General features: G+C 73.6%; 47 protein-coding genes and 1 pseudogene (2 of these 48 cut by a window edge). 20 read left to right on the forward strand and 28 right to left on the reverse strand.

Annotated features, from left to right (window positions below):
- Window positions 1–76: pseudogene (locus JOE68_RS19550) on the reverse strand (enoyl-CoA hydratase-related protein) (its annotated part extends 452 nt beyond the left edge of the window); the annotation flags it as partial.
- 130 nt (window positions 77–206) lie between these two features.
- On the opposite strand from JOE68_RS19550, the gene JOE68_RS19555 reads away from it, so the two are divergent.
- The 4 genes from JOE68_RS19555 (at window position 207) to JOE68_RS19570 (ending at window position 4313) form a co-directional block, all read left to right on the forward strand.
- A complete protein-coding gene (locus JOE68_RS19555; protein WP_204843746.1) occupies window positions 207–719 on the forward strand; it encodes an isochorismatase family protein in 513 nt (170 codons plus the stop codon).
- 197 nt (window positions 720–916) lie between these two features.
- Window positions 917–2248 (forward strand): FAD-binding oxidoreductase, encoded by a 1332-nt coding sequence (locus JOE68_RS19560; RefSeq protein WP_307819756.1) that lies wholly within the window; start codon window positions 917–919, stop codon window positions 2246–2248.
- A gap of 25 nt (window positions 2249–2273) precedes the next feature.
- Window positions 2274–3506: an SAM-dependent methyltransferase gene (locus tag JOE68_RS19565; RefSeq protein WP_204843747.1), complete on the forward strand. Its 1233-nt coding sequence runs from the start codon at window positions 2274–2276 to the stop codon at window positions 3504–3506.
- A gap of 354 nt (window positions 3507–3860) precedes the next feature.
- Complete coding sequence (locus JOE68_RS19570) at window positions 3861–4313, forward strand: hypothetical protein (RefSeq protein WP_204843748.1); 453 nt, start codon at window positions 3861–3863, stop codon at window positions 4311–4313.
- An 18-nt stretch (window positions 4314–4331) separates the two neighbouring features.
- Here the strand turns inward: JOE68_RS19570 and JOE68_RS19575 are convergent, their stop codons facing one another.
- The gene (locus JOE68_RS19575; RefSeq protein ID WP_307819757.1) at window positions 4332–4511 is read right to left on the reverse strand and encodes a DUF397 domain-containing protein; all 180 of its coding nucleotides are present in this window, start codon (window positions 4509–4511) and stop codon (window positions 4332–4334) included.
- Window positions 4508–5359 carry a helix-turn-helix domain-containing protein gene (locus tag JOE68_RS19580; RefSeq protein WP_204843750.1) on the reverse strand — a complete coding sequence of 284 codons (852 nt, stop codon included), beginning with the start codon at window positions 5357–5359 and terminating at the stop codon, window positions 4508–4510. Before JOE68_RS19580 ends, JOE68_RS19575 begins: the two co-directional genes overlap by 4 nt.
- Window positions 5360–5473: 114 nt before the next feature.
- On the opposite strand from JOE68_RS19580, the gene JOE68_RS19585 reads away from it, so the two are divergent.
- Window positions 5474–5689, forward strand: coding sequence for a hypothetical protein (locus tag JOE68_RS19585; RefSeq protein ID WP_204843751.1), 216 nt, complete (start codon window positions 5474–5476; stop codon window positions 5687–5689).
- Here JOE68_RS19585 and JOE68_RS19590 read toward each other — a convergent pair.
- A complete protein-coding gene (locus JOE68_RS19590; RefSeq protein WP_204843752.1) occupies window positions 5682–6524 on the reverse strand; it encodes a S1C family serine protease in 843 nt (280 codons plus the stop codon). The genes JOE68_RS19585 and JOE68_RS19590 overlap by 8 nt on opposite strands.
- A gap of 45 nt (window positions 6525–6569) precedes the next feature.
- Entirely contained in the window at window positions 6570–8699 is a 2130-nt protein-coding gene (locus JOE68_RS19595; protein ID WP_204843753.1) for a putative bifunctional diguanylate cyclase/phosphodiesterase, read from the reverse strand.
- Window positions 8700–9628: 929 nt separating this feature from the next.
- Here JOE68_RS19595 and JOE68_RS19600 point away from each other — a divergent pair.
- Window positions 9629–11014: an eCIS core domain-containing protein gene (locus JOE68_RS19600; RefSeq protein WP_204843754.1), complete on the forward strand. Its 1386-nt coding sequence runs from the start codon at window positions 9629–9631 to the stop codon at window positions 11012–11014.
- Window positions 11015–11149: 135 nt separating this feature from the next.
- Here the strand turns inward: JOE68_RS19600 and JOE68_RS19605 are convergent, their stop codons facing one another.
- The 3 genes from JOE68_RS19605 to JOE68_RS19615 are packed head-to-tail and all read right to left on the reverse strand — an operon-like array spanning window position 11150 to window position 13897.
- Window positions 11150–11911 (reverse strand): ESX secretion-associated protein EspG, encoded by a 762-nt coding sequence (locus tag JOE68_RS19605; protein WP_204843755.1) that lies wholly within the window; start codon window positions 11909–11911, stop codon window positions 11150–11152.
- Window positions 11908–13455 carry a PPE domain-containing protein gene (locus JOE68_RS19610; RefSeq protein ID WP_204843756.1) on the reverse strand — a complete coding sequence of 516 codons (1548 nt, stop codon included), beginning with the start codon at window positions 13453–13455 and terminating at the stop codon, window positions 11908–11910. Before JOE68_RS19610 ends, JOE68_RS19605 begins: the two co-directional genes overlap by 4 nt.
- Before the next feature lies 1 nt (window position 13456).
- Window positions 13457–13897: a hypothetical protein gene (locus JOE68_RS19615; RefSeq protein ID WP_204843757.1), complete on the reverse strand. Its 441-nt coding sequence runs from the start codon at window positions 13895–13897 to the stop codon at window positions 13457–13459.
- Window positions 13898–14238: 341 nt separating this feature from the next.
- Here JOE68_RS19615 and JOE68_RS19620 point away from each other — a divergent pair, with 341 nt between their 5' ends.
- Window positions 14239–16974, forward strand: a complete 2736-nt coding sequence (locus tag JOE68_RS19620) for an AfsR/SARP family transcriptional regulator (protein WP_204843758.1) — start codon at window positions 14239–14241, stop codon at window positions 16972–16974.
- A 1-nt stretch (window position 16975) separates the two neighbouring features.
- Here JOE68_RS19620 and JOE68_RS19625 read toward each other — a convergent pair whose 3' ends face one another.
- A complete protein-coding gene (locus JOE68_RS19625) occupies window positions 16976–18631 on the reverse strand; it encodes an FAD-binding dehydrogenase (protein ID WP_204843759.1) in 1656 nt (551 codons plus the stop codon).
- A gap of 976 nt (window positions 18632–19607) precedes the next feature.
- On the opposite strand from JOE68_RS19625, the gene JOE68_RS19630 reads away from it, so the two are divergent.
- Complete coding sequence (locus tag JOE68_RS19630; RefSeq protein WP_204843760.1) at window positions 19608–22853, forward strand: S8 family serine peptidase; 3246 nt, start codon at window positions 19608–19610, stop codon at window positions 22851–22853.
- A gap of 136 nt (window positions 22854–22989) precedes the next feature.
- On the opposite strand, the gene JOE68_RS19635 is transcribed toward JOE68_RS19630, so the two are convergent.
- Both JOE68_RS19635 and JOE68_RS19640 read right to left on the reverse strand, forming a co-directional pair.
- The gene (locus JOE68_RS19635) at window positions 22990–23466 is read right to left on the reverse strand and encodes a hypothetical protein (protein WP_204843761.1); all 477 of its coding nucleotides are present in this window, start codon (window positions 23464–23466) and stop codon (window positions 22990–22992) included.
- Between the two features lie 77 nt (window positions 23467–23543).
- A complete protein-coding gene (locus JOE68_RS19640; RefSeq protein ID WP_307819759.1) occupies window positions 23544–24884 on the reverse strand; it encodes a mechanosensitive ion channel family protein in 1341 nt (446 codons plus the stop codon).
- A 250-nt stretch (window positions 24885–25134) separates the two neighbouring features.
- Here JOE68_RS19640 and JOE68_RS19645 point away from each other — a divergent pair, with 250 nt between their 5' ends.
- On the forward strand, window positions 25135–26037 hold the full coding sequence (locus JOE68_RS19645; protein WP_204843762.1) for an alpha/beta fold hydrolase: 903 nt from the start codon (window positions 25135–25137) through the stop codon (window positions 26035–26037).
- Between the two features lie 696 nt (window positions 26038–26733).
- On the forward strand, window positions 26734–28905 hold the full coding sequence (gene recD2, locus JOE68_RS19650; RefSeq protein ID WP_204843763.1) for an SF1B family DNA helicase RecD2: 2172 nt from the start codon (window positions 26734–26736) through the stop codon (window positions 28903–28905).
- Between the two features lie 136 nt (window positions 28906–29041).
- On the opposite strand, the gene JOE68_RS19655 is transcribed toward recD2, so the two are convergent.
- Window positions 29042–29296: a hypothetical protein gene (locus JOE68_RS19655; protein ID WP_204843764.1), complete on the reverse strand. Its 255-nt coding sequence runs from the start codon at window positions 29294–29296 to the stop codon at window positions 29042–29044.
- Between the two features lie 103 nt (window positions 29297–29399).
- Here JOE68_RS19655 and JOE68_RS19660 point away from each other — a divergent pair, with 103 nt between their 5' ends.
- Window positions 29400–30278: a helix-turn-helix domain-containing protein gene (locus JOE68_RS19660; protein WP_239562292.1), complete on the forward strand. Its 879-nt coding sequence runs from the start codon at window positions 29400–29402 to the stop codon at window positions 30276–30278.
- A gap of 20 nt (window positions 30279–30298) precedes the next feature.
- A complete protein-coding gene (locus tag JOE68_RS19665) occupies window positions 30299–30487 on the forward strand; it encodes a DUF397 domain-containing protein (protein WP_204843765.1) in 189 nt (62 codons plus the stop codon).
- Window positions 30488–30614: 127 nt separating this feature from the next.
- Here JOE68_RS19665 and JOE68_RS19670 read toward each other — a convergent pair whose 3' ends face one another.
- The gene (locus JOE68_RS19670) at window positions 30615–31430 is read right to left on the reverse strand and encodes a MerR family transcriptional regulator (protein ID WP_204843766.1); all 816 of its coding nucleotides are present in this window, start codon (window positions 31428–31430) and stop codon (window positions 30615–30617) included.
- Between the two features lie 247 nt (window positions 31431–31677).
- Here JOE68_RS19670 and JOE68_RS19675 point away from each other — a divergent pair, with 247 nt between their 5' ends.
- Window positions 31678–33414: a M14 family zinc carboxypeptidase gene (locus JOE68_RS19675; RefSeq protein WP_307819760.1), complete on the forward strand. Its 1737-nt coding sequence runs from the start codon at window positions 31678–31680 to the stop codon at window positions 33412–33414.
- Window positions 33415–33912: 498 nt separating this feature from the next.
- On the opposite strand, the gene JOE68_RS19680 is transcribed toward JOE68_RS19675, so the two are convergent.
- Window positions 33913–35556, reverse strand: a complete 1644-nt coding sequence (locus tag JOE68_RS19680) for a glycosyl hydrolase family 18 protein (RefSeq protein WP_204843767.1) — start codon at window positions 35554–35556, stop codon at window positions 33913–33915.
- Between the two features lie 255 nt (window positions 35557–35811).
- On the opposite strand from JOE68_RS19680, the gene JOE68_RS19685 reads away from it, so the two are divergent.
- On the forward strand, window positions 35812–36918 hold the full coding sequence (locus JOE68_RS19685; RefSeq protein ID WP_204843768.1) for a serine hydrolase domain-containing protein: 1107 nt from the start codon (window positions 35812–35814) through the stop codon (window positions 36916–36918).
- 59 nt (window positions 36919–36977) lie between these two features.
- Here JOE68_RS19685 and JOE68_RS19690 read toward each other — a convergent pair whose 3' ends face one another.
- Entirely contained in the window at window positions 36978–37289 is a 312-nt protein-coding gene (locus JOE68_RS19690) for a hypothetical protein (protein ID WP_204843769.1), read from the reverse strand.
- 36 nt (window positions 37290–37325) lie between these two features.
- On the reverse strand, window positions 37326–37784 hold the full coding sequence (locus tag JOE68_RS19695) for a heme-degrading domain-containing protein (RefSeq protein WP_204843770.1): 459 nt from the start codon (window positions 37782–37784) through the stop codon (window positions 37326–37328).
- 224 nt (window positions 37785–38008) lie between these two features.
- Here JOE68_RS19695 and JOE68_RS19700 point away from each other — a divergent pair, with 224 nt between their 5' ends.
- The 4 genes from JOE68_RS19700 (at window position 38009) to JOE68_RS31900 (ending at window position 44203) form a co-directional block, all read left to right on the forward strand.
- Complete coding sequence (locus JOE68_RS19700; protein WP_204843771.1) at window positions 38009–39049, forward strand: ROK family transcriptional regulator; 1041 nt, start codon at window positions 38009–38011, stop codon at window positions 39047–39049.
- Between the two features lie 56 nt (window positions 39050–39105).
- Window positions 39106–39855, forward strand: a complete 750-nt coding sequence (locus JOE68_RS19705; RefSeq protein WP_204843772.1) for a PP2C family protein-serine/threonine phosphatase — start codon at window positions 39106–39108, stop codon at window positions 39853–39855.
- A 444-nt stretch (window positions 39856–40299) separates the two neighbouring features.
- Window positions 40300–41034: an isocitrate lyase/PEP mutase family protein gene (locus tag JOE68_RS19710; protein ID WP_307819761.1), complete on the forward strand. Its 735-nt coding sequence runs from the start codon at window positions 40300–40302 to the stop codon at window positions 41032–41034.
- A 502-nt stretch (window positions 41035–41536) separates the two neighbouring features.
- Window positions 41537–44203: a helix-turn-helix transcriptional regulator gene (locus JOE68_RS31900; protein WP_307819762.1), complete on the forward strand. Its 2667-nt coding sequence runs from the start codon at window positions 41537–41539 to the stop codon at window positions 44201–44203.
- On the opposite strand, the gene JOE68_RS19720 is transcribed toward JOE68_RS31900, so the two are convergent.
- From JOE68_RS19720 to JOE68_RS19760, 9 genes are all read right to left on the reverse strand, one after another.
- Window positions 44126–44692: a DUF6328 family protein gene (locus JOE68_RS19720; protein WP_239562293.1), complete on the reverse strand. Its 567-nt coding sequence runs from the start codon at window positions 44690–44692 to the stop codon at window positions 44126–44128. The genes JOE68_RS31900 and JOE68_RS19720 overlap by 78 nt on opposite strands.
- A 628-nt stretch (window positions 44693–45320) precedes the next feature.
- Complete coding sequence (locus JOE68_RS19725) at window positions 45321–45821, reverse strand: GNAT family N-acetyltransferase (protein ID WP_204843775.1); 501 nt, start codon at window positions 45819–45821, stop codon at window positions 45321–45323.
- Between the two features lie 14 nt (window positions 45822–45835).
- Window positions 45836–47068: an RNA polymerase sigma factor gene (locus tag JOE68_RS19730; RefSeq protein ID WP_204843776.1), complete on the reverse strand. Its 1233-nt coding sequence runs from the start codon at window positions 47066–47068 to the stop codon at window positions 45836–45838.
- Between the two features lie 52 nt (window positions 47069–47120).
- Window positions 47121–47549 carry a YciI family protein gene (locus JOE68_RS19735; RefSeq protein ID WP_204843777.1) on the reverse strand — a complete coding sequence of 143 codons (429 nt, stop codon included), beginning with the start codon at window positions 47547–47549 and terminating at the stop codon, window positions 47121–47123.
- A 74-nt stretch (window positions 47550–47623) separates the two neighbouring features.
- Window positions 47624–48055 (reverse strand): DoxX family protein, encoded by a 432-nt coding sequence (locus tag JOE68_RS19740; RefSeq protein WP_204843778.1) that lies wholly within the window; start codon window positions 48053–48055, stop codon window positions 47624–47626.
- A 177-nt stretch (window positions 48056–48232) separates the two neighbouring features.
- Complete coding sequence (locus JOE68_RS19745; protein ID WP_204843779.1) at window positions 48233–49753, reverse strand: hypothetical protein; 1521 nt, start codon at window positions 49751–49753, stop codon at window positions 48233–48235.
- 25 nt (window positions 49754–49778) lie between these two features.
- Window positions 49779–50390, reverse strand: coding sequence for a DUF3558 domain-containing protein (locus JOE68_RS19750; protein WP_204843780.1), 612 nt, complete (start codon window positions 50388–50390; stop codon window positions 49779–49781).
- Window positions 50391–50403: 13 nt separating this feature from the next.
- Window positions 50404–50811 (reverse strand): hypothetical protein, encoded by a 408-nt coding sequence (locus JOE68_RS19755; RefSeq protein WP_204843781.1) that lies wholly within the window; start codon window positions 50809–50811, stop codon window positions 50404–50406.
- A gap of 98 nt (window positions 50812–50909) precedes the next feature.
- Window positions 50910–51659: an ESX secretion-associated protein EspG gene (locus JOE68_RS19760; protein WP_204843782.1), complete on the reverse strand. Its 750-nt coding sequence runs from the start codon at window positions 51657–51659 to the stop codon at window positions 50910–50912.
- 572 nt (window positions 51660–52231) lie between these two features.
- Between JOE68_RS19760 and JOE68_RS19765 the strand changes: the two genes are divergently transcribed.
- Window positions 52232–54832, forward strand: coding sequence for a glycoside hydrolase family 3 protein (locus JOE68_RS19765; RefSeq protein WP_204843783.1), 2601 nt, complete (start codon window positions 52232–52234; stop codon window positions 54830–54832).
- Between the two features lie 32 nt (window positions 54833–54864).
- On the opposite strand, the gene JOE68_RS19770 is transcribed toward JOE68_RS19765, so the two are convergent.
- Window positions 54865–55731 (reverse strand): EamA family transporter, encoded by an 867-nt coding sequence (locus JOE68_RS19770; RefSeq protein WP_204843784.1) that lies wholly within the window; start codon window positions 55729–55731, stop codon window positions 54865–54867.
- 68 nt (window positions 55732–55799) lie between these two features.
- Between JOE68_RS19770 and JOE68_RS19775 the strand changes: the two genes are divergently transcribed.
- Window positions 55800–56312: a MarR family winged helix-turn-helix transcriptional regulator gene (locus JOE68_RS19775; RefSeq protein ID WP_204843785.1), complete on the forward strand. Its 513-nt coding sequence runs from the start codon at window positions 55800–55802 to the stop codon at window positions 56310–56312.
- 623 nt (window positions 56313–56935) lie between these two features.
- Here the strand turns inward: JOE68_RS19775 and JOE68_RS19780 are convergent.
- Window positions 56936–57340 carry a hypothetical protein gene (locus JOE68_RS19780; RefSeq protein WP_204843786.1) on the reverse strand — a complete coding sequence of 135 codons (405 nt, stop codon included), beginning with the start codon at window positions 57338–57340 and terminating at the stop codon, window positions 56936–56938.
- On the reverse strand, window positions 57333–57354 hold the end of the coding sequence (locus JOE68_RS19785; protein WP_204843787.1) for a hypothetical protein. Its footprint extends 359 nt past the window's final position; 22 of the gene's 381 nt are visible here — the last part of the coding sequence; its start codon lies off the right edge, out of view; its stop codon occupies window positions 57333–57335. The genes JOE68_RS19780 and JOE68_RS19785 overlap by 8 nt, the downstream gene beginning before the upstream one ends.

The following is a 57354-nucleotide window of genomic DNA, read 5'->3' on the forward strand; positions in this document are numbered from 1 at the left end:
CCGCGTGGCCGGACACCGCCGCGATCACCGGCTTGGTCAGCCGCAGCCGCGTCGGCCCCATCGGCCCGGCCGGCGACCCGGGGTCGTTGCCGCGCGGCAGTGGCCACCGCAGCCTCACCGCGCGGCGACCACCGACCGGTCCGGCCCCGCGCCCGATCCCGGCGAACGCGGCGCCGAGCGGGGCCGGCTGCGTGTTCAATGGCCGGATGAGCACCGCACTGCTGCTGGTCGACGTCCAGCGCAACATGCTGGGCGCGCCCGAACCCGTCCCGCACGCCGGCCCGGTCGGCGCGGCGATCGAGGCGTGCCTCGACCGGGCGAGGGAGGCCGGGTGGACCGTCGTGCACGTCCGCAACAACGGCGGGGACGGCGATCCGGACGCGCCGGGCACCGCGGGCTGGGAACTCGTGCACCCGGTCCGCGACGGTGAGCACGTCGTCGACAAGCACCGGTGCGACGCCTTCGAGGGCACCCCGCTCGGGCGGCTGATCCCGTCTTCGGCGACCGTGGTCCTGGTGGGGATGCAGAGCGAGCACTGCATCCGCGAAACCGCGCTCGGCGCGCTCGGGCGCGGCCACGCCGTGCAGCTCGTCCGGGGCGCGCACGCCACCTACGACCACGACGAGCCCGCCGCCGAGGTCTCCGCGCGGGTCGAGCGGGAGCTGGCCGGAGCCGGCGTCGAGGTGGTCGAGCCGGATCGCGTGGGCTGCCGGGGCTGACCGGGCGGTGACCGGTCCGTCCTGATCGGTCCGGTTCGGTCCTGTTCGGGCGGTCCCGGGACCCCGCCCGACCAGCTCGGTCGACCGACCCCGATGGGGGTACGCACCGTGGTCGACGGGGTACTACCGGGGGGTAACTTGAAACCCGCCGGATTTTGGGGGTGCTGATCTTCGCGTCGCGGCCTAACGTCGGACGCGTGAGCGATCACAGCCAGGCGGTGGCCGCGCTGCGCGGCCAGTACGCGGCGATCCCGGCGGGCGCGCCCGTCCGGCTCGCCAAGCCGACGTCGAACCTGTTCCGGTTCCGCGCCGACCAGCCCGGCGGGCTCGACGTGGCCCGGTTCAACCGGGTGCTGTCGGTCGACCCGGCCGCGCGCACCGCGCAGGTCCAGGGCATGACGACCTACGAGGACCTGGTCGACGCGACCCTGCCGCACGGCCTGGTGCCGCTGGTCGTGCCGCAGCTCAAGACGATCACCCTGGGCGGCGCGGTGGCCGGGCTCGGCATCGAGTCCAGCTCCTTCCGCAACGGCCTGCCGCACGAGTCCGTGCGCGAGCTGGAGGTGATGACCGGCGACGGCGAGGTGGTCGTCGTCGGGCCGTCCGACGACCTGTTCCGCGGGTTCCCGAACTCCTACGGCACCCTGGGCTACGCGCTGCGGCTGGAGATCGAGCTGGAGCCGGTCAAGCCGTTCGTCCGGTTGCGGCACGTGCCGTTCGGGTCGGCGCGGGAGTGCGCGGAGGCCATCGAGCAGGTCTGCGCCGAGCGCTCGTACCGGGGCGAGCCGGTGGACTTCGTGGACGGCACGGTCTTCTCCGCGCGGGAGCAGTACCTGACCCTGGCGAACTGGGCGGAGTCCGCGCCCGACCGCTCGGACTACACCGGCCGCCACATCTACTACCGGTCCGTCCGGGCCCGCCGCACCGACCACCTGACCGCGCGGGACTACCTGTGGCGGTGGGACACCGACTGGTTCTGGTGCTCGCGGGCGTTCGGCGTGCAGCACCCGCTGGTGCGGCGGCTGGTGCCCAAGCGCTACCTGCGCTCGGACGTCTACCGCCGGATCGTGGCGTGGGACCGGCGCCGCGGCTTCAGCGCGAAGCTGAGCAAGGCCGTGCAGGAGCCGGTGATCCAGGACGTGGAGATCCCGGTCGACCGGCTGGCCGAGTTCCTCGACTTCTTCCACCGCGAGATCGGCATCGAGCCGGTGTGGCTGTGCCCGGTGCGGTTGCGCGACCGCGCGGGCTGGCCGCTGTACCCGATGGACCCGGACGTGCTGTACGTCAACGTCGGCTTCTGGTCCACAGTGGACCTGCGACCGGACGAGGGGATGGGCAGCCGCAACAGGCTGATCGAGCGCAAGGTGTCCGAGCTGGGCGGGCACAAGTCGCTGTACTCGGACTCCTACTACGGGGAAGAGGAGTTCTGGGCCAACTACAACGGCGAGACGTACCGGAGCCTGAAGAAGCGGTACGACACGGCCTCCCGGCTCCCCGACCTGTACGCCAAGTGTGTCCTGCGCAGTTGATCCGGTGAGCTGAAGGGGAGGGCCCATGCGGTTGGCCGAGGTGTTCCGACGTGCGGTCGGGAGCGACTCGTCCGTGGAGTTCAGCGCGTACGACGGCAGCCACGCGGGGCCGGCAGGCGCGGGCGTGCGCATCGAGATCCGGTCCCCGGAGGCGTTGTCCTACCTGGCTTCCGCACCCGGCGAGCTGGGCCTGGCCCGCGCCTACGTCACCGGGCACCTGGAGATCGTCGGCGACGTCCACGACGCCCTGGCCCACCTGTCGGACCTGTCGCTGCGCGAGGTCCCCTGGGCGCAACGGCTGGAACTGCTGCGCACGCTGGGCCGCCGGCGCCTGCGCTCCCGGGTGGAGATCCCGCCGCAGGAGCGCAGGCTGCACGGCCTGCGGCACTCCAAGGCGCGCGACCGGGAAGCCATCGCGCACCACTACGACGTGTCGAACACGTTCTACGAGTGGCTGCTGGGCCCCTCGATGGCCTACACGTGCGCCGTCTACCCGACCGCGACCGCCACGCTGGAGGAGGCGCAGTTCGCCAAGCACGACCTGGTGGCGCGCAAACTGGGGCTCGAACCGGGGATGCGCCTGCTGGACGTGGGGTGCGGCTGGGGCGGCATGGTGATGCACGCCGCGCGCGAGTACGGCGTCAAGGCGCTGGGCGTCACGCTGTCGCGCAACCAGGCCGAGTGGGCGCAGAAGGCCATCGCGGAGGCGGGCCTGTCGCAGCTGGCCGAGGTGCGCTACCTGGACTACCGGGACGTGCGGGAGGGCGACTTCGACGCCGTCAGCTCCATCGGCCTGACCGAGCACATCGGCAAGGCCAAGCTGCCCGCGTACTTCCGCTTCCTGCACCGCAAGCTCAAGCCGGGCGGCCGGGTGCTCAACCACTGCATCACGCGCCCGGACAACCGCCGGCCCGCGCGGACGGGCGGCTTCATCAACCGGTACGTGTTCCCGGACGGCGAGCTGGTCGGGCCGGGCCACATCGTGTCGCTCGTGCACGACACCGGTTTCGAGGTGCGGCATGAGGAGAACATCCGCGAGCACTACGCCCTGACGCTGGCCGCGTGGTGCGCCAACCTGGAGCGGCACTGGGACGAGGCGGTCGCCGAGATCGGGCTCGGGCGGGCGCGGGTGTGGCGGCTGTACCTGGCCGCGTCGCGGCTGGGGTTCGAGCGCAACAACATCCAGCTGCACCAGGTGCTGGGCGTGAAGCCGGACGGGACGGCGTCGCGGATGCCGCTGCGGCCGGACTGGGCCTGAGGGGGCGGGTCGGCCGGGGGGCCGTTGTCGACCTGTGACCGGAGCCGCGGCAACCAGCTGCCCGCTGGGGCATCCCTAGTACCGGAAGCGGCCAACGGGCCGCCGAGGGGATCGGCACGGCAGCCCGGCGCGGACGTCGCCGCGGCTCGTCGTGTCCGTGCGTCAGGGGGAAAGACGATGAAGGTTCTCGGTGCTGCGCAGGTCTGCGCGGTTTTGGGTGCGGTTCTGGGTGTGGCCCTCGCGGGGTGCGGGACGGCCCAGGAGGCCGCGCCCGCCGCCACGTCGTCCACGGTGTCGGCTCCCACCACGCCCGCACCGACGTCCGCGCCCGCGGTCACGTCAGCGGTGACACCGGTGGCCACGCTCACGGCCACGCCCGAGGGCTCCATGCCGGCGGTGACGGTGGTCGGGGCCGACCCGACGCCGCTCATCGACCACTCGGGCTTCGGCGCGATCAGGCTGGGGATGACCGCTGAGCAGCTGACGGCCACCGGTCTGGTCGGCGGGGTGGAGGGGCCGGCCGGCGAGCTGTGCGCGCTGTACCCGCTGAGGTCGGGCGGCGGTTCCGTGTGGGTCCAGAACGACGGCACGGGTGTCGCCTCCATCGTCGTCGAAGGCCGGGCGCGCACCACCGAGGGCGTTCGGACCGGCGCGACCACCGAGCAGGTGCGCGCCACCTACCCGGCGCTGTCCGAGGGCGCCAACTGGAACTCCGTCGACCTCGGCGGGGGCGTGCGGTACGGCTTCCTGGGCGACCCGGTCACCACGATCCTGGTGTTCAAGAGCGGCATGGGCTGCCACAACTGACCCGCCGCCTGCTCCGGGCTAGCCCAGCGTCGCGAGGAAGTCGTTCCACCGGCCGAGGGGGACCCGCAGGGCTTGGCCTTGCGGGTTCTTCGAGTCCCGGATGCCGACAGCGCCGGTGGTGAGCCGCACTTCCACGCAGCTGTCGTTGCCGGGAGAGCTGTAGCTGCTCTTGAACCAACCGGTGTCGTGCGTGTTCACGGTGCCTCCAGTGCAGCTTCGAGTCGTGCCCGTGATTCTTCCTCGCTGAAGGCCAGTTCCTGAAGCCGCTGAAAGCATCGTGCGATCGCCTCGGTGTCGGACGGCTCGTCCAGGTACGTCGACGGGCCGTAAGCCACTGGGAGCAGTCCTACACGAGGTGTCCGGCCATCGAACTCGAAGAGGATCATTTCGCCTGTCGGACACGGGTTGGCGGGACTGGTCGCGTCGAGCAGTCGGAGCCGGATGTTGGGCTGTTCGCCCGCCCTCAAGAGGTGCTCGACCTGCCGCCGCATGACCTCGGAGTCGCCGTACCTGGTGGTGAGGGCGTCGTCGGTGAAGATGAAGAGGTGTTCCTTGGTAGCGGGCAGCTTCTGGCGTTCCAGTCGGAAAGCCACCCGGTTGACCCGCTCCTGATAGGAGGTCTCCCACCAGATCCCGTCGCCCGCCAGCATCTGGGCTTCGGTGTACTCGGGGATCTGGAGCAGGCCCGGGATGACACCACGGCCGTAGTACAGGATGGTGGTCGCGTCGGATTCGAGGTCGGCGATGCGGGTGTTCGCTCCCGGCAGCAGGTCGACGTAGGCCCGTTTGGGCTGGCGCTTGCGCGCTTCCACGCCCATCGCGAGCAATCTCTTGCGGTCACCGGCTTTCGCGCCCAGGAAGAGGAGCAACTGCTCCAGGACCGCAGCGGTGAGGTTCGCCCGACCGTCTTCGAGCTTGATCAATTGGCTGCGGTCCTTGCCGATCGCGGCCGAGGTCTCGTCCAGCGTCCGGCCGGCGGTCTGGCGCAATCGCCGCAGCTCACCCCCGAGCAGGCGCCTCGGGATGGTCTGCACCGCGTCTCCCATACCAGCCTCCTCGTTGGAATCACCCTACTAGGGCAATGCCTCAATCCGCACGTGACCCTTAGGCTGACCACACGTTCGCAAAATTACTGCGTTCAGCCTAGTGGAGGAGGAAGAATGGGAGTTCCGGAGCCCGGCGTCTCGGTGATGGCGTCGGTGGTGGTGGCGGAAGGGGCCGCCGTGCGGGCCAGCGCGCGGCCCGACGAGCGGGAGCTGTACGTGGTCTTCGACAGCGACCCGATCTCGTTCGAGCTGCTGTTGTCGCGCGACGTCGCTCAGCGGTGCGTGGCGCAGTTCAGCGAGGCGTTGCGGGAGATGGCGCCGGTCACGTGAGCCGGTCGGCGATCTGCTCGGCCTGGTTGGCCGGGATGGCGAAGCCGATGCCCACGCTGCCCGCCTCGCCGCTGTCCGAGGTCGGCGAGTAGATCGCCGAGTTGATGCCGATGACCTGCCCGGCCGCGTTGATCAGCGGCCCACCCGAGTTGCCGGGGTTGATCGACGCGTCGGTCTGGATGGCCTGGTAGCTGACGGGGTTCGACCGACGGGTCGAGCCGGGCACGGTCACCGTCCGGTCCAGGGCGCTGGCGATGCCCGAGGTCACGGTGCCCCGCAGGCCCTCCGGCGAGCCGATCGCCACCACCTGGTCGCCGACGCGCACGCCGTCGGAGTCGGCGAAGGTCGCCGGCGTGAGGCCGGTGACGCCCTGCGCCTGCAGCACGGCCAGGTCGCTCGACGCGTCCGCCCCCACCACGGTGGCACCGACGGTGCGGCCGTCGTCGAGCGTCACGGTCACCTGCTGCGCGCCGGACACGACGTGGTCGTTGGTCAGGATCCGGCCGTCCGCCGACAGGACCACGCCCGAGCCCAGCCCTTCGCCCTGCGCCGACGCGACGTTCACCTGCACGACGCTGGGCAGGACCTCCTGCGCGATGGCGCTGACGTCCACAGTGGACCCGGACGTCTGCAGCGCGACCGACGAGGCCGGTGCGCCGACCGCCGCGCCGGGCGCGTTCATCGCCCCGACCACGCCCCCGGTGACGCCGCCGAAGAGGGCGGCGACCAGCGCTGCCGTCGTCACCACCGTCCCGGTCCGCCGCCGCGGCGGCCGGGGGACGGCTGGGGGCTCCGCCGGGGAGCCGGTCATGGCGGGGAAGTCCTGTGCTGTCATGCCCCCAGGTTCGCGCGCGTGCCTGTGAACGACCTGAGCACCCGCCTAGGACCGGCCAAGAAGCTCGTCCACCTCGTCGGCGGTGAGCAGGGCCGTGCCGAACAGCGGGCCCTGCGCGCCGACCACGCCCAGCTCGGCCAGCCGCCGCGCCTCGGACCCGGCGCCGACGCCCGACGCGTACAGGGGCAGGTCCAGCGTCCGCGCCCAGTTCAGCAGCGCGGCCGCCGCGCCCGCGTCGACCGGGTCGGCGTCCTGCGCGAGCCCGCGCACCAGGGCGCCGTGGAACTTCACGCCGTGCAGCGGGAGGCGGCGCAGCCGGTCGGCCGGGACGTTGCCGCCGCCCCTCTGGTCCAGCACGAACCGCACGCCGTGCTCGGCCAGGATCGCCAGCTCCTCCGCCTGGTCCTCGGTGATCAGCGCGGCCAGCTGCTCGCCGAGCTGGAACCGCAGCTTGGCCGCCGGGAGGCCGCTCTCGCGCAGCACGCGCCGGACGTCGGCGACCAGCTCCGGCTCCTGGCACTGCCGCGCGGTCAGGTCCATGGCCAGCGCCGGCGCCCGCGCGCCGAACCGCGCGTGCCACCGCCCGGCGTGCCGGCACGCCTGCTCCACGGCCCAGCGGCCGAGCCGCACGGCCATCCCGGTGGAGGCCGACAGCGACGCCAGCGCCCGCGGGTCGAGCAGGCCGTGCTCGGGGTGGTCCCAGCCCAGCCGCGCCTCCACGGCGACCAGCGAGCCGTCGGCTGGCGAGCGCACCGGCTCGTAGTCGACCCGGAACTCGCCCTGCTCCAGGCCGCCCGCGATGGAGGCCGCCAGCTTCAGCCGCTGCCGGTCGCGCCGGTCGCGGGCGCGGTCGTAGAGCGCCCACTGCGCCCGGCCGTCGTCCTTGGCCCACCGCAGGGTCACGTCGACGCACCGCAGCAGCTCCGCCGCGTCGCCGCCGCGCGCGGGCTCCACGACGATGCCGACGCTGGCGGTCACGCCGATGCCGTCGTCGCCCACCCACACCGGTTCGGCGAGCAGGTCGACGGCCTCCTCCACCAGCCGCACGACGGTCGCGACGTCGGCCGGGTCGTGGATGAGCACGCCGAACTCGTCCGGGCCGATCCGGGCGGGCCGCCCGACCCGGCCGAACACCGCCCGCAGGTGCCCGGCCACGACGGTGAGGATCCGGTTGCCGACCTCGTGGCCGAACGCGTCGTTGATCACCCGGAACCCGTCGACGTCGAACACCACCAGCGCCAGCGAGGCCGGGCCCTTGCTGCCGACCGCGCCCTCCAGCCAGCCCAGGAACTGCGCCCGGTTGGGCAGCCCGGTCTGCACGTCGTTCAGGCTCTGGCGGACCAGCTGGGTCTGGAGCGCGCGGACCTCGTCCAGGCTCTCGACCATGGTCACGTAGTAGGACGGCTCGCCCTTCTCGTCGCGCACCAGCGACACGGCGACCAGCACGTTGACGACCTCGCCGTCGGCGCGCAGCAGCCGCAGCTCGGTCCGCACGTGCTCGCGCGCGCCGGAGTCCAGCGGTCCGCCGATCGCCGCGGCGGTCTCCCGGTCGTCGGGGTGGACGATGTCGCGCCCGCTCATCCCGGCCAGCTCCTCGGCCGAGTAGCCGAGGATGGTCAGCAGGGCGTCGTTGAAGTCCAGCACCGCGCCGTCGGCCCCGGTCAGCGCGATGGCCACGGCGGAGGTGCGGAACACCGCCCGGAACTTGGCCTCGCTGGCCCGCAGCGCGGCCTCGGCCTCGTGGATGGTCCGGATGGCGGCCGACTTGGTCAGCTCCTGCTGGTCCAGGGTGCGGTCGCGCAGGGCTTCGCTGTACCCGGCGGCCACCCCGCCGAGCACGGCCATCAGCCGGTGCGTGCGGTCCGGCGGCAGGCCGAAGTGGGCCGGCAGGTGCTCGCCGAGGAAGGCGAGCGAGCGTTCCAGGGCGTCGGCCGAGACGAAGCCGTGCTCGACCATCTCGCGGCCCACCCGGTGCACGGCCGCCGCGGGGTGCGCGTCGTGGGCCAGCGCGGCGTGCAGGTCGTCGGCGAACCCGGCGAGCGCCGCCCGCAGCTCGGGCCGGCAGGCCAGGACGGACGAGCCGACGGCCGCCGCCCAGCGCCGCGCGAACTCGTCGCGGGCGTTCGGGGCGGACCCGGCTTCGGCGCGTGCGGCGGCACCTGCGTGTTCGACCATCTTCATTCAGCTCGCGGGGCCAATCGTCAGAGGGCCGTCCGGCCGACGTCCTATCGCGTGGAATCGGATCTCCGCGATAGTCCGACGTGCGCATTCCCGAATCGAGGTCACTCGAATGGGTGTACGAACCGCCCGTTGGTTGCCGCGCAGCATACTGGCCGGACGCCGAGTCGGCGCAAGATCATCGAGTTACCCGCCGGTAGTCAAAGGTGGGACGGGTGGGCGGACCGGGTCCGGCGAAGTGCCCCGGTCCACCCGGCCCGGGGGTGTTCCGGCGGGTTGGTCGCAGACCGCGGGACGGCCGGGCCCCGGGCACCCCGCTGGTCCGGAATCCGCTGGTGGGAGCCGTTTTCGGAGAGTCCGTCGACCGCCGCGGGGAAGGTCGTCGCGCGCGTCGGGCCCTTCGGCGGGGCGAATCCGGCGCCGAGCCGCTCGAACTCGCGGAGGAACTCCCGATTGCGCTGGTCGGCCGCGGCGCGATCCGTTGATCGTGCTCATCGCGACGTCGATGTGCCGTTGTCGAGGATCGGGGAATGCCGCGGCGGTTCCGGTGGAGGCGGGCGCTCCGCGGGCGGGTTTACCGGCTTCGGGGCAGAGGCGACTCTCCTTCTGCGAGGTCGCCTCGAAGACGGCGAAAACACTGTTTCCGATCTTGGAATCGCGCGGTTCGAGCGGCTTTTCCACCTTCGGCAGGCGGTCGTCGTCCGCGCGCACGGCGACTCCCGGCCGTCGTCGAGGTGGGTGGCGAAGCGCCCTGGCCGCAGCGGGGGACGTACTCGTGGCTCGGCCCGCAACGGCGTCGCCCGGGATGCCCTTTCTTCCCTCGGTCAGGGGAAGACCTTGCCCTGGCGGCCCTCCTCCGGCCGCGGCGCGTCCCCCACCCTGGTCCGCACCCGGGTGGCGCAGCGTTGACCGCGAAGGGAAAGCACATGTCGCACACCGCACACGAGCACGAGCCGGACCGCCGCCACGAGAGGGGCCGGGCGCAGGTCCCGGCGCCGCAGCGGGGCTCCGCCGAGGCCACCGCCGCGGTCGGCCCGGCGGGGCCGTCCCCGGACGGCGTCCTCGCCCTGCAGCGCGTCGTCGGCAACACCGCCGTGGCGCGGCTGCTCGGCGGCGCCGAGGTCGACGGGGCCGACGGGGTCGACGGGGCCGACGTGCAGCGCTCCGCGGTGCACGAGGTGCTGCGCAAGTCGGGCGAGGCCCTGGACCAGCCGGTGCGCGAGGAGATGGAGAGCCGGATGGGCGCGGACTTCTCCGACGTGCGCGTGCACACCGACGCCGCGGCGTCGCGCGCGGCCGAGTCGGTGCGGGCCGAGGCGTTCACGTCCGGCTCGCACGTGGTGTTCCAGCAGGGCCGCTACAACCCGTCGTCGGCGGCCGGCCGGCACACGCTCGCCCACGAGCTGACCCACGTGCTCCAGCAGCGCTCCGGCCCGGTGGCCGGCACCGACACCGGCACCGGGCTGCGGGTCAGCGACCCCTCGGACCGCTTCGAGCGGGCCGCCGAGGACAACGCCCGGCGGACCATGTCCGCCCAGCGCTCCCCGGACACCGGGCCGCACCCCACCGCCGGGCACGCCGCCGCCGGGCACGCCGCCGTGCAGCGCCTCACGGAGGTGAACCGCGTCGGGTGGAGCACGGGGACCAAGTGGAAGGGGCGGATCTCGGAGAACGAGCAGTACATCCTGCGCGGGGGGTTGAACGGCAAGTGGTTGGCGGACGAGGTCTGGGTCCGGGAAGGCGCGCCCGCACCCCGTTACTGCAGCGCCACCGGCAACACGAACACGTACAACGGCGCGCAGTACACCGAGTACGAGCCGAATTCGAAGTTCCTGGAGGACTGCCTGCACACCGCGGAAGAGGTGATGCACGAGCGGTGGCTCGAACAGGGCAACCTGAACTCCCGGGTGGCGGGAACGAACACGCCCTTCGGGAACTCCGACGCGGAGAACATCGCCGCCGCCACGGCCCACGCCGGCAGCCGCATGGGCGACAACCACCAGGAGTCCCCCGGCGTCGGGCAGGCGTTCGCCGTGGTCGAGACGGATTACCAAGGCAACGTGCCCCAGAACGAATCGCGCTACCCGTACCACGCGGCGGCGGTGGTGGCCAGGGACGGGCGGGACGCCATCACGCTGGAGGTGTCGGCGGGCGAGGAGGATGCCGAGGAGAGGGACCAGAAGGGCAACTTCTACATCTACGAGGTCAGCTCCGGGGAGCAGGAGCACGCCCCGAACAGCTTCCACACCCGCCAGGGCGAGTACTTCACCCGCAACGCCATCACGATCGTCATCGAGCCCTTGGACCAGTAGCCGGGGTGACCGGGCGCCGGATCCACCGGGCCGGGCTCCGCGCCCTTCCGCCGGCGGGCGGGGCGCCCGCCGCGCGGCCGTGGCGGACGCCCCTCGGGTCCGCCACGGCACCGCGCCCCCCTGCGGCGCCGCCGGTCACTCCACCGCGGACAGCACCGAGGCGATCCTCGTGGCGATGCGGTCGTTGTCGGTCGGCGCGAGGCTCAGCCAGCCGTTCTCGCGCACCATCAGGTACCGGCCCTGGTGGGTGTCGAACCACGTGATGAGCACGCCCGCCCTGGTGCTGCGGTACCCGCCGCCGACGCTCACCCCGAACTGGCCGCCGGCCACCCGGTTGGCCGCCAGCTCGCCGACCGCCGTGGCGTCCTCCCGCGACAGGCCGGCCCTCTGCAGCGCCGCGCGCTCGTCCAGCCCACCGCCGCCCCACGGGTCGTCCTCGTCGTCCTGCCCCTCCTGCTGGAGGGCGACGGCCTCGTCCAGCGCCTCCAGCCGCAGCGACAGGGCGCTGCCGGGACCGGGCGAGCCGTCCGGCAGCACCTCCACGATCGACCTCGCCAGCGCGGTGGGCCGGATCTCCAGCACGCCCACCTTGCCGCTGTCGATGACGGCCAGCACGGCGCGCCGGCCGTCCGAGGCCGCCACCGCGCGCACCGGTCGGTCCAGGTGGGCCACCGCGTCCACGGACAGCCGGTGGTCGGCCAGCAGGCGCAGCAGGTCGACCAGGCCGGGGTCGGGCTCGCCGTAGTCGGCCAGCACCTCCGCGCGCAGCCGGGACCGCTCCTCGCCGGTCGCGCCCGGGCTGGGCACGTCCAGCGGGTAGGGCAGCCGGCCCAGCCCCAGGTCGTGCCACAGGACGTCCAGCTCGCGCGGGGTGAGCAGGTGGTGCGGCTCGATCACTGGTCGGCCTTCTTCCGCGGCTTCGCGCCGCCGATCACCGAGGGCGGCAGGTTCTCGCCGGGCACCTCGAAGATGTCCTCGCCGCGCAGGTACGCCGCGGCGCGGTGCTCCTTGTCCTCGCCCTGACCGCCGCCCGCGCCGCCCATCGGGGCGCCGCCCACCGGCGCGCCGGCGCCTGCCGCGCCGCCGGGGGCGCCGGGGGCGAAACCGCCGGGCGCCGCACCGCGCGGACCCGCGCCGAGCGCGCCGGACGCGCCACCCGCGCCGAGCTGGCCACCGGAACCGGTCGGGCCGAAACCGCCGCCGCCGTGACCGCCGCCGAAACCACCGCCACCGCCGCCGAAACCACCGCCACCGCCACCGAAACCACCGCCACCGCCGAACCCGCCGGGCATCGCGCCGGGGAAACCGGGGACGCGCGGCGCGCCACCGCCGCCGGAACCGGGGACGGGGGGCGTGCCGGGGCTGCCCGCCGGGATGTAGGGCGGCAGCTTGCCGTTGGGGCCGAAACCGCCCTGCGGCTTGGGCACCACCGTGCCGGGCGGGGCCGGCTTGTACGGCGGGGGCTGCTGCCTGCCCGACGACCCGCCGGGCGGGGTGTACCCCGGCGGCACGTAGCCGCCGGGCGGCTGGTGGCCGCCACCGGGCGGCAGCTGGTGGGCGGGCGGGGTGTACTTGTTCGCGACCGGCACCTGGGCCGCCGCCGCGGCGGCCGTCGTGCCCTCGGGCCGGTAGGCCGCGGCCGGCACCTGGGGCGTGCCCTGACCGCCGCCCGCGCCGCCGCCGTAGCCGCCACCGCCACCGGCGCCGCCGCCCGGGGTGTAGGCCGGGGTCGCGGGGGTCACCGAGGGCGCGTAGCCGGAGACGTGGGTGCCGCCACCCGCGCCGGACGCCCCCTGCACGGGCAGCGCCTCGGACAGGGCCGGGACGCCCGCCGTCAGCAGCGCCGCGGGCCGCGGCTCCTCGACGCGCCCGGTCACCGGGTTGAACGGCGGGGTGAACATCGGCGTGCCGCGGTCGACCGCGCGCGACTCGTCCTCCATCGCCGTCATCACGGTGACGGCCTGCTCGTGCGCCGAGCGCGCCAGCTCGTTGGCCGCCTGCACGTCGGTCGCCGAGGACAGCAGGCCCTGGAGGCCGCCGCCGGAGAACGCGCCGGTGGCCTCGTCCCAGCTGAACTCGACCGGCTCGGGCATCCGCGCCCGCGCGTTCTCCATGATCCGGCTCTGGTCCTCGACCCGCTTGCCGACCTCGACGGCGGTGGTGGCGGTCTCGGTGATCCAGTTCGCCAGCTGCTTGATCGCCGCGCGGGCGGCGTCGGCGGCCTCGCCGGTCCACCCCGCCTCGGTGGCGGCGACGCGCTCGTTGATCACCCGCGCCGACTCGGTCAGCTCGGTGCCGAACTGGCCCCACTCCGCGCCGATCTCGCCGGTCTGGCCGGGGTCGTTGTTGGTGTGCACCGCGTCGTACAGCTCGCGGTGCGAGCGGGACGCCCAGTTCTGCCGGTCGGTCAGGACCAGGTCGATCTTCAGCTCGACGGCCACGTCACACGCCCTTCAAGCGGGTCAGCTCGGTGCCGTGGTCCTCGTCGACGGCCCGGAAGTTGCGGATCGCGCCCTGCACCGAGTCGTGCGTCTGCTGCAGGACGTCCCGGTAGGCGGTCATCACGGACACGAACGACTGCGGGTCGCCCTCCGCGCGGGCGCCGAACTTGGCGGCCATCCGGTCGCCGACGGGGTTGGCGCCCAGCGGCGCGGGCCGGGCGAGCCTGCCCGCCCGCTCCAGCCACGAGTCGACCTGGTCGACCTGCTCGACCAGCATCCTGCGCAGCTCCTCGCCGGTCGCGGGGTCGAGCAGGACCCGGCCGGAGGTCACCGTCTCGCGCAGCGCGAGGAGTTGGCCGCCGACCCTGGCCACCTGCTCGGAGACCCGGTCGGTTTGCCGAGGCGCGGCCTCTTGTTCATTCCCTGCTCCGGCGATGTACATCGGATTCCCTCGCGAAGGCAGCCTGGTGGACGAAAACTAGGATCACTCGCAGTCCCAACGCCCGCCCAACGTCCCACCAACGCCCCACCGCCTTCACCCCCATGCCCTCACCCCCCTGCCTCCACCCAGCTCCCAGCCCTGCCTTCCCCCCGCTCCCAACCCCGCCCCCCCACCGATGCGTCCACTGGACACCCCCGCTCGGCCGCGTCGGCAGTTCGATCCTCATCCCACGTCGATCACGCTTTTCGATCGACGTGGGATCAGGGTCGAGCTGCCGACTCCCAGGCGGCCGAGCCCGCGGCGGCGGAGCCGGCGCAATCCAACACAGGAGGTTCTTCAGGATGCGGGTGAACCTGCTCGGCCCGGTCGAGCTCGTCGCCGCGGACGGGGTGGCTGTCCGGCTGGGGGCGGCGAAGCGCCGGACGGTCCTGGCGGCGCTGGCCCTGGAGCTGAACCGGGTGGTGTCCGGCGACCGGCTGCTGTCGCTGGTGTGGGACGGCGCGCCGCCGCCGCAGGCCAGGGCGGCCCTGCAGGGGCACATCGCGCAGCTGCGCAAGGTCCTGGTCGGCGGGGTCGCCCTGGTCACCCGCGCGCCCGGCTACGTGCTGACCGGCGACCGGGCGGCGGTCGACGTGTTCCGGTTCGAGGACCTGGTCGCCGGCGCCCGCGACGCCGCCGACGAGCCCGCGGTCGCGCAGCTGACCGGCGCGCTGGCGCTGTGGCGCGGCCCGGTGCTGGCGGACGTGCCGGGCGCCGAGGTGCGCGAGCCGGTCTCCGCCCGGCTGGAGGAGCTGCGGCTGGTGGCGGTGCAGGAGCTGGCGACCCGGCTGTTCCGGCTGGACCGGGCCGCGGACGCCGTGTCGGGCCTGCGCGACGCGGTAACCGCGCACCCGCTGCGGGAGGCGCTGGTGGCGCGCCTGGTGCTGGCGCTGCACTGGACCGGGCGGCAGGCGGAGGCGCTGGAGCTGTTCCACCGCACGCGCGAGCGGCTGGCCGACGAGCTGGGCGTGGACCCGGGTCCGGAGCTGCGGGAGGCTTACCGGACCGTGCTGGCGGGCGACACCGCCCCGAAGCCGGTGGGGCGCGGTCCGGCGCCGGCGCAGCTGCCGCGCGAGCACCGGGGGTTCGTCGGGCGGGAGCCGGAGCTGGCGGACCTCGCGGAGGGCCTGCGCGGTGACTCGCCGATCGGCCTGCTGGTGGGGCCCGCCGGGGTGGGCAAGACGGCGCTGGCGCTGCGCTGGGCGCACCGGGCGGCGGTGGACTTCCCGGACGGGCAGCTGTTCGTGAACCTGCGCGGGTTCGACGAGACCGAGCCGCTGGACCCCCGCGCGGCCCTGGTCGGCTTCCTGCGGGCGCTGGGGCTGACCGACTCGCAGATCGCGGTGGACCTGGAGGCGCAGGCCGCGCAGTACCGGTCGCTGCTGGCCGGGCGGCGGGTGCTGGTGCTGCTGGACAACGCCCGCTCCGCCGAGCAGGTCCGGCCGCTGCTGCCGGGTTCGGCCGGGTGCCTGGTGCTGGTCACCAGCCGGCACCGGCTCGACGACCTGGTGGTGACCGAGGGCGCGGCGGCCCTGCACGTGCAGACGCTGCCGGAGGAGAGCGCGGAGAGCCTGCTCGCCGCGGTGCTGGGGCGGCACCGCACCGACCAGGAGCCCGCGGCCGTCGCGGAGCTGGTGGCGCTGTGCGACCGGCTGCCGCTGGCGCTGCGCATCGCGGGCGCGCGGCTGGCGTCCCGGCCGCGGTGGACGATCCAGTCCCTGGTGGACGAGCTGCGCGACGAGCAGCACCGGCTCTCGGCGCTGGAGCTGCCGGAGGCGGGGCGCGGCGTCCACGCGGCGCTGGCGGTGAGCTACCGGGAGCTGCCCGAGGGCGCGGCGCGGCTGCTGCGCCGGCTCGGGCTGCACCCCGGCACGGACCTGGACAGCTACGCCGCCGCCGCGCTGCTGGACGTCAACGTGGTCAGCGCGCGCACCCACCTCAGGACGCTGGCGTACGCGAGCCTGCTGCACGAGTCGGCGCCGGACCGGTACTCGCGGCACGACCTCGTGCGGCTGTTCACCCACCACCTCGCCGCCGGCGAGTCCGAAGTGGACAACGCCGCGGCGACGGACCGGCTGCTGGACTACTACCTGTGCGTCGCGGACTCGGCGCGCGCCTACCTGTCCGACCACGCGCGGCCGTTCGGCCGGCCCGAGCACCCGCCCGCCAGCTTCCCGCGGCTGTCCTCGCACGCCGCCGCGCTGGGCTGGTTCACGCTGGAGGAGGCGAACCTGGGGCTGCTGCTGGACATCGCGCTCGACAGCGGCCGGCGGGAGCGGACCTGGCGGCTGGCGCTGTGCCTGGACGCGTTCCACTTCCGGCGCGGCAACCGGGTCGACCGGCTGGCGCTGTGCCGCACCGGGGCCGCCGCCGCGCGGGCGCTGGGCGACCGGGGCGCCGAGGCGGCGTTCCTGCTGCGGCTGGGTTCCACGCTGGCGGACCTGGGGCGGATGGACGAGGCGGTGCGGGCGTGCACGCGGGCGGCGGAGCTGTCCGGCGGCGACCCGCACCTGGAGCAGGCCGCGCTGGCCAACCTCGGGTACTGCCTGATGGCCGACGACCGGCTGGACCGGGCGCAGGCGACGATGCTGGAGGCGTTGGCGGTGGCCCGCCGGGTCGGCGACGCGCGCTCGCAGGCCAACGTGCACAACAACCTGGCGAACGTGCTGCTGCGCAAGCAGTCGCCGCGGGAGGCGCTGCGGCACGCCACGGAGGCGCTGGAGCTGTTCGACTCCGCCGCGCCGTCCAAGGCGCAGGCCGCGACCCTGCACACCGTGGGCACGGCCTGCCGGCAGCTGGGGCGGCTGGAGGAGGCGCTGGAGTCCTACCGGTCCGGGCTGGCGCTGGCCGAGCGGCTGGGGGACCGGTACCAGGAAGCCCTGTGCCACCGGGCCGTCGGGGACGTGCTGGAGCAGCTGCGCCGGGTGGAGGCCGCCGTGCCGCACTGGTCGCGGGCGTTGCAGCTCTACCGGGACCTGCGGCTGGTGGACGCCGACGAGCTGGTGCGCAAGCTGGACCCGCGGGTGGTGGGCGTGTGAGCTACCCGACGTCCCGCGCCGCGGCGCGGCCCGCCACCCGGCCGGAGAACAGGCAGCCGCCCAGGAAGGTGCCCTCCAGCGCCCGGTAGCCGTGCACCCCGCCGCCGCCGAAGCCCGCCGCCTCGCCCGCCGCGTACACCCCGTCGAGCGGGGTCCCGCCGGCGGTGAGGACGCGGCCGGACAGGTCGGTGTGCAGGCCCCCCAGCGTCTTGCGGGTCAGCACGGACAGGCGCACGGCGATCAGCGGGCCGGCCTTGGGGTCCAGCAGCGGGTGCGGCTCGACCACCCGGATCAGCTTGTCGGTCAGGAACCGGCGGGCTTCGCGCATGGCGTTGACCTGCATGTCCTTGCCCAGCCCGGAGGTGACCTGCCGGTCGCGCTGCACGATCAGCGCCTCCAGCGCCGCGGCGTCGACCAGGTCGGCGCCGACCAGCTTGTTCATGCCGGCGACCAGTTCCGGGACGGTGCGCGCGATGATGAACTCCTCGGAGCGCCGCGCGAACCGCTCGACGGGCGCCACCGCGCCGGGCAGGGCCCGCCGGAGCACCTGCCGGACGTCCTTGTCGGTCAGGTCGGGGTTCTGCTCGGAGCCGGAGAGCGCGAACTCCTTGCCGATGATCCGCCGGTTGAGCACGAACCACGAGTGGCCGTGCCCGGTCTTCACGATGTGCTCCAGCGCGCCCAGCGCGTCGAAGCCGGGGAACAGCGGGACCGGCAGGCGGCGGCCGGTGGCGTCGAGCCAGAGCGAGGACGGGCCGGGCAGGATGCGGATGCCGTGCCGGCTCCAGACGGGGGTGTGGTTGGCGATGCCCTCGGGGTAGTGCCACATGCGGTCCTCGTTGACCACCGCGCCGCCGGCGCCCTGCACCACCTGGAGCATCCGGCCGTCCACGTGGTCGGGCACGCCGGAGAGCAGGTGCTCGGGCGGGGAGCCCAGCCGGGCGGGCCAGTTGCGGCGCACCAGCTCGTGGTTGCCGCCGATGCCGCCGGAGGTGACGACGACCGCCTGCGCGCGCAGCTCGAAGTCGCCGGCCGGGGTGCGGGAGCTGGGCTCGCCCCGCCGGGCCGCGCTGGGTTCCAGGACCTCGCCGCGCACGCCGTCGACCCGGCCGGCGGTGGTGGTCAGCCCGGTGACGCGGTGCCGGAACCGCAGCCGCACCAGGCCCGCCGCGACGGCGGCCCGGACGCGGCGCTCGAACGGCTCGACGAGGGCGGGCCCGGTGCCCCAGGTCACGTGGAAGCGGGGCACGGAGTTGCCGTGGCCGTCCGCGAGGTAGCCGCCGCGCTCGGCCCACTGCACGAAGGAGAACCAGCGCACGCCCATGGCGTGCAGCCAGCTGCGCTTCTCGCCGGCGGCGAAGTCCACGTAAGCCTCGGCCCACCGGCGCGGCCAGTGGTCGGTGTCGCGGTCGAACGCCGCCGAGCCCAGCCAGTCCTGCAGGGCCAGCTCGGCCGAGTCGCGGACCTTCAGCCGGCGCTGCTCGGGCGTGTCGACCAGGAACAGGCCGCCGAAGGACCAGAACGCCTGCCCGCCCAGCGACGCCTCCGGCTCCTGGTCGAGCAGGATGACCCGGCGGCCCGCGTCGGCGAGCTCGGCGGTGGCGACGAGGCCCGCGAGACCCCCGCCGACGACGATGACGTCCGCGTCCTGTGCCATCAGGCGAGTCTAGGTGGTGCCGTGCCGGCGATCACAGCCGTGCGCGCCATCGGGACCGCCCGCCGGGCCCCGGTGCGGGAACTCCGCTTGCACGGTCGGCTTCAGCGGTCGGCTTCTGCGGTCGGCTTCAGCGGTCGGCGGTGCGCGCGCCACGGGGACCGCAGGGGGTTGTGGCGCGCGCACCGCCGTTCGTTGAGGCCGCCGGCCGTTCGGTGAGGGGTGTTCCGTCCGGCCGACGGCGGCCGGCTGACGCGGGCGCTCCTGGGACGCCTCGGGGAGAGGGCCTGCCGCGCGCCCAGGGGGGAGGGGCGCTCGGTGGTCCTGACGTCCGGGCGGCATCCGCGAGCCGACCAGTCGTACAACGGGCGGCATACCACAGACGTTCCCGAGGTGTCCAGCGTCACTACGCAGAGTCGCCGTTTCGCGAGGTGGACCGGGATTCCATGTCACCCATCCGTGTCTTGTTTGGTTGCCGCTACGCCAATGCGACCACTCACCGTGCACACTTCTGCCGCCGATCGCGGTCCCGCTCGCGCGACCCGCAGGTGATCACGCAGCGCGACCGGCCCCTTCGCGCGGGGGCGGGCCTGGCGACGTGGCCGAGGCACGCCCTGCACGCCGGACCGACCCCTTCGCGCGGGGGCGGGCCGCCCGGCCGGGCGGCGCGGCTCCCGCCGGTGTCGACCGGTGTCGACCGGTGTCGACCGGTGCGCCCGCCATCGGGTCGGCGGGCGATTCGTTACCGGTCGTCGGCGATGTCCGGCGATTCACCGTTGACCGTATTTGACATTCCGGCCGGTCGGCTCTTGACTGGAGCTGTCGCCCCTGCGCCGAACAGGTGCGGCACTTCGCGCGCGTCCGCGCAATACCCCGAACAGTCCAATGTGGACTACCCTATTGGGCTGTTCGCGCGATTGTCCGGGGGAACCCGGGGAGATGTGCTTGCGCCAATCTTTCCCCACGAAGGGTTTGCGCCGTGAACAACTCAGGAAGTCGGTGGAGACACCGCACCAGTGCGGCCTTGCTGGCCGCCGTGCTGGGCACGACTGGGTTCGGCTTCGCCGCCGCTCCGGCCGTCGCGCAGGAGGCGCCGAACGCGCCCGCGTCCACCGACAAGGGCCTGGACAAGCAGGACCGGCAGCGCCTGGCCGAGGCCGAGAAGGCCGGCCAGGACACCGTGACCCTGCTGGTCGCCGCCGAGCAGGGCAAGCTGGACTCCGCGGCCGACGACCTCGAGGCCCTGGGCGGCGTGGTCGAGACCACCGAGCGCGACGTCGAGTACCTCAAGGTCTCCGTGCCGCGCGACAAGGCCGAGAAGGCCGCCGAGCTGGCCTCGGTCGACGCCGTCGACGTCGACGGCCTGGTGGCGCTGGACAACCCGCGCCCCGAAGGCGCCACCACGCCGCTGCCGCAGCGCGCGCCGGGCGCCAACACGCCCAAGAAGAACCCGTACATGCCGATCCAGGACACCAAGGCGGCGGAGTTCACCGACCACAACCGCAAGTGGGACGGGCGCGGCACCACCATCGCCATCCTCGACAGCGGCATCGACCTGGACCACCCGGCGCTGGCCACCACGTCCACCGGTGAGCGCAAGATCGTCGACTGGTACAACGCCAACGCCACCAACTCCGGCGACGGCACCTGGGTGCAGGTCTCCGGCCGGCACAACGGCACGTTCACCGCGGGCGGCGCGACCTACAAGGCCCCCGCGACCGGCGGCCCGTACAGCTTCGGCCTGTTCCGCGAGACCGCGGGCGACCTCGGCCTGGCCAACAGCGAGACCGGCGGCGACATCAACCGCGACGGCGACCGGGTCGACGCCTTCGGCGTCCTGCAGGACGTCAACACCAAGGAAGTCCGGGTGGACGTCGACGGCGACGGCGACTTCACCGACCAGGCCGCGATGATCGACTACAAGTACAAGAAGGACGTCGGCCACTTCGGCGCGGACAACCCGGCCACCCCGGTGCTGGACACCGTGGCCTTCGTGGTGCAGACCGACCGGTCGATCTACGACAACGGCGGCACCGCCTACGTCAACATCGGCATCTCGGCCGCCGCGCACGGCACGCACGTCGCGGGCATCACCGCCGCCAACAAGATGTTCGGCGGCAAGATGGCCGGCGCCGCCCCCGGCGCGAAGCTGATGGCGGTCAAGGTCTGCCTGTCGACCCCGTCGTGCACCTCCTCCGGCCTGGTCGACGGCGTGCTCTACGCGGCGCGCAACGGCGCGGACGTCGTCAACATCTCCATCGGCGGCCTGCCCGCCCTCAACGACGGCAACAACGCGCGCGCCGAGCTGTACAACCGCACCATCGCCGAGTACAACATGCAGATCTTCATCTCGGCCGGCAACAGCGGCGCGGGCGCCAACACCGTCGGCGACCCGTCGGTGGCGACGGACGCGATCAGCGTCGGCTCCTACATCACCAAGGAGACGTGGCTGTCCAACTACGGTTCGGTCACCGCCCAGCGCGAGAACCTGCACGGCTTCTCCTCGCGCGGCCCGCGCGAGGACGGCGGCTTCAAGCCGGACATCGTCGCGCCCGGCTCGGCGATCTCGACCGTGCCGCAGTGGCAGGTGCCCGGCCCGGTCGCCGGCACCTACGAGCTGCCCGCCGGCTACGCCATGTTCAACGGCACGTCGATGGCCGCCCCGCAGGCGACCGGCGCCGCCGCGCTGCTGGTCAGCGCGTTCAAGGCCGAGCACAACGGCGAGCGCCCGACCGTGCGCGAGCTGCGCGACGCCATCCGCTCCGGCGCCAAGTGGGTCTCCTCGCTGCAAGCCTACGAGCAGGGCGCGGGCCTGTTCGACGTCAAGCGCTCCTGGCAGCAGCTCAACGCCCACCCGAACACGCACGCCGTCACCACCGCGGTCACCGTGAACACGGCGCTGTCGGGCCTGCTGGCCACCCCCAACACCGGCGTGGGCATCCACGACCGCGAGGGCGTGACCATCGGCAAGCAGTACGTGCGCACCTACACCCTGACCCGCACCACGGGCCCGAACCGCAACCAGCAGTTCCTGGTCAACTGGCAGGGCAACGACGGGACGTTCTCGTCCAAGTCCATGGTCAGCCTGCCGCTGAACACGCCGGTCAAGTTCGACGTGAAGGTCAAGCCCACCAAGGCGGGCGCGCACTCGGCGGTGCTCAAGCTGGACAACCCGGCCACGCGCGGCGTCGACGTGCTCACCCTGAACACGGTGTTCGCGGCCGAGGAGTTCAACGCGGGCAACAAGTTCACGATCGGCAAGTCCGGCAGCGTCGCCCGCAACCAGTCGCAGAGCCACTTCGTGCGGGTGCCCGCCGGGGCCAGCGCGCTGAAGATCGACATGGTGGGCGGCGGCGCGGAGGCCGGCAAGGGCCAGATCCGCTTCCTGCGCTACGACCCGTACGGCGTGCCGGCCGACACCACCTCGTCCACCAACTGCTACAACCCGGACGCGGGCGCGGGCTGCGCCGGCGGCTCCCCGACCAGCCGCACGGTCGACAACCCCGTGCCGGGCGTGTGGGAGATCGTGGTCGAGTCGCGGCGCACCTCCGACGCGGCCACCACCCCGTACGCGGTGACGGCGTCGGTGCTGGGCACCACGGTCAGCCCCGATCCCGACACCATCGCGTCCGCGCAGAGCGGTGTGGGCGTCGACCGCGAGTACACGGTGACCAACACGCTGGCCGCGTTCAAGGGCAAGCTCGTGGGCGGTGACCTGAGCAGCGCGAAGCAGGCCCGCCCGGCGATCACCGAGGGCGTGTCGCAGTTCTACGACGTGACCGTCCCGGCGGGCACGACGTCGCTGCGGGCCACCATCGGCCGCACCAGCGACATCTCGGCCGACCTCGACCTGACCGTCCTGGACTGCACCTCGGGCGCGTGCCTGCCGGCCGCGACGTCGGCCGACGCCGACTCCGAGGAGTCGGCCACGGTGCCCAACCCGGCGGCGGGCCTCTGGCGGGTCCAGGTCGACGGCTACGCGGTGCCCGCGGGCAGCACGGAGTACGACTACATCGACGTCTACACCGCGGCCGGCCTCGGCACGGTGGCCGTGGCGGACAGCGACGCCGACCGGGTCGCCGGCGCGTCGTGGACCGTTCCGGGCGTCGTGACCGCCACCGGCCAGGCCGGTGCGGGTCGCGTGCTGCGCGGCGAGCTGACCGTGCAGACCGCCGAGGGCTCGGTCGTGGGCCGCAGCTCGGTGATCGTGCAGAACGTCGCCTGACGTTCCCGCTCCCGCAGGGCCTCCCCCGGTTCGCCGGGGGCGGCCCTGTCGGCTTTCCGGGAGGTTTTCCGGGGCGGGCTTCTCGGGGTGGGCTCCTTGCGGGAAGGTCTTCCCGGGAGGCCCTTCCGAGGAGGCTTCAGGGGGTGGGGTCGATGTTGCTCAGCGGCTCGTCCACGTCCACGTGCCGCACGCCGTCGACCGCGGTCACGCGGCGCACGTCGTCCAGGGCCACCCTCACCCGGACGTAGCCGAGGGAGGCGTCGGAGGTCTCCACGGTCGCGCCCAGCTCGCGCAGGGCCGAGGCCACCCGCTCGGTCGCGCCGGCCTCGGTCGTGAGCGACAGGGCGACGCTCGTCTCGCCGTTCTTCCGCGCCTGCTCCAGCACCGCCTTCCCGTGCGGGGTCAGCTCCACGGGCACCGATGCCTCCGAGGTCGTCGGGGAGAGGGGCGATCCGGTCGTCGGGGGGCCGGCCGGCTCGGTCGTCGGGGGCTGGGAGGACGGGGCCGGTCCGGTGGACGGGACCGGCGACCGGCCCGCCCCGCCGTGCTCCGCCGCGGACCCGCAGCCGGTCACCAGCGCGCACAGGCACGCCACCACCACGAGCCGTTTCATCCGCACCCCTCCCGACGCCATCCTGACACCAGGACGGAGACAGCGCCCTGTGCGGTTGCGCCGGTTCCGCGCCCGCGTCAGGTCCGCTCGGCGCCGTTGGTCGGTTCGGTGCTGTTGGCCGGTTCGGCGCTGTTGGTTCGCGCGGTGCTGTTGGTCGGTTCGGTGCTGTTGGCCGGTTCGGCGCTGTTGGTTCGCGCGGTGCTGTTGGTCGGTTCGGTGCTGTTGGCCGGTTCGGCGCTGTTGGTTCGCGCGGTGCTGTTGGACGGTTCGGTGCTGTTGGCCCGCTCGGCGCCGTTGGCCCGCTGGTCCGGGCCGCTGAACGCCTGCACCCGCTCCTCGCCGTCCGCGCTCTCCCCGAACACGCGGTTGTCCGAACCGGACGCGGGCCGCTCCGCCGCCGACGCGGCGCGCGGCAGGTCGCGCACCCGCACCTGCGGCAGCGCGCCGGGGTGGCGCGCGCGCAGCCAGGAGACCAGGTGCTCGCGCGCCAGGCACCGCAGGTCCCACAGCCGCCCGGCGTCGGAGGCGCTGACCAGCGCGCGCACCCGCACGAACCCGTTGACCGCCCCGGTCACCTGCGCGACGCACACCCGGCCGTCCCACAGGTCACTGGCCTCCAGCGCGTGCCGCAGCTCCTGCCGCAGGTCCTCCACCGGCACGGTCCAGTCCAGGTCCAGCTCCACCGTGCCCAGCAGCGCCGACTGGGTGCGCGTCCAGTTCTCGAACGGGGTCTTGAGGAAGTACGCGGTCGGCAGGATCAGCCGCCGGTCGTCCCACAGGTGGATCACCACGTAGGTCAGCGTGATGTCCTCGATGCGGCCCCACTGCTCCTCGACGACCACCACGTCGTCCAGCCGCACGGCGTCGCTGAACGCGATCTGGATGCCCGCGAACACGTTGCCCAGCAGCGACTGCGCCGCGAGCGCGGCGATGGCGCCGATGACACCGGCCGACGCGAGCAGGCTGGTGCCGGCCGCCCGCGCGCTCGGGAAGGTCATCAGCACGGCCGCCACCGCCAGCACGCCGACGACCACCACCGTCACCCGCCGCACCAGCGTGATCTGCGTGTGGACGCGCCGGGCGTGCCGGTTGTCCGACACGTCGACCCGGATGCGCGACAGCGTCGCGTCCTCGGCCACCACCAGCAGCGCGGCCAGCAGCCACGCCCCGGCGAGGATCAGCGCTATCCCGACCGCGTGCAGGGCGATCGGCCGCCACTGCCCCTGCGCCACGACCCCGAGCGAGAACTGCACGGCCACCAGCACCGCCACGGCCAGCGCCGGCCGGTGCGCGTGGCGGGCCAGGCCCGCGAACAGGTGGGACCGCCGGCCGATCCGCCGGATCACGCGGTGCACGAGCGCCACGGCCACCAGCGCGACCAGCACCGAAGCGGCGAACGTGGAAGCTGCGACGAGCACGGGTGGGCACCTCCTGGCTGTCGGGACACGTCCTTGAGCCGTACCCGAGCGGCCGGTCACCCATTCGTGTGGCGACCTTCCTCACGATCGCCGGCGCGGCCCGCTCCGCGTCGTGCCCCCGCGCCCGCGTTGCTACCGTTCGGGAGCTTCCACGGAGCTGCGCGGACGACCCGACCCGCGGCGGAGCCCGACGGCCTCGGCGCCCGCGCGGCCCCGGGGCCACCCGTGCTCGACCGGTGGAGGAGGAGTCGTGTTCGTGGAGTCCGACGGCGTGCGGCTGGCCGTGCGGGAACGGGGTGACCGCTCCGCGCCGACGATCGTCCTGGTGCACGGCTACCCCGACACGCAGCGGGTGTGGGACGGGGTGGCGGAAGTCCTCGCGGAGGACTTCCACGTCGTCACCTACGACGTGCGCGGTGCGGGCGAGTCGGACAAGCCGCGCGCGCTGGCCGCGTACCGGCTGCCCGTGCTGGCGCGCGACCTGTTCGCGGTGGTCGACGCGGTGAGCCCGGTCTCGCCCGTGCACCTCGTCGGCCACGACTGGGGCTCCATCCAGTCGTGGGAGGCGGTGACCACGCCGGGCGCGCGGATCGCCTCCTGCACCTCGATCTCCGGGCTGTGCCTGGACCACGTGGGGCACTGGGCGAGGCGGCGGCCGACGGCCGCGCACCTGGAGCAGCTGCTGCGCTCCTGGTACGTCGCGGTGCTCCACGTGCCGTTCGTCGCGCCGTGGGTGTGGCGGCGGGTGGTGGGGCCGCGCTGGGGGCGGCTGCTGCGCCGGAGCGAGGGCGCGCAGGGGCACCTCGCCGACACCGTCGTGGAGGACGGGGTGCACGGGATGTCGCTCTACCGGGCGAACTTCATCCCGCGCCTGCGCTCACCGCGGGAACGCCGCACCGACGTGCCGGTCCTGCTGGTGCGCCTGCTCCGGGACAGGTTCGTCACGGCCGGCGCGCTGACCGAGGCGGACCGCTGGACCTCGGACCTGCGCCACCGGACGCTCGACGCGGGCCACTGGGCACCGGTGACCCACGCCCGCGCCCTCGCGCTGCTGGTGGCCGAGCACGTCACCGCGCACACGACCCCCGAAGAACCGCACCCCGCCCCAGACCCCACGAACACCGACCCCACGAACACCGACCGCCCACGCTGACCAGGCGGTCGAACGCGCGCCGGCACAGGCCGGCCACGGCGGAGCCGCCGGCAGCCCCACACCCAGGACGAGGACGGACACGCCGATCCACACCCGGTCCGCGGACTGCCTGGCCTGCCGACTGCCCGGTCTGCCGACTGCTCGGTCTGCCGACTGCCAGGGCCGACGGCTGCCAGGGCCGACGGCCATTGGGACCGACGGTGCCCGTTCGGCGGGCAGGGCATCGCGGGGGCGGTTCTCAGCTCTTGCTCGCGGGACTGTCGGTGGTGGCTGGAAGGATGGAAGTCGGGGGCTGCTCAGCTCGGCCCCGACCTCCCAGCCCGTGTCCGACCCTCAAGCACTGCGGCACCGCGCCCGACTCTCCGGCCCGCGCCCGACTCTCCGGCCCGCGCCCGACTTTCCGGCCCGTGTCCGGCCTTCCGGCCCGTGTCCGGCCTTCCGGCCCGTGTCCGGCCTTCCGGCACTGCGCCCGGCCGCCCGCAACAGCGCTCGACCGCCCGGACCGCGCTCGACCGCGTGGAACCGCCCGCGTCGGAGAGCGGTCTGCGCCGGCACTGCCTGCGCCGGCGATGCGGGTCGGAAGGCGGCCGGTGGAGGCGGTGATCAGGTGGTCTGCCGAGGCCGGGTGCCGGTGGAAGGCCCTGGTCGCAGTGGTGGACATCCGGGGTGTGCCCCGGCGGAGGCTACGGTGGGCGCGTGTCGGAAGCGGTCCTGGAAGCGGTGTTGGAGCGGATCACGTTCGCCAACGAGGAGACCGGCTACACGGTGGCCCGCGTCGACACCGGCCGGGGCGGCGACCTGGTCACGGTGGTGGGCGCGCTGCTGGGCGCGCAGCCCGGCGAGTCGATCCGGATGCGCGGGCGCTGGGGCTCGCACCCGCAGTACGGCAAGCAGTTCCACGTCGACGACTACACCACCGTCCTGCCCGCCACCATCCAGGGCATCCGCCGCTACCTGGGGTCCGGCCTGATCAAGGGCATCGGGCCGGTGCTGGCCGACCGGATCGTGACGCACTTCGGCGTGGCCGCGCTCGACGTCATCGAGCAGCAGCCCGAGCGGCTGATCGAGGTGCCCAAGCTCGGGCCCAAGCGGACGAAGCTGATCGCCGCCGCCTGGGAGGAGCAGAAGGCGATCAAGGAGGTCATGGTCTTCCTCCAGGGCGTCGGCGTCTCGACCTCGCTGGCGGTGCGGATCTACAAGCAGTACACCGACAGGTCGATCGACGTCGTCCGCCAGGAGCCCTACCGGCTGGCCACCGACGTGTGGGGCATCGGCTTCCGGACCGCCGACACCATCGCCAAGGCCGTCGGCATCCCGCACGACAGCCCGCAGCGGGTCAAGGCGGGCCTCCAGTTCACCCTGTCCGAGGCCACCGGGGGCGGCGACTGCTTCCTGCCGGAGAACCAGCTGATCGCTGAGGCGATCAAGGTGCTCCAGGTCGACACCGGCCTGGTCATCGACTGCCTGGCCGAGCTGGTGGCCGAGGAGGGCGTCGTGCGGGAGGTCATGCCGGACGGCGAGGCGGCGGTCTACCTGGTGCCGTTCCACCGGGCGGAGATCTCCCTGGCCGGTCAGCTGACGCGGCTGCTCAACACCGGCGAGGACCGGCTGCCGGCGTTCGCGGGCGCCGACTGGGAGCGCGCGTTCGCGTGGCTCGGCGCGTCGCTGGAGGACAGGCAGCGGGACGCGGTGAAGCTCGCCCTGACCCGCAAGGTGGCGGTGCTGACCGGCGGGCCCGGGTGCGGCAAGAGCTTCACGGTGCGGTCGATCGTGAAGCTGGCGGCGGCCAAGCACGCCAAGGTGGTGCTCGCCGCGCCCACCGGCCGGGCGGCCAAGCGGCTCACCGAGCTGACCGGGCACGAGGCCCGGACGGTGCACCGCCTGCTGGAGCTGAGGCCGGGCGGCGACGCGGCGTACGACAGGGACCGCCCGCTGGACGCGGACCTCGTGGTGGTGGACGAGGCGTCGATGCTGGACCTGCTGCTGGCCAACAAGCTGGTGAAGGCGGTCGCGCCGGGCGCGCACCTGCTGCTGGTGGGCGACGTCGACCAGCTGCCCTCGGTCGGCGCGGGCGAGGTGCTGCGGGACGTGCTCGCCGAGGGCAGCCCGATCCCGAACGTGCGCCTGACGCACATCTTCCGGCAGGCGCAGCAGTCCGGCGTCGTGACCAACGCCCACCGCATCAACTCGGGCGACTACCCGCTCGTGCAGGGGTTGCCGGACTTCTTCCTGTTCCCGGTGGAGGAAGCCGAAGAAGCCGCCGCGCTGACCGTCGACGTGGTCGCGAACCGCATCCCGCGCAAGTTCGGCCTGGACCCGCGCAAGGACGTCCAGGTGCTCGCGCCGATGCACCGGGGGCCGGCGGGCGCGGGCGCGCTGAACGTCGTGCTGCAGGAGGCCCTGACACCGTCCACGAAGGACTTGCCGGAGCGCCGGTTCGGCGGTCGGGTGTTCCGCGTCGGCGACAAGGTGACGCAGATCCGCAACAACTACGACAAGGGGGAGAACGGGGTCTTCAACGGCACGCTGGGCGTCGTCACCGCGATCGACGTCGTGGAGCAGAAGTTGACCGTGAAGACGGACGAGGATGAGTCCGTGGATTACGAGTTCGGCGAACTGGACGAGCTGACCCACGCCTACGCCATGACGATTCATCGCTCACAGGGCAGTGAGTACCCGTGCGTCGTCATTCCAATCACCACGAGCGCGTGGATGATGTTGCAGCGGAACCTGCTGTACACGGCGGTGACGCGGGCCAAGAAGCTCGTCGTGCTGGTCGGGTCGCGCAAGGCGATCGGGCAGGCGGTCCGCACCCTGGGCGCGGGTCGGCGCCACACGGCGCTGGACCACCGGTTGCGCCAAGCCTGAGCGGCGGCACACCCGGGCGTCGTCACCGGGCCCGGCGAGGTCGGCCCGAGCGGGCCGGGTCGAGCGGTCGAGTGGGTCGGGGTCGGGGCCGGGGCCGGGGTCGGGGTCGGGGTCGGGTGATCGCGTCAGGCCCGGGTCAGGTCCGGGTCAGCGGGTGTGCGCGGTCGTCGGCCGCCAGGGCGGCGGCGTCGGCGAACGCAGTCCGGAACCGGTCGATCTCGTCGCCGTCCAGGCTGATCATGGTGCGCTCGTCCAACCAAACTTCGAGGTGCCCGTCGGTGACGGCGATCGAGCACACGGCGGGCCGGTGGTGGTCGTCGGAGCAGCGCACCAGCCACTCACGCGGCGAGTGGCACAGGTCGTGGCTCGAATCGCGGGCAGGAGCAGGCATGGGTGTCCCCTTTCGGGTGGTCCGGAGTCCAATCGGGCTGATATCGCTCTACTGCTTGTAGCCTGTACCTAGGCGGTACTACTTTGCAACTGCTCTACAGCAATTGACTCGATCGGATGACCCGATGCCCTTGACCCCCACGGTGCGGTTGAAGTTCCTGTCGATCTACATGCGCGAAGCGCGCCTCAAAGCCGGGGTGGAGCCCAAGGAGGTCGCGAAGCTGCTCGGTCGGGACACCACGCGCGTCACGAAGATGGAACGGGGGAGGGAAGGTCTGACACCAGGTGACGCGAAGATGCTGTTGGACCGCTACGACGTCCACACCGAAGAGCAGAAGGCCGAGATCGTGGAGTTGGCCCGGACCAGGAGCCAACGCGGTCGTTGGCTCGGCCACCGGGCGACGGTGCCGATGGAGCAGCGGCCGTACTACGACTTCGAGGTCGACTCCAACCTCATCCAGCACTACTGCACGGAATTGGTGCCCGGCCTCCTGCAGACCGAGTCCTACATGCGAGCCATGCTCGACCGGAGTTCGAGGGTGGACCCCGACAGCATCGACGACATCGTGGCCACGCGGCTGGAGCGACAGGAGGTGATCTTCCGCCAGCGACCGGCAGAGGTGGGGTTCGTGCTGAGCGAGAGTTGCCTGCGAAGGGTTTTCGGCGGCAACGCGGTGATGCACGAGCAGATGCTCCACCTCGACGCGGTGGCCAAGCGGTCGAACGTCAGGCTCCAGGTTCTGCCGTTCGACTCGATGGGCGGTGGGAACGCCTTCGCGTTCACCATCCTCCGCATCCCCGCCCCCACCACGGCACCACCGCTGGAGATGGTCTACGTCGAGAACCTGCACGACGCCGACTACCTGGATGGTCCACCCGAGGTGGCGGACTACGGCAACCTGTGGAGCCGCCTCACCGCCGACGCCTTGGGCCTGGAACAATCGAGGAGGTTCGTCCGAAGCGTCGCTCGGCAGTACGCCTGACCGTGAGAGGTGGTCCCGCCATGGCCCCGGACTTCTCCGCCGCCACCTTCAAGACCTCCAGCCACACGCAGGACAACGGCACGTGCGTCGAAGTGGCCGTGGTGGCGGGGTTCTACGCGGTGCGGGACACCAAGAACCGGGGTGGCGGGCAGGTCAGCGTGCCGGCTCGGGCGTTCGAGGCGTTCCTCGGCTGCCTGCGCGACAGCTGATCCGACAGCTGATCCGACGACTGACCCGACAGCTGACCCGACTGCCGACCCGGTTGCCGACGTCGTCCCTCGACGCGGCTTCCCGCGGGTGGCCCGCCGGGGCCGTGCGGTCCCGGCGGGCCGGGGATCACTTGATCGGGTAAGCGATGTCGCAGACCTCGTCGTCCGGTCCGGCGGCGTCCCAGTCGGTGAAGTACACCTCGCGGGGCGAGCCGGCGACGGTGTGGCCGTTGGCCTCCACCCACGCGGACACCGCGTCGTAGGCCGACCCGATCTGGGGGTACTCGACCTCGCGCTTGCGCAGCGTCACGTACGCCTCGCGGTGCGCCGGCTCGACCCTCGCCGCCGCGTCGGCGGGCGGCGCGTCGACGGCGACGGGCACCGCGACCTCCACCGGGCCGTCGCTGTCGTCGCTGACCTCGCCGTGGTAGATCGACAGCGGCGCGCCCGCCACGCCGCCGTACGCCTGCGCGGCCCGCCCCAGCCTGCCCATCGCGCTGCCGATCCACTCCGGCAGCGCCGGCTGCAGCACGTGCCGCTGCTCGGTCAGCACGACCTGCTCCGGCACGTCCCGCTGCTTGATCTCGTACATCTCGGACAACCCCTTCCCTCCGGCCAACACCACGTGGAGGTGGGCGGCGAGGTCCCGCTGCACGGCGAAGCGCCGCTCCGCCTCCGCCCAGTGCTCCGCCAGCAGTTCCGCGCGGTCGGCCGGCGGAACCGAGACGATGCGAGCGATAACGGCCAGCGGCATGTCCAGGCGTCTCAGCGAGTGCACCAGCCGAGCGTCGGCCAGCTGGTCCTCGCGGTACCGGCGGTAGCCGTTGGCGGCATCCACCGCCGCCGGCCTGAGCAGCCCCTGGCGCTCGTACAGCCGCAGCGCCTTGAGCGACAGCCTGCTCCGGCGGGCGAACTCGCCGGTGCCCAGCAGCCGTTCCGCCATCCGCGCCTCCTCCCCGCCCGGGACCCCTCCGAGCCCCCTCCACGGCTCGACCCTGGGGCGTGCCCCAAGGGCAGGGTCAAGGGTTGCGCCGGATGACCGGGCAGACCTGGTGCGAGCGGCACAACATCACCCGCAAGCCTGAGGTATGGCCGGTCGGAGGGTGTGCAACCACACCGGTTTTGCCCCATCCTCCTGCTCAACCCTGCCTAGGAGGAAACCGACCGTGAAGTCGACCAGACGAACACTGGTGACACTGGCGATAGCCGGCGCCACCGCGGCCGCCGTGATCAGCGGCGGCGCGCCGGGCACCGCGGGCCCCGCACCCGAGGTGGCCGCCGCGCAACCCGGCCCGACCTACGTCTACAAGGTGCACGCGCCCCTCGGCAAAGCCGCGCAGGACCTCCTCAAGCGCGGTTTCGACGTGCTGGAGCAGCGCGACGGCGAGCACCTGTTCGTCCTGGGCGACGTCGCCACCGGCCAGAAGCTGAAGGGCGACGGGTTCACCGCCGTCATCGACGAGGTGCTGCCCGCGCCGCAGTGGGAGCCGCCGGCGCGCAAGTCGCAGTCCCTCGACGCCGCCGCCCTGGAGGAGACCTACTACGGCGGCTACCGCACGGTCAACGCGCAGTACGCGCACCTGGACGCGGTGTCCTCGCAGTACCCGAACCTGACCGCGGTGGTCGACTACGGCGACTCGTGGCGCAAGTCCCAGGGCGCGGGCGGCTACGACCTGCGGGCCATCTGCATCACCAAGAAGAACGCCGGCGACTGCGCGCTGAGCACGTCCGCGCCCAAGCCCCGGTTCTTCGTGATGGGCCAGCTGCACGCCCGCGAGATCACCACCGGCGACGTCGCCTACCGCTGGATCGACCACCTGACCCAGGGCTACGGCACCGACGCCGAGGTGACGGCGCTGCTGGACAGCACCGAGGTGTGGGTCGTGCCGATCGCCAACCCCGACGGCGTGAACATCGTGCAGCAGGGCGGCAACTCGCCGCGCTACCAGCGCAAGAACGCCAACACCACCAACGGGGCGAGCTGCTCGGGCACGTCGGCGTCGCACGTCGGCGTCGACCTGAACCGCAACACCGACTCGCACTGGGGCGGCGAGGGCACCTCGTCCAACCCGTGCGACCAGACCTACAAGGGCCCGTCGGCCAACTCCGAGGTCGAGACCCGCGCGCTGCAGGCGCTGTGGCGCAACCTCTACAAGGACCGCCGCGGCACGGGCGTGACCGACGCCGCGCCGGCCGACACGACCGGCCTCGTGGTCTCCATGCACAGCTACTCCAACCTCGTGCTGTTCCCGTGGGGCTGGACGACGCAGTACAAGACCGGCAACGACGCGCCGCTGCGCGAGATGGCGCGGGAGATGGCGCGGCTGGCGGGCGGCTGGCAGTACGGCCAGCCCGGCGAGGTGCTCTACAACGCGGCGGGCGCGACCGACGACTGGGTGTACGACGACCTGGGCGTGGCCTCGTACGTGTGGGAGATCGGGCCGGGTTCCGGCGCGTGCAGCGGGTTCCTGCCGGCGTACTCGTGCCAGGCGTCGACGTTCTGGCCGAAGGTCAAGTCGATGCTGCTGTACTCGGCCAAGAAGGCGGCCAACCCGTACGGCGGCGCGCCGAACCCCGGCCAGTGCGCGAAGGCCACCAACGACGGCGACGTGGCCATCCCGGACGGCGGCGCGGCCGTGACCAGCACCATCAACATCGCGGGCTGCACCGGCAACGCGTCGGCCACCGCGCAGGTCGAGGTGCACGTCAAGCACACCTACCGGGGCGACCTGGTGGTCGACCTGCTCGCGCCGGACGGCTCGTCCTACCGGCTGAAGGCGTCGAACAGCGACTCGGGCGACAACCTCGACACCACCTTCACGGTGAACCTGTCGGGCGAGGCGCGCAACGGGGCCTGGAAGTTGAGGGTGCAGGACGTGTACTCGGCCGACACCGGGCACATCGACTCCTGGAGCCTGACGCTGTAGCGGGCCACCACCCGGAGGCGTGAACCGACGGCCCCGCGGCCCACCGGCCGCGGGGCCGTCGCGCGTGGGGAGCCGCCTGCGCCCGGTGTCCGGTGGCGTTCGGCATGACGACGATTCCGGCCACCGGCGCAGCCGACTTCATCGGCGTGGTGGGAGCCGCTGCGCGACCGCAGCCCGGTGGTGGGGCAGAGCGCGTGGGCGGACAGTGGCCCCGCTGACCCGTCGGTCCGCAGACGCGCCGGTCCGGCTCGTCGGTCCGCCGGCTCGCTGACTCGCTGACTCGCCGGAGGCTCACCCGTCAGCCCGCTGATCCGTCGGCCTATCGGCCCGCGCCTCGCCGTCGGGAGGCGAGGCGGCGTCCCGGGAGCCGGTCGGTCCGCGGGTTCGTGGCCGGGGGTCCGGGCCGCGGACGCGGGAAGGGCCCCTGCGGGGGAGACGTCCGCAAGGGCCCTTCCACGTGGAGGGTGTTGCCGTTGGGGCGGGATCCGCCCCGAGGTGCTACTTCAGGCCGTTGCCGATGGCGGCGGCCAGTTCACCGTTGGTGGTGTCACCGTCGAGCGACCAGAAGAAGGCGCCGCCCAGGTTCTGCTGCTTGGCCCACTGCATCTTGGTGTTGATGGTGGCGGGGGTGTCGTAGCTCCACCACTGGTTGCCGCAGTGCGCGTACGCCGTGCCCGCGATGGTCCCGTTGGCCGGGCACTTGGTCTTGAGGACCTTGTAGTCCTCGATGCCCTTCTCGTAGGTGCCGGGCGCGCCGTCGGTCGCCGTGCCGCCCGGGGCGGACTGGGTGACGCCGGTCCAGCCGCGGCCGTAGAAGCCGATGCCCACCAGCAGCTTGGAGGCGGGAACGCCCTTGTCCTTCAGCTTCTGGATGGCCTCCGCGGTGGTGAAGCCCTGCTGCGGGATGCCCGCGTACGGGGTCAGCGGGGAGTGCGGGGCCGTCGGGCCCTGGGCCGCCCAGGCGCCGAAGAAGTCGTAGGTCATGACGTTGTACCAGTCGAGGTACTGCGCCGCGCCGCCGTAGTCGGCCAGGTCGAGCTTGCCGCCGTTGCTGGCGTCAGCCGTGATGGCCGCGGTGACCAGGTTGTTCGCGCCGAACCGGGCGCGCAGCGCCTGGGACAGGTTCTTGAACGCCGCGAAGCCGCTGCTGTCGCACTCCAGACCGCAGGCGTTCGGGTACTCCCAGTCGATGTCGATGCCGTCGAACACGTCGGCCCAGCGCGGGTCCTCGACCAGCTTGTAGCAGGACTCGGCGAACGCGGCCGGGTTCTGCGCGGCCTGGTCGAAGTTGCCCGACCAGGTCCAACCGCCGAACGACCACAGCACCTTGATGTGCGGGTACATCTTCTTCAGCTTGCGCAGCTGGTTGAAGTTGCCGCGCAGGGCGCCCGCGTCCCACGAGTCCGACGTGCCGTCGACGCTGGCGTCCGCGCCGTAGAACTTGTCGTAGTCGGCGTAGGTGTCGTCGTTCGCGGTGCACTTGCCACCGGTCACGTTGCCGAACGCGTAGTTGATGTGCGTCAGCTTCGCGGCGGAGCCGGAGGTGTGGATGTTCTTGACGTGGTAGTTGCGGCCGTAGACGCCCCACTGCACGAAGTAGCCCAGGTTCTTGTAACCGGGGGGCGGAGGCGTGGAGGTCGTGGTCGTCGTGGACGTGCTCGTCGACGTCGACGTGGAGGTCGAGGTCGAGGTGTCCGTCGTCGTGGTGGTGGTGGTCGTCGTCGTGGTGCCACCGCCGGCGTCACAGGAGGCGCCGTTCAGCTTGCAGTTCGCCGGGCCGGAGAACGCGCCGGAGTAGGAGACGTTGAAGCCGAAGCTCACCGACGCGCCGACGCCCAGGTTGCCGTTCCAGGTGTTCTTCACCGTGACGTGCTGGCCGCTGGCCGTGTAGCTGCCGTCCCACAGGGAGGCGATCCTGTGGTTGGCGGGCAGGTCGAACTCCACGGTCCAGCTGGAGATGGGCGCGGCCGAGGCGTTGCGGATCGTGTACTTGCCCTCGTAGCCGGCGCCCCAGTCCGAGCCCTTGGTGAACGTCGCCGACAGGCCGCTCGCGCCGCTCGCCGCGGGAACCAGGACCAGGCCGAGGACCATTGTGGCCACGGCCACGAACAGCGCTGTGAGATGCCATCGGATCTTGGACATCGTGCTCCTCGTCAGGGAAGGAGTGCAGGGTTGAGAAGAACATGTGGTTCAGACCACTTGACGGTCAAGGTCTAGACCACTGCGTCACTCGAACGGACTAATACTTCAGGCTGTGGGAGCGCTTCCAACAGCGACCGACCACTAGGGGTGGGTGCGACTGAAGTCGAGCCTTCGGAGCGACCTGGGGTGGACGTGGAGGGGTGCTCGCGAGGACCAGACTCGGGCTCCTCAACGTCTGACAGGGAGGACGCGTTGATGATCAGGAGGGGAATCGCCCTGGCCGCCGTCGTGGGGCTGGCGGCGCTGGGGGCGACCGGGACGGCGGTCGCGGAGCCGGAGGCCGCGGGCGGCCGGGTCGACCGCGAGGTCGTGCAGCGGGCGCTGGACAGGATCACCGGCGGGGGCGGCGCGCTGGGGGCGCAGGTCCGGGTCACCGACGGGAGGCACCGGTTCACCGCCCGCAGCGGCGTCGCCGAGCTGGGCAGCTCCAGGCCGGTGCCGACCGACGGCCGGTTCCGGGTCGGCAGCATCACCAAGACGTTCGTGTCGACGGTGGTGCTGCAGCTCGTCGGCGAGGGGAAGGTGGGGCTGGACGACCCGGTGTCACGGCACCTGCCCGGCCTGCTGCCGGACGGTGACCGGATCACCGTGCGAATGGTCCTCCAGCACACCAGCGGACTGTACAACTACACCTCCGCGTTGCCACTGGATCCGGCCGGTTTCGAGACGATCCGGTTCAAGCACTGGGAACCGCGGGAGCTGGTGGCGATCTCCACCGCGAAGCCGCTGGACTTCCCGCCCGGGACGTCCTGGAACTACTCGAACACCAACTTCGTGGTGGCGGGCCTGCTGGTCGAGCGGATCACCGGCAAGCCGTACGGCGCGGCGGTGGAGCAGCGCATCCTGCGCCCGCTCGGGCTGCGCTCGACCGTCGTGCCCGGCGACCGGACCGGCATCCCCGGCCCGCACGCCCGCGGCTACCACAGCGTGGCGGGCGAGCCCGTGGACGTCACGCGGCTGAACCCGTCGGTCGCCTGGGCGGCGGGCGAGATCATCTCGACGACGGCCGACCTGGACCGGTTCGTCGACGCCCTGCTGGACGGGCGCCTGCTCGCGCCGGCCCAGCAGGCGGAGCTGACCCGGACCCTGCCGTTCAGCCAGGGCTACGGGCTGGGCTTCCAGGCCACGGAGCTGGCGTGCGGCGTGACCGTGTACGGGCACGGCGGCGGCATCCCGGGCTACTCCAGCTTCCTGGGCAGCACCAAGGACACCCGGACCCGCCTGGAGGGCTCCTTCACCGCCGCGCCGCAAGGGGGGACCGGCGAGGGGATGCAGGAGCTGCTGGACGAGGTCTTCTGCTGATCCGGCAGCAGGACCGGAGGGGGCTCCCCGAGCACCGGGGAGCCCCCTCTCCCGCTCGATCACCGCACGTCGTGCCGGGGCTCCCCCGGCCGCACGAGCACCTCGACGTGCACGATCCGCTCGTCGACGACGTCGAGGACCACCACGCCCCGCGAGGACTCCAGCGGCACGCTCCGGCGCCCCGGGCCGTACGGCACGCCCTCGGGGTGGTCCGAGGTCCGCAGGCTCCGGCAGAAGTCGTCCCCGCAGCCGCACCCCGCCACCAGCGGCAGGTCCGCCGGGTCGTGCTCGCCCCTGCCCGCGAGGAGCGCGGCCGGCTCGGCGACGAGTTCGGGGTGGACGTCGCGGACGAGTGCGCGGCCCTGTTCCACGACCCCGGGGCAGCCGGGCGCGGCGGTCCGGGGCGGTCACCGCGCCAGGAACCGCTCCACCTGCTCCACCACGAACGCGTGGTCCTCCGCCTGGGGCAGGCCGGAGACCCCGACGGTGCCGACCATGCCGACCCCGGCGACGTTGACCGGGAACACGCCGCCGTGCGCGGCGTACCGGTCCAGGTCCAGGCGGGAGTCCGCCTCGAACGTCCCGCCGCGCGCGCGGAACCGCTCGCCGACCAGGAACGAGCTGCGCCCGTAGCGGTCCACCACGCGGCTCTTGCGGTCGATCCACGCGTCGTTGTCGGCCGACGTCCCGGGCAGGGCGGCGTGGAACAGGCGCTGCCGCCCCCGCCGCACGGACACCACCAGCGGCAGCTGCCGCGCCCGCGCCGCGTCGAGCAGGAACGCGCCGAGCGCCAGCGCGTCGTCGTTGGTGAACGACGGGAACACCAGCCGGGCCTCCTGCTCGGCCAGCTCGTCCAGCAGGCTCATGCCACCACCTCGTCCGGTCCGGGGCGGGGGTGAGGCCGCCGCGATCGCCGCCGGCGCCGCGGGCGCCGGAGGGCGGGCAGGCGCCCGCCACCGGTCGAAGCTTCCACCACGAACCGGCGGAACCCGCGGAACTCCGGCCTGTGAGGTCCCTCTCGGCCGGCGGCAGCGGGGCGATCGTTAAGGCAACGCCGTTTGGTTATCACTGCCCGTGTCATCATGCGCACGTGCCGAACTTGCGCTTCCTGCGCGGATACAACGACGCGGTCGTGCTGGGCCTGGCCAGGTCCGGCGCCGTCACCAGGGTCGACCTCGCGGAGGGCAGCGGGCTGACACCGCAGGCGGTGTCCAAGGTCGTCGGCCGGCTCATCGCCGACGGCCTGCTGGTCGAGTGCGGCACGCGCAACGTCGGCGTCGGCAAGCCGCGCACGCTGCTGCGGCTGGTGGCCGACAGCAGGCTCGCCCTCGGCGCCCAGGTCGAGCGGGACGAGCTGCGCGTCGTGCTGACCGACCTGGCGGGCGACGTGCTCGACCGCGCCGTCGCCCCGCTGCCCGCCGACTTCGGGCCCGCGGAGTTCGTCGCCGAGCTGACCCGGCTGGTGGACCGGATGCGCACCGACCGGCTGCTCGGCGTCGGCATCGGCTTCGTCGGGCCGCTGGACCACCGGACCGGCGTGATCCACGACGCGACCGCCCTGGCGAAGTGGCACGACGTGCCGCTGCGCGAGGTCGCCGAGCAGCGGCTCGGGCTGCCGGTCGTGGTCGACAAGGACACCAACACGGCGATCGTCGCCGAGGCGTGGCGGCGCGGCGAGGAGCTGCGCGACGCCGTCCTGGTCCTGGTCGGCACCGGCCTGGGCGCCGGCCTGCTGCTGGACGGGCAGGTCCACCGGGGCGCGCGGACCAACGCGGGGGAGTTCGGGCACACCACCATCCAGCTCGACGGGCCGCGCTGCGTGTGCGGGCGCACCGGGTGCGTGGAGGCGGTGCACAACGCCGCCGCGCGGGCCGGCGACCTCGACCGGGCCACGTCCGTCGTGGGCACCGCCGTGTCCGACCTGGTGCAGCTGCTGGACGTGGACCACGTGGTGCTGGCCGGGCGCGCGGTGCTCGCCGCGCCCGACGACTACCTGGCCGGCGTGCGGGCGAAGCTGCCCACCGCGGAGTGGCTCCCGGTCGACGTCGGCATCACCCCGCTGGCCGACGACGTGGTGGCGGCGGGCGCGGCGATGCTGGTCCTCAGCGAGTTCTACGGGCGGCCCAGGTGAGGTGAATTCGGGCAGCGCCGCTCGCCGGCACCCTTGCGGGTGATTCACTATCCGGCATGTATGCGCTGCGCCACGCCGTCGGGACGGACCCCGGCCTGCGCCGTGAGGCGAACGAGGACTCGGTGTACTTCAACGAGCGCCTGTACGCCGTCGCCGACGGCATGGGCGGTCACGCGTACGGGGAGGTGGCCAGTTCCATCGCGGTGGCGGTGCTGGCCGAGCTGGACCTCGACGCCGACGACCCGCTGGGCGTGCTGTCCGGCGCGACTCGCGAGATCGCCATCCGGCTGACCGACCTGGCCGAGGAGAACCTCGACATGCGCGGCATGGGCACCACGCTCACCGCGCTGCTCTGGGACGGCGAGCGGTTCGCCGTCGGGCACATCGGCGACTCGCGCTGCTACCTGGTGCGCGGGGGCGAGCTGACCCAGGTCACCCGCGACCACACCATGGTGCAGGCGCTGGTGGACGACGGCCGGATGGCCGCCGAGCAGGCCGCCGAGCACCCCGGCCGGTCGATGCTGATGCGGGCGCTGCAGGCGGGCAGCGCGCACGACGCCGACCTGTTCTTCCAGGAGGTCGAGTTGGGCGACCGCTACCTGATCTGCTCGGACGGGCTGTCGGACGTGGTCGGCCCGGCGGAGATCGGCGAGCTGCTCACCGCCCACGCGGACGGCGACGAGGCGGTGCGGGCGCTGATCGCGGCGGCCAACGCGCAGGGCGGGCCGGACAACATCACGTGCCTGGTGGTGGACGTGGTGCCGGCGGGCGACCCGACGTGGCTGCCGGACTGGCTCCGGCGCTGAGCCGGGCCGCGCCCACCGGTCCCGGCCCGTCACCGGTCCTGCCCTGACACCGGGCCTGGTCGGTCACCGGGCCTGATCCGTGGTCCGTCACCCGGTCCGGTCCGTGCCGACCGGCGGACCGCCAGGCCGTGCCGAACGTCGGACCGTGCCGAACGCCGGACCGGCTACGGCACGACGAGCCCCAGCAGGTCGGCGAGCGCCCGCGCGCCCGCCGGGGTGACCCGCACGGCGCCCACCGCAGCGGTCCGCCGAGCGCGCGGACGACGTGCGCCGGCGGAAGTCCGCGATCCGGGAGTAGTCCACAGTGGACTGACAGGCGCCGCGCAGGGCGAGCCGCGCGGTCGCGGAGCCGGTCCCGCCCGGCACGGGACGCCGGTGGAGGTCGCGCCGTTCGCGGCCGGGCGGTCCGGGCGCCCGGACCGGGGGCGCGCGACGGCGGAGGGTGTGTTCCACCGCCTGCACGACGGCCCGCAGCCGCTGGTGCTGCCCAACGCCTGGGACTTCGCCTCCGCCGCCGCGCTGGTCCGCGAGGGGTTCCCGGCCGTCGGCACGACCAGCCTGGGCGTCGCGGCGGCGCACGGGCTCCCGGACGCCGCCGGCCTCGCGCGGGAGGAGGCCCTGGCCCTGGCGCGGGCCCTGGTCCGGCTGCCGGTCGCGGTGACGGTGGACGCGGAGGCGGGCTTCGGCGACGCGCCCGGCCTGGCGGCGGAGCCGGCGGACCTCGGCGTGGCGGGCCTGAACGTCGAGGACGGCCGCGGCGACCGGCTCGCCGACCCGGCGGAGCAGGCCGAGCTGGTGCGGGCCTGCAAGCGGGCCGCGCCGCACCTGTTCGTCAACGCCCGCGTCGACACGCACTGGCCGGGCGTCGACCGGGGCAGCACCGCCGAGCGGGCCGCGCGGTACGCGGACGCGGGCGCGGACGGGGTCTTCGTGCCGGGTCGGCTGTCCGAACGCGTGATCGCCGAGGTCGTGGCGGCGGCGCCGGTGCCGGTGAACGTGCTGGCGCAGCACGGCATCCGGGTGTTGGCCGACCTGGGCGTGCGACGGGTGAGCACCGGTTCCCTGCTGTTCCGGGCTGCCGTGCGGGCCACCGTGACCACGGCTCGGGCGGTGCGCGACGGCACGCCGGTCGGCGAGGTGCCGAGCTACGAGGCCGTGCAGGCGCTCGCGGGGACCTGACGGTCGCCGGCGGCGGTCGGGCGCGAACAGCCCATCAGCCGGAGGCGCATTGTCGGGAGGCCAGGGAATTCACCGTGCCCATTGCCCGGGTGGGGGTCGCAGGAAGTGTGCCGTGCCCCCTGCGACCCCATTCCCCCAGCGGTGTTCCCCGAAACGCGGGACCGGGTGTCGGACTCCGGCGCGCTTCGAGGCGGACGACGCGGTGGTCGGTCAGTTGTAGGGCATTCCCCCGAGGGGGACGGACGCGGAGGCCACCTGGGCGGTGGTGGAGAAGAAGGCCACCAGCAGGGCGGCGAGGAGGACTCGTCCGATTCGCATGTGCGCTCCAGTCACGGGAGTTCGGGGGAATTCCTGACCTGTCCGGCGCCGAGACCACCGTCGCAGCGGCGGGTGAAACGCGGAAGTGCTCCCGGTGAACACCCGGCGAACGCTCCGAACGCCTGGTTGATTCGGAATGCGGCTACATCTTGTTAACCTGTTGTTTGCCTTGTATTCTCTCGGTGTGCGCGTCGTCACCCTGCGTCTCGTTGGCCGCGAGCGCGAGCTGACCCGCCTCCTGGACCGGGTGGACGCCTTGGCGCAGGGGCGGGGCACGGCGCTGCTCGTCGAGGGCGAGCCGGGGATCGGCAAGACGGCGCTGGTCAAGGCCGCCTGCGAGGCCGCCGCCGCGCGCGGCTTCCGGGTGTGCCGGGGCGCGGGCGACGAGCTGGGCCGCTCGCTGCCGCTGCTGCCCCTGCTCGACGCGCTGGCCGCGGCCCGCTCCGACCCGGGCGCGACGGCCACCGCCGAACGCCTGCTGAGCCGCGTGGACGACCTGTGCTCCCTCGGCCCGGTGGTGCTGGTGCTGGACGACCTGCACTGGGCCGACGGCGCAAGCGTCGCCGTGTGGAAGCGGCTCGCGCGGCTGGTCCCGCAGCTGCCGCTGCTGCTCGTCGGCGTGCTGCGACCGCTGCCCCGGCGGGACGACCTGGCGGCGCTGCGCACCGGCGTCGAGCGCCTCACCGTGCCCGCCCTGGCCGACGCCGCCGTGGTCGAACTGGTCGGCGAGCTGGCCGGCGGCGCACCCGACCCGGCGCTCGTCGCGCTCGCCGCCGGCGCCGGCGGCAACCCCCTCTACCTGGTCGAGCTGGTCGAGGCCCTGCTGCGCGGCGGCGCGATCGAGGTCGACGCCACCGGCGCGGCCCGGCTGACCCGGGCCGACCTGCCCGAATCGCTGTCGGCCGCCATCGCCGACCGGATCGGGTTCCTCAGCGACGACGTGCGCCGCGTGCTGGTCGCCGCCGCCCTGCTCGGCGTGGCCTTCCCGGTCGCCGACCTGGCCGCGGTGCTCGGCCGCCGGGTGGTGGACCTGCTGCCCGCGCTGCAGGACGCGACCGTCGCGGGCGTGCTGGAGGACGGTCCGGCCGGCCTGTCCTTCCGCCACCCGCTGGTCCGCGCCGCCCTCTACGACGAGGTGCCCGCCGCCGCCCGCGGCGCCTGGCACGGCGAGGCCGCGCGGGCGCTGGCTGACACCGGCGCGGGCGTCGACCGGGTCACCCGGCAGCTGCTCGCCGCCGACGACCACCTGCCCGACTGGGTGGGGCGCTGGCTGGACGAGCACGGCGCGACCCTCGTCGCGCACGCCCCCGAAGCCGCCGTCGACCTCCTCGGCCGGGTCGTCGTCACGCCCGGCGCCACCGCCCGGCGCGGCGTGCTGCTGGCGCACCTGGCCGAGGCCCGGTTCCGGCTCGGCGACCACCACGGCGCGGAAGCCGTCGCGCTGGCCGGGCTCGAACACGGCACACTCGTGGACCTGCACTGGACCCTCGCCCAGTGCAGGTCCATGACCGGCCGCTCCGCCGAGACGCTGGTCGCCCTCGACCGCGCCCGGACCGAGCCCGGTCTCACCGCGGGCGACCGCGCCCGCCTGCTCGTCCTGGCCGCCCGCGCCCACTGGGACGTGGGCCACCTCGACGCCGCCGAGCAGCTGGCCGGGGCGGCGCTGGAGACCGGCGACCGCCGGACGACCAGCTGGGCGCTGCACGTGCGCACCATCGTGGCCATGGCGCGCGGCCGGATGGCCGAGGCGCTGCCGCTGTTCGACCGGGCCCTGGCGGTGGCCATGGGCGACCCGGCCACCGCCGACCTGCGGCTGCTGCTGCAGATCAACCAGGCCGTGACGCTGGGCGAGCTGGACCGGGGCGAGGAGGCGATCGCGTCCGCGAGCGTCGTGCGGCACGCGGCCGACCAGGCCGGCAACACGGTGCGGCTCGCGCAGGCGCAGAGCGCGCTGGGGCAGCTGCTGTTCGACGCGGGCCGGTGGGACGAGGCCCTGGTCGACGTCGACCTGCTCGCCGACGACCTCAAGCACCCCATGGTGTCGCGGTGCGACCACGGCGTGGCGGCGCTGATCCACCTGCACCGCGGCCACGCCGAGGGCGCGCGGCGGCACCTCGACGCGGCGGGCGCGGACGTGGCGGGCCACGTGGTCGGCCCGCTGGCGCTGGCCACGAGCCTGGAGCTGGAGCAGGCCGGGCGGCCCGAGGAGGCGCTGGCCGTGCTGCTCGCCGGCGTCGACGCGGTGGAGGACCTGCTGCCGGACGCCGTGCGGCTGGCCGTGCAGCTCGGCCACGACCCGGCGGAGCAGGTGCGGCGGGCGCAGCGGCTGGCCGCGGAGCTGGACGTGCCGCACCGGCGCGCCACCGCCGCGTACTGCCGCGCGGTGCCCGAGGGCGACCCGGTCGGCCTGCTGCACGCGGCCGAGCAGTACCGGGTGGCGGGCCGGCCGCTGTCGCGCGCCACGGCCCTGGGCGCCGCCGCGATCGCGTTCGCCGCGGCCGGCGACCGCACCTCGGCCCGCGCCGCGCTCAGCCACGCCGCGGACGTGCACGCCGCCCTGGGCGCGGACCGGGACGCGACGCTGCTGCTGGCGCGGATGCGGGAGCTGGGCATCCGGCGCGGCCCGCACGCCAAGCACCGGCGGGCCGCGCACGGCTGGGAGAGCCTGACCCCGATGGAGCTGAAGGTCACCGACCTGGTGGTGGCGGGCCTGTCCAACCGGCAGATCGGCGAACGCCTGTTCCTGTCCGGCCGGACCGTGGCCACCCACGTGTCACACGTGCTGGCGAAGCTGGGCGTCCGGTCGCGCACCGACATCGCCCGCGAGGCCGTCCGCCACCGCGTCGGCTGACCGGCGCCGCGCCGACCGGGCCCGGCAGCGCAGCGGCAGCACGAACCACCAGAAGCCGAACCACGCCACCAGCCCGCCGGTGATCCACACCGCCGGCCACAGGCCCAGCACCACGTCCAGGATCAGCAGCAGAGCGCCGGCGAGCGCCGACTTGAGCAGCACCAGCCCGGCCAGCAGCAGCCTGCTGGACACCCGCACCAGCTCCTGCTTGAGGCGTCGGCGGAACACCAGGCGGTGGAACGGGGCCGGCGCGATCAGCAGGGCGGTGGAGGTCGCGCCCAGGACGAGGCTCAGGACGTACACCTGGAGCTGGAAGGGGTCGAGGGTGCCGAACCGGGGCGTGAAGGCCAGCGTCAGCAGGAACGCGAGCAGCAGCTGCACGCCCGTCTGGGCGACCCTCATCTCCTGCAGGATCTCCGCGTAGTTCCGGTCGTACCGCTGGGCGGGCGTCTCGTTGCGCTCTCGGGCGTTCCACTGGTCGTCGGTCATGGTCCTACCGTCCCTCCGCACGGGTGCGGAGACATCGGTCGGCCTACCGAGTTTCCCGGTGACCTGGGCTGTGGGCCGCGAGCCGGGCCGTGAACTCCTGGTCCTCCAGGCGTCCAGGCGTCCAGGCGTTCTGGCGTCGACCCCCGGCCACCGCCCCACAGCGGGTTCGTGGTTCTTGTTTCGAAGCAACGGGACCACCGCAGAGGGACCACGACGCAGGGCGAACGGTGAGCAAGCAGGTCCGGGCTCAAGTCGGGAACGCTATGCAGCGGGACCACACTATCGCTTGTGTACAAATCCGTTGGTGTGATCCCCCGTCTTTTTCTCTGTGGTCCGGGGAAATCCAGGGGATTGGACGCGTGCGCGCGTTGGGGCGACAGAAGGGGGATCTCGTCCGGCGGATTCGTTTTTACCGAAAGTGTGGTCCCGCTGCATAGCGTTCCCGACTTGAGTCCGGACTTCCGTGCTGAGCGTTCGCCTTGCGTCGTGGTCCCTCTGCTGTGGTACTTTTGCTTAGACCCCCAAAAAAACAAAAATAGACTCGTCCGGGGGTGGAAGATCAAAAGCTTAAGAGCGCCAAGAGCGCCAAGAGCACCTAGGGCCGGGAGCGCTGAGCGCTGGGGGCGGGCTAGAGGTTCCTGGCCAGGTAGAGGGCGATCTCGCCCTCGGCGGGGGTTCCTCGGTAGAGGGTCGTGTCGAGGCCGCAGAGGGTGAAGCCCATGCGCAGGTAGGCGCGTACGGCCGGGACGTTGACGTTCGACGTCTCCAGCCACGCCGTGCGAGCCCCGCGTGAGCGGCCGTGGTCCAGGGCCAGGTCCATCAGCTTCCGGCCGACGCCCCGGCCGCGGTGGCTCGGGGCGACCGTGACCTGGTGGATGTGCAGCCGCCGGTTCCAGTCGGCGACCTCGACCGAGATGAACCCGCGCACCTCGTCGTCCACCGCGACGAAGCCCTCGTGGGGAGGTTCCTCGTCGGCCGGGAACACCTTGACCAGCGGCGGGTCCACGGGGACGGTGCGGAGGGTGAAGCCGGTGGGGGTGGAGTCCACCTCGAAGACCGCGTCGGTGGTGAACGAGTCGTCCAGGGTGAACACGTCGTCGGAGGTCGTCGGGCGGTAGCGGAGCGGCACTTCGTGATCATGCCTCAACCGCACGCGGCGGCGCGATCCAGCAGCAGGGCGCGCTCCCGGGCGTTGCGGGTCATCGCGGCGGCCCGCTCGAACTCGGCGCGCGCCTCGGCGGGGCGGCCCAGCTTCGCCAGCAGGTCGCCGCGCACGCTGGGCAGCAGGTGGTAGTCCTTCAGGGCGGGCTCGTCGAGCAGCTCGTCCGCCAGCTCCAGGCCCACCGCCGGCCCGAACGCCATGCCGATCGCCACCGCGTGGTTGAGCGCGACCACCGGTGACGGCGCGATCAGCGCCAGGGCCTCGTAGTACCCGGCGATCCGGGTCCAGTCGGTGTCCTCGGGCGTGCGGGCGCGGGCGTGGCAGGCCGCGATCCGGGCCTGCAGCGAGTACGGCCCGCCGCCCGCCCTCTCCAGCGCCGCGAGGCCGCGCCGGATGAGCAGCTGGTCCCACCGCGCCCGGTCCTGCTCCATCAGCAGCACCGGTTCGCCGCCGGGGCCGACGCGGGCGCGGGAGCGGGACGCCTGGATCTCCAGCAGCGCCACCAGGCCGTGCACCTCGGGTTCGCGGGGCATCAGGCCGGCCAGCACGCGGGCCAGCCGGAGGGCGTCCGCGCACAGCTCCGGGCGCATCCAGTCGTCGCCGGCGGTGGCCGAGTAGCCCTCGTTGAAGATCAGGTAGATCACGCCGAGCACGGACGCCAGGCGCTCGTCGCGCTCGTCCTCGGCGGGCGCCTCGAATCGCACGCCCGCCTTGGCCAGGGTCTTCTTCGCCCGCACGATCCGCTGCGCCACGGTCGGCTCCGGGACCAGGAACGCCCGCGCGATCTCGTCGGTGGTCAGGCCGCCGAGCATCCGCAGGGTCAGCGCCACCCGGGCCCGGGTCGACAGCACCGGGTGGCACGTGGTGAACACCAGGCGCAGCAGGTCGTCGTCGATGTCGCCGACCGACTCGCCCGCGTCGGGCACGTGGTCGTGCTCCCGGGCGCGCCCGATCTGCTCCAGCTTGCGCTGGTAGTTCCGGCTGCGCCGGATCTGGTCGACGGCCCGGTTCTTGGCCGCGGCCATCAGCCACGCGCCGGGGTTGCGGGGGATGCCCGTCCCCGGCCACTGCTCCAGGGCGCTGACCAGGGCGTCCTGGGCCAGTTCCTCGGCCAGGCCCACGTCGTGCACCAGCCGGGCGAGGCCGGCGATCAGCCGCGCGGACTCGATCCGCCAGACCGCCTCGACGGCGCGACGCGCATCGGGAGCTGTCACGACCCGGGATCAGATCAGCTTCCGACGCGCGTCGGCAAGGCCCGGTGCGCCGTCACCCCTCGCCGTGCTGGGCGGCGACCTGCCGGCGCAGGTCCTCCTCGTGGTCGAGGACGTCCTGCGGCGCCGCGAAGTCCTCGGGGGAGAACACCTGGCGGATCTCGATCTGCGACTGCTCGCCGGTGGGGTTGGGCACCCGCTTGACCCACTCGACCGCCTCCTCCAGCGACTTCAGCTCCAGCAGCCAGTAGCCGGCGATCAGCTCCTTGGTCTCGGCGAACGGACCGTCCACGACGGACCGCCGGTCGCCGTCGAAGTAGACCCGGGCGCCCTTGGCGCTGGGGTGCAGGCCCTCGCCGGCGAGCAGGACGCCCGCCTTCACCAGCTCCTCGTTGAACGCGCCCATCTCGCGGAGCACGTCCTCGCCGGGCATGACGCCGGCCTCGGAGTCGGCAGTGGCCTTGACGATCACCATGAAACGCATCTTCTGGTCCCTTTCGGAGGGTGGAACGGACATCTTCTCCTGCGCAACGGCCGCGCCGGGGCGGTTCGGCCGGGTCAGCGGCGGAAAACGCGGCCCAGCGCGAAGGAACCGGGCCCGAGCACCGCGATGAGCAGGAACGACCAGCAGTAGACGGCGGCCAGTTCGCCCGTGTTCTGCAGCGGCAGCAGGCCGGTCGGCTGGTGGTGGACGAAGTAGGCGTAGGCCATCGCGCCCGAGCACAGCACGGCGGCGGGCCGCACCGCGACGCCGACCAGCACGAGGGCCGAGCAGACGAGTTCGATCACGCTGCCCCACCAGCCGGGGAACGACCCGAACGCGACGGCGCCGCCCTGCCCGTCGATGCCGCCGAACGCGCCGAAGCCCTGGAGGCCGTGGCAGGCGAACAGGAACGACACGACGACCCGGAACGCGGCGAGCACGAGGTCGTTGCGCTTGGCGGCTCCGGGAGTGCCGGTGGTGGTCCTGGTGTCGGTGCTCGTGGTCATGTCCGAGGTCCCCTCTTCGTCGTCCTGCTTACGCGACGAACAGACCCCGGCCGGATCGACACCGACCTCGAATTTTTTCAGATTTTTGTTCTTGCAGGTCAGAGGGGGTGCACGTGGTCCGGGGCCGGTGCCGGTCGCCGCCCGCGGCCCCTCACCCCGCGCATCGGGCCCGCGCCCTCAGCGGTCCCAGTCGCCGATCACCGGCGGCGCGGTGGCCCCCGGTGCGCCGAACACCTCGTCCGGGTCCGGCTCGACCAGGTAGGACGGGGTCTGGTGCTCGACGTCGTCCTCGCCGCGGGCGCCGGCGGGCACGCCGCCCGGACCGACCGCGCCCGCCGGTCCCACCGCACCGCGCCCGGCGCCGGCCGCGGGCCCGGGACCCGTTCCCGGCCGCCCGGCCGCGCCCGGCGCGATCCCGCTCGCACCGCCGGGCGGGAGGCCCCCGCCGAGCCCCTTGGCCGCCGCCGCGCCGCCCGGCCCGGGGAGCCCGCCGCCGCCCGCGCCCCGGCCGGCCCCGGCGCCGCCGCGGCCGGTTCCGCCGGTCCCGCCGAGCAGGCCGGCCCCGCCGGGGAGGCCGCCGGTCCGCCCGCCGGGCTTGCCGCCGCCCGGGGTCCGGCCCGCGCCGCCGCGACCCGCGCCCGGCGCGCCGCCGGGCCCGGCTCCGGGCACGGGGCCGGGCAGCGCGCCGCCCGCGCCGCCGCCCGTGCCGGGAGCGCCGGTCTGGCCGGGACCCGCTCCGCCGGTCTGCGTCGAACTGCCGGGAGGCGCGGTGACCGGTTCCGCCCCCGGCGTGGCGGGCGGAGCCGTCGCCGAGGTCTCCGTGACGCCCTCGACGGTGGGGGCCGGGGTGCGCGGGCGGCCCGGCTGCTCCTGCGTCCCGGGCGGCGGCGGTTCGGACTCGCCGGGTTGCCGGGGCGCGACCGGCGGCGGCGCGAACGCGGGCTGGGCCGCCGCCGTCTGCGCCACGGTCCGGTCGTAGGTCTCGACCGCCCGCGCCGCCTCCCGGTGGTCGGCCTGCTGCCGCTCGAACGCGGCGCGGTCGGCGGTGGCCTGGCGGGCGAACTCGACCGGGTCGGTGATCCGCATCAGCCGGTCGTTGGCCGCCTGCACGTCGAACGGCTCGGCGGGCGGCGGCGGGACGGTGTTCTTGACGTCGGTCAGCGCCCGCGCCTGCTGCGCGAACAGCGTGCCGGCCAGCTGCGCCGAGACCCCGGTCTCCCCGGCGCGGTTGCCCATGTCCGCCAGCGCCTGCCGCGCCGCGTCGCCGGCCCGGCCCACCCAGTCGGCCTCGCTGGCGGCGATCGCGGTGGCGAGCCGCTGGTTGAACGCGACCAGCTTGTTGCCCAGCTCGGTCCACAGCGCGCCGATGTCCCCGACCTGGCCGGGGTCGACCCCGCTGTGCACGCTGTCGTAGAGCTGCTGGTGGGAGATGCCCGGGTAGTGGGTCGCGGGCTCGGCCGGCGCGGAGCGGCGCGGCGCGCCCTCCGCCAGGAGCCGCGCCGCCTGGCGGTCGAGCAGGTCGTCCACCCGGTCGGGGTTCCTCAGCGCCCCGATCAGCGGGCCGAGCGGGCCGTACCGCGACTGCAACTCGCGGTCGGTCTGCTCCTGCAGCTCCTGGTCGGTCCGGCTCTCGGCGTGCCGGTCCAGCCCGTAGCGGTGGTGGACTTCCGGCGGTCGTCCCGGCGCCCCCTGGGTCATCGCCCTGCCCCCTCCCTGCCGGTGGTCACGGCAGCCTCGGTTCGACCAACTCCGCTATGCGCCGCGCCGGCGGGCACGGGTCCCCGCCGGAGCTGCTCGCGTTGAGCACCACGTCGACCCGCGACGAGTCGGAGACGCCCAGGTAGATGCCGCAGCTCCCGGTGGCCCCCAGCAGTTCCTTCGCCGGTCGGCCGCCGACGGTGATGTCCTTGACCACACCGCCGTTGGGCTGCACGCCGGCCAACCCCACATTGGTGCGGATGCCGACGACGAAGGTGGCTTGCTCCGGGTAGAACGTGCACGCCCTGGCCGTGCCGATCCGCTCCGGTTTCGGGTCCTTGCGCTGCGCCCCGAGGGTGCTCTCGGTCTCGTCCTCGGTGACCAGCTCGCACGGGTCGGCGGTCTCCAACGAGCCGACCGGTCCGGCGGTGCCGGACGGGCTGGTAGGCGTGGCGGTGCCGGGCGGGCTCGTGGTGGGGGCAGCGGTGCCGGGCGGGCTGGTGGGGGTGGTGGTGCTGCCGGTCGTGCTCACGGTGGTGGTGGACGCGCGCCGGGCGACGCCGGGCACCGGGTCGTCGCACGCCGCGACGGCGAGCAGCGCGGTCAGCAGGCCCGCCACGCCGAGTCGGGAGTTCATGGCCGCCCCCGCTTCAGGCGCTGCGGGTCGTGCCGCCGATGGCGTTCAGGCCCTGCGCGCGGTCCCCGTCGGTGGACCGGTAGAGGCCCATCGCCTGCTCCACGCCGGACCGCAGCTCCCGCAGGTCCTCCTGGAACTTCCGGACCACCGGGATGAACCCCTGCACCGGGTCGGTCGCGATGGTCGCGAGGAACGGTTTGTAGACCTCGGCCGCCGGGGTCGTGCCCAGCGCCGGCTCCTGACTGAGCACCTCTTCGTGGACCAGCACCTCCTCCACCGCCTCCGCCATCTCGTCGATGGCGTCGAGGAGCACCTGCCCGCCGTGCGCGCTGATGGCGAAACCCGCCGCGGTGGCCGCGCGGAACCCCTCCACCGCCGCCGACATCCCGCTGATGCCCGCGGCGAAACCGCCTGTCGCCATGGTGATCTTCCTCCCCGTGGAGCCCCGCTCGTGGCGTTCGGTGCGTGGGTGGTGGCGGCACGTGCGAGCCGCGGTCGTGGGCGCGCGGCGGCCCCCGGTCATCCGGGTGCAGCCAGGAGCCGGGCCACGTGCCGGGCCAGGGCCGCCTGGTCGGCCGGGGTGTAGGTGGCCGACAGCAGGCCGCCGCGGTCGGAACCGGGGATCACCGCGTACCGGCCGGCGTCGGTGTCCAGGTAGTTCAGGGCGCCCAGGGCGGTCCCGCCGGACGTCGCCGCGAAGTAGCCGGCGGCCAGCCGGGGCCGGCGCAGGATCTCCTCCACCGCCGCCCGGGACGACCGCGCCGCCGGCTTGAGCCGGGTGGTGAACCGGAACTCGGAGAAGTCCTCCTCCACCGGGCGGGCGGTCACCGTGGAGTCCCACACGGTGACCGAGGAGCCGGGGCCCGGCCGCGCCGGCGGCAGCAGGTCGACCAGCGACCGCACGACGGCGTCGGGACGGCGGGGCAGCAGCGCGATCGACTCGCCCCGCTGCACGGCCAGCAGCCCGGAGCGGCCGTCGGTCACGGCCAGCGCCGCCGACCGGCTGTGCCCGGCCCGCCCGACCAGCGCCACGGCCGTGCGCCCACCGGCGAGCAGGCGCAGCGCCTCGACCAGCTCCGGCGCGAACCCGCCGCCGCGGACCAGGCCGCGGGCCGCCAGGTCGCGGTGCGCCGCGGCCACCACCGCGACGCGCTGCTCGCGCGTCGCCCCGTGGTGGCCGATGGTGAACGGGAACCGGCGCACGTCGAGCCGCAGCGCCTCGCCGAGCGCGTCCAATTCGGCGAACGAGCACACGATCTCCGTCGCCACCCGGGAATCCCACCCTTCCCCCTCCGGCCGGGGGCCATAATGGCAGCGTCCACTGGGTCACGGGACCGTAGTATTGGGACTCCAAGTCCTTCGGGTGGCCCATTCACGGCAATGTTCACTTGAATGGGCGACAACCAATCTCAATCGGCTGAACTGCTGCACGGTGCGTGAACGGCAAAGCAGGAAGTGGTGGAACAGGCCCGAAAAATACAATTCCACCCGTATTCGCCGGCGCGCCGTCCGTGAAAGTGCGGACCGTTCGCCCATCGGGAGCAGCAGGAGGCGGCGCCGCGGGCCAACGCCACCGCTCGCCGGGAGGAACCGCGCCGCGCCCCTCCGCGACGGCCCGGTCGGGAGCGCCATCCGGCGGCGCAGGGCACCCGGGCCGCGCGCACGGCGCCGGGGCTTCGCGCCCGTCGCGCGGCGACCGGTCCGCCGGGCCCGTTGCCCTTTCGGGCACCGTTCCCGCTGACCTGCGAGGACGCGCTCCCACCGGCCTTGACCGGAGCCGGCGGGCGCGGTGACGATCGGATCCCCGCCGCCGCACCCGCCGTCGACGAACGGACCAGCAGATGTCCCGCAGACACCTGAGCACCGCCCTCGCCGCGCTGGTGGTCACCGGCCTGCTCACCGCCGGGGGCGCGAGCGCCGCGCCCGACCGGCCGGCCGTGGGCGCGCCGCCCGCCGGGCACGGCTGCGCGCGGATCGCCGACGACCTGCCGACCCTGGCCGACTGGCCGCGCGTGCGCAGCCGCGTCGGGTCCGACCCGGCCGACGAGCGGCGCGTCCGCGCGATCGTCGGGTCGATGACCACGGCCGAGAAGGTCGGCCAGATGACCCAGCCGGAGATCACCGCGATCACCCCGGACGAGGTCCGCGAGCACGCCATCGGGTCCGTGCTCAACGGCGGCGGGTCGTGGCCGGGCGGCGACAAGCACGCCCCGCCGCGCGCCTGGCTCGACCTGGCCGACGCCTACTGGGCCGCGGCCAAGTCCTCCCGCACCGGGATCCCGGTGCTCTGGGGCACCGACGCGGTGCACGGCCACAACAACGTCCACCGCGCGACGGTCTTCCCGCACAACATCGGGCTGGGCGCGGCGCACGACCCGTGCCTGGTCCGCGCCATCGGCGAGGCCACCGCCCGACAACTGCGCGCCACCGGCCAGGACTGGGCGTTCGCCCCGACCCTGGCCGTGGTCCGGGACGACCGCTGGGGCCGCACCTACGAGGGCTTCTCGGAGGACCCGGCGATCACCCGCGCGTACGGCTACGAGGCCGTGCGGGGCCTGCAGGGCGACGGCCGCCGGGTGGACGTGCCGGCCACGGCCAAGCACTTCATCGGCGACGGCGGCACGCTCGGCGGCGTGGACCAGGGCGTCACCCCGGCCACGACCGCCGAGATGGTCAACGTCCACGGGTGGGGCTACTACGGCGCGCTGGCGGCCGGCGCGCAGACCGTCATGGTGTCGTTCAGCAGCTGGAAGAACGACCAGGGGGTCGACGAGGGCAAGCTGCACGGCAGCAGGTTCGCGCTCACCGAGGTCCTGAAGGGCAGGATCGGGTTCGACGGGGTGGTGGTGTCGGACTGGAACGGCATCGGCCAGGTCCCCGGCTGCACCAACGCCGGCTGCCCGCAGGCGATCAACGCCGGCGTGGACGTGGTGATGGTGCCCCACGACTGGAAGGCGTTCATCGCCAACACCGTCGCGCAGGTCGAGAGCGGGCAGATCCCGATGTCGCGCATCGACGACGCGGTGACGCGGATCCTGCGCGTGAAGCTGCGCAGCGGCGTGCTGGACGGGAAGAAGCCGTCCGAGCGCGAGCACGCGGGCTCGTCGCGGGCGTTGCAGGCGCGCGAACTCGCCCGCGAGGCGGTGCGCAGGTCGCAGGTGCTGCTCAAGAACGACGGCCGCGTGCTGCCGCTCAGGCCGGGTTCGAGGGTGCTGGTGGTGGGCAAGAGCGCGGACAGCCTCCCGAACCAGACCGGCGGCTGGACGCTGACCTGGCAGGGCACCGGCAACACCAACGCCGACTTCCCCGACGGGACGACGGTCCTGGGCGGCCTGCGGGAGGCGCTGGGCGCGGACGACGTGGTGTTCGCCGAGACCGGCGACGTGGACCCGAGCGGGTTCGACGCGGTGGTCGCGGTGATCGGCGAGACCCCGTACGCGGAGGGCGTCGGCGACCTCGGCCGGCGCTCGCTGGAGGCCGCGGAGCTCTACCCGGAGGACCTGGCGGTGCTGGACCGGGTCAGCGGCAGGGGCGTCCCGGTGGTCACGGTCTACGTGTCCGGCCGGCCGCTGCACGTCAACAAGGAGCTGAACCGCTCCGACGCGTTCGTGGCCGCGTGGCTGCCCGGCACCGAGGGCGGCGGCGTCGCGGACCTGCTGGTGCGCGGGCGCCACACGCACCCCGGTTACACCGGCACGCTGTCCTACTCGTGGCCGCGCGGCGCGTGCCAGGGCCCGTTGAACCCCGGCCAGGACGGCTACGACCCACTGTTCGGGCTCGGCTACGGCCTGCGGTCCTGGCAGGCGGGCGACGTCGGCCGCCTGGACGAGACGTCGCCGGGCCACGGCTGCTCCGGCGGCGGCGGCGGCCCGGCGACCGAGGACCTGGAGCTGTTCCACCGCCGGGACGTCCCGCCGTACCAGGCCATGATCGGCTCGTCGGACGACTGGGGCGGCACGGTGCTCGGCCCGGACGGCGAGGCCGCGCACGGCCCGATCACCGTGCGGCCGGCCGACGTGGACGTGCAGGGCGACGCGTTGCGGACGACGTGGACCGGGACCGGCCCCGGCCAGCTCTACCTCCAGGACCCGGCCGGGGGCAGCGACCTGCGCGGCTACCTGGCGGCGGACGCGGCGCTGGTGTTCGACGTGGTCGTGCACCGGCCGCCGGCGGGCCGCGCGGTGGTCAGCGCGCACTGCGTCCACCCGTGCGGGGCGGAGGTCGACGCCACCGGCGTGTTCACCGGCCTGCCGGTCGGCGCGAAGGCGACGGTGAAGATCCCCGTGTCGTGCTTCGCCGCCAAGGGGCTGGACCTGGCGAACGTCAACACGCCGTTCCTCGTCTACGCGGACGGCGCGTTCGAGGTCTCGTTCGCGAACGTCCGGTGGTCGCCGAAGGCGGCACTCGACCCGGACGCGCGCACGTGCGAGGAGCCGGGCTGACCGGTGAGGTCGGGCCGCACCGCAGCCCGACCTCACCCGACACCGCGCCCGGCCCGTGGTTCCCGCACCCGCGCCTGTGCCGCGACCAGCGCGGCGAGGACGACGACGGCCCCGAGCACCTGCGCGGCGGTCAGGTCCTGCCCCAGGGCGAGCCAGCCGACCGCGGTCGCGACCACCGGGCTGAGCAGCCCGAGGAACGCGACCTCGGTGGCGGGCAGCAGGCGGATGCCCCGGAACCACAGGCTGTAGGCGAGGGCCGCGCCGATGACCGTCAGGTAGGCGTAGCCGGCCGCGTTCGTCGCCGACAGCGCCGGCGGCAACCCCTCCACCAGCAGCGTGACCGGCAGGAGCAGCAGGCCGCCCGCGACGAGCTGCCACCCCGTGCCCGCCGGCAGCGACGCGGGCGAGCCCCACCTCTTGCCCAGCACCGTGCCGACCGCCATCGCCGCCGCGCCGCCCAGGGCCGCCGCGACACCCAGCCAGTCGAGCCGGGCCTCCGCGCGCAGCACCAGCAGGCTCACCCCGGCGATCCCGGCGACCGCCGCGAGCGCGACCCGCGGCGACATCCGCTGCCCCAGCAACCCGGTGGCGAGCCCGGCCACGATCAGCGGCTGCACCGCGCCCACGGTCGCCGCCACGCCGCCCGGCAACCGGTAGGCGGCCAGGAACAGCAGCGGGAAGAACACGCCGATGTTGAGCGCGCCCAGCACCAGTGATCGCCACCACCAGTCACCCGAGGGCACCCGACGCGTCACCGCGACCAGCAGCAACCCGGCCGGCAGCGACCGGAGCAGCCCGGCCAGCAGCGGGCGGTCCGGCGGCAGGTGCTCGGTGGTGACGAAGTACGTCGTGCCCCACAGGGCCGGGGCCAGCGCGGTGACGAGCCGGTTGCTTAGCACTAAGCCAAACTAACTCACCGCTAAGCCACCTGATCCGGTGATCTGCCTCACCGCTAAGGTATTCGGTCATGGCGGATCACGTCGACCTAGTGCTGGACCAGTGGCACGCGCAACGCCCGGACCTGGACGTCTCCCCGATGGCGGTGATCGGCCGGCTGTCCAGGCTCGCCCGCCTGGTCGACGGCGAACTGCGCAAGACCTTCGCCCGCCACAACCTGGACCGCGCGTCGTTCGACGTCCTCGCCACCCTGCGCCGCAGCCCCCCTCCCCACCGCTTGACGCCGACCGGGCTGATGCACGCGTCCATGGTCACGTCCGGCGCGATCACCCAGCGCCTGGACCGGCTGGAGGCGCGCGGCCTGGTCACCCGGCAGCCCAGCGAGGTGGACGGTCGGGGCGTCGTGGTCGCGCTGACGGAGGAGGGCCGCGAACTGGTCGACCAGGTGCTCCCGGACCACCTGGCCACCGAACACCGCTTGCTCTCCGGCCTCGACCCGGCCGAACGCGCCCAACTGGCCGACAACCTCCGCACAGCCCTGGAAGCCCTGGGCGACACCCACACCCACCCCGCAACGCCCTGAGCCCACCACTTCAACTTTTGGCCCAAGGCCCTTGGCACGCCCCGTGCAGTCCGGTGTCTTCGTGTTCTCCCCGTATGGCCTGCCCGGAGGGCTACCATGCTTTTCTGGGGGGTGCAAGCACGCTTTTCGCTTGCACCCCCCAGAAAAGCATGGTCGTCTTTGACAGGTCATGCGGGGGGAACACGACCGCTCTTGCTCTTCCTCCTCCTTGGCGGCCTGCCCGTCCGGCGAGGACTCTTTTTCTTTTCAGCTTCAAGCGCTACCGCACCAATGAGATCCGCACCGCACCAATTCTCACCCGGATCCGTGCGCGACCCAAGTACGAAGAGCGGCCGAGAGGCCCCCAAGGAGGAGGAAAAGAAAGGGCGGTCGTGTTCCCCTCCCCGCACGGCCTGCCGAAGGCAATCGCATTTGTCGGGGGGTGTCAAGCGAAGAGCGTGCTTGACACCCCCCGACAAATGCGATCGGGCTGCGCCCAGGCCGTACGGGGAGGAGAACACGAAGCGACCGGTGTGGCACCGGGTGCACCACGCCTGCGTCTGGAGCGCGAAAGGTGCGCTGCCCGTGTGCGAGCCCCAGTGAGTTCAGCGCGTCCCAGCGCGCCTCGGTGAGCCCCAGTGAGTTCAGCGCGTCTCGGTGCGGCGCAACCACAGCAGGCCGAGCACGGGGAGCACCAGCGGGATGAACCCGTACCCGCTGCCGAAGTGCGACCAGACGGTGGCCTGCGGGAACCACGCCGGCTGCAGGTAGCTGATCCCGCCGACCACCAGCACCCCGGCCAGCTCCACCGCGCACGACAGGTAGGCCACCCGCCGCGAGGCGCGGCTGCCGACCGCGAGGGTGGCGGTGGCCAGCAGGTAGACGACCGCGGCGAGGGCGGACAGCAGGTAGGCGACCGGCGCCTCGCCGAAGCGCGTCGCGATCTGGACGGCCGAGCGGGCCGTCGCAGCGATCGCGAAGATCCCGTAGACGGCGATCAGCAGCCGCCCCGGGCCCGACCGCGTCGCGGTGGCGAGGTCGTCAGCCATGCCCGACCCACACC

It is taken from the genome of Saccharothrix algeriensis (assembly GCF_016907655.1).
GTDB classification, from domain to species: Bacteria; Actinomycetota; Actinomycetes; order Mycobacteriales; family Pseudonocardiaceae; genus Actinosynnema; species Actinosynnema algeriense.

Excerpts from the sequence above, each read along its gene's own strand:
- JOE68_RS19565 (WP_204843747.1), top strand. The coding sequence starts at position 2,274 with ATGCGGTTGGCCGAGGTGTTCCGACGTGCGGTCGGGAGCGACTCGTCC.
- JOE68_RS19735 (WP_204843777.1), bottom strand. The coding sequence starts at position 47,549 with ATGCGTTTCATGGTGATCGTCAAGGCCACTGCCGACTCCGAGGCCGGC.
- JOE68_RS19765 (WP_204843783.1), top strand. The coding sequence starts at position 52,232 with ATGTCCCGCAGACACCTGAGCACCGCCCTCGCCGCGCTGGTGGTCACC.
- JOE68_RS19745 (WP_204843779.1), bottom strand. The coding sequence starts at position 49,753 with ATGACCCAGGGGGCGCCGGGACGACCGCCGGAAGTCCACCACCGCTAC.
- JOE68_RS19600 (WP_204843754.1), top strand. The coding sequence starts at position 9,629 with ATGTCGCACACCGCACACGAGCACGAGCCGGACCGCCGCCACGAGAGG.
- JOE68_RS19670 (WP_204843766.1), bottom strand. The coding sequence starts at position 31,430 with ATGGCGGAACGGCTGCTGGGCACCGGCGAGTTCGCCCGCCGGAGCAGG.
- JOE68_RS19705 (WP_204843772.1), top strand. The coding sequence starts at position 39,106 with ATGTATGCGCTGCGCCACGCCGTCGGGACGGACCCCGGCCTGCGCCGT.
- JOE68_RS19585 (WP_204843751.1), top strand. The coding sequence starts at position 5,474 with ATGGGAGTTCCGGAGCCCGGCGTCTCGGTGATGGCGTCGGTGGTGGTG.
- JOE68_RS19625 (WP_204843759.1), bottom strand. The coding sequence starts at position 18,631 with ATGGCACAGGACGCGGACGTCATCGTCGTCGGCGGGGGTCTCGCGGGC.
- JOE68_RS19580 (WP_204843750.1), bottom strand. The coding sequence starts at position 5,359 with ATGGGAGACGCGGTGCAGACCATCCCGAGGCGCCTGCTCGGGGGTGAG.
- JOE68_RS19595 (WP_204843753.1), bottom strand. The coding sequence starts at position 8,699 with ATGGTCGAACACGCAGGTGCCGCCGCACGCGCCGAAGCCGGGTCCGCC.
- JOE68_RS19590 (WP_204843752.1), bottom strand. The coding sequence starts at position 6,524 with ATGACAGCACAGGACTTCCCCGCCATGACCGGCTCCCCGGCGGAGCCC.
- JOE68_RS19780 (WP_204843786.1), bottom strand. The coding sequence starts at position 57,340 with ATGGCTGACGACCTCGCCACCGCGACGCGGTCGGGCCCGGGGCGGCTG.
- JOE68_RS19740 (WP_204843778.1), bottom strand. The coding sequence starts at position 48,055 with ATGACCACGAGCACCGACACCAGGACCACCACCGGCACTCCCGGAGCC.
- JOE68_RS19695 (WP_204843770.1), bottom strand. The coding sequence starts at position 37,784 with ATGAGCCTGCTGGACGAGCTGGCCGAGCAGGAGGCCCGGCTGGTGTTC.
- JOE68_RS19720 (WP_239562293.1), bottom strand. The coding sequence starts at position 44,692 with ATGACCGACGACCAGTGGAACGCCCGAGAGCGCAACGAGACGCCCGCC.
- JOE68_RS19750 (WP_204843780.1), bottom strand. The coding sequence starts at position 50,390 with ATGAACTCCCGACTCGGCGTGGCGGGCCTGCTGACCGCGCTGCTCGCC.
- JOE68_RS19775 (WP_204843785.1), top strand. The coding sequence starts at position 55,800 with ATGGCGGATCACGTCGACCTAGTGCTGGACCAGTGGCACGCGCAACGC.
- JOE68_RS19635 (WP_204843761.1), bottom strand. The coding sequence starts at position 23,466 with ATGAAACGGCTCGTGGTGGTGGCGTGCCTGTGCGCGCTGGTGACCGGC.
- JOE68_RS19615 (WP_204843757.1), bottom strand. The coding sequence starts at position 13,897 with ATGTACATCGCCGGAGCAGGGAATGAACAAGAGGCCGCGCCTCGGCAA.
- JOE68_RS19680 (WP_204843767.1), bottom strand. The coding sequence starts at position 35,556 with ATGTCCAAGATCCGATGGCATCTCACAGCGCTGTTCGTGGCCGTGGCC.
- JOE68_RS19555 (WP_204843746.1), top strand. The coding sequence starts at position 207 with ATGAGCACCGCACTGCTGCTGGTCGACGTCCAGCGCAACATGCTGGGC.
- JOE68_RS19665 (WP_204843765.1), top strand. The coding sequence starts at position 30,299 with ATGGCCCCGGACTTCTCCGCCGCCACCTTCAAGACCTCCAGCCACACG.
- JOE68_RS19620 (WP_204843758.1), top strand. The coding sequence starts at position 14,239 with ATGCGGGTGAACCTGCTCGGCCCGGTCGAGCTCGTCGCCGCGGACGGG.
- JOE68_RS19755 (WP_204843781.1), bottom strand. The coding sequence starts at position 50,811 with ATGGCGACAGGCGGTTTCGCCGCGGGCATCAGCGGGATGTCGGCGGCG.
- JOE68_RS19655 (WP_204843764.1), bottom strand. The coding sequence starts at position 29,296 with ATGCCTGCTCCTGCCCGCGATTCGAGCCACGACCTGTGCCACTCGCCG.
- JOE68_RS19685 (WP_204843768.1), top strand. The coding sequence starts at position 35,812 with ATGATCAGGAGGGGAATCGCCCTGGCCGCCGTCGTGGGGCTGGCGGCG.